Here is a 57671-nt window from a genome sequence, read left to right as displayed (position 1 = left end):
GACAAGGTCAGCGTCAGTATGACCATGAATGGCGCAGTGCTGCCCGTGTTGGCCGGCTATGTGGTGGCGGCGGAAGAGCAAGGCGTGACGCAAGACAAATTGAGCGGCACGATCCAGAACGACATCCTCAAGGAGTTCATGGTTCGCAACACCTATATCTACCCGCCCGAGCCGTCGATGAAGATCATCGGCGACATCATCGAGTACACGGCGCAGAACTGCCCCAAGTTCAACTCGATCTCGATCTCTGGCTATCACATGCAAGAAGCCGGCGCCAATCAGGCGCTGGAGTTGGCCTTCACGCTTGCCGATGGCAAGGAGTACGTGAAGACCGCCATCGCCAAGGGCTTGAATGTTGATGATTTCGCCCCGCGCCTGTCTTTCTTCTGGGCGGTGGGCATGAACTTCTATCTGGAGATTGCCAAGATGCGCGCCGCGCGGCTGCTGTGGTGCCGCATCATGAAGGGCTTCGACGCGAAGAACCCCAAGAGCCTGATGCTGCGCACCCACAGCCAGACCTCCGGTTGGTCGCTCACTGAGCAAGATCCGTACAACAACGTGGTCAGGACCACCATCGAGGCGATGGCCGCGGTGTTTGGCGGTACGCAAAGCTTGCACACCAACTCTCTGGATGAGGCGATTGCCCTGCCCACTGAGTTCAGCTCACGCATTGCCCGCAACACCCAGCTGATCATTCAAGAAGAGACCCACATCACCAGCGTGATCGATCCCTGGGCTGGCAGCTATTTGATGGAAACGCTGACCCAGGACATGGCCGACAAGGCCTGGGCCATCATCGAAGAGGTCGAGGGCATGGGCGGCATGGTCAAGGCCGTGGATAGCGGCTGGGCCAAGCTCAAGATTGAAGCCAGTGCGGCCGAAAAGCAGGCGCGCATTGACTCCGGCAAAGACGTGATTGTGGGCGTCAATAAATACAAGCTGACCAAGGAAGACCCGATCGAAATCCTGGACGTGGACAACGTCAAGGTGCGTGAAGGTCAGATCGCCCGCCTCCAGAAAATCCGCGCTACCCGAGACACGGAGGCGGTCAAGGCGGCACTGGCTGCACTGACCGAATCGGCCCGCACGGGCCAAGGCAATCTGTTGGATCTGGCCATTCAGGCGACGCGCTTGCGCGCCACGGTGGGTGAGATCAGCGACGCGTTGGAGGCCGAATTTGGCCGCCACCGGGCCGACACGCAAAAGGTCAGTGGCATCTATGCCGCGGCCTATGACTCGGCCGAAGGTTGGACCAAGCTGCAAGACGAGATCAAAGCTTTTGCTGATGTACAGGGCCGCCGCCCACGCGTGATGATCGCCAAGCTGGGCCAAGACGGCCACGACCGTGGCGCCAAAGTGGTGGCCACCGCTTACGCTGATCTGGGCTTTGATGTGGACATCGGCCCCTTGTTCCAGACCCCCGAGGAATGTGCCCGCCAAGCTATTGAGAACGATGTACATGCGGTGGGCGTTTCCACACTCGCCGCGGGCCACAAGACCCTGGTGCCGGCCATCCTCAAGGCCTTGCGGGATCAAGGCGCTGACGACATCATTGTTTTTGTCGGCGGGGTGATCCCGGCCCAGGACTATGATTTCTTGTACGAGTCGGGGGTGAAGGGCATTTATGGCCCTGGCACGCCCATCCCGGCCAGCGCGAAGGATGTGCTGGAGCAGATTCGCAAGGCTGTGGCAAGCGTGGCGGCTTGAGTCATCTGAACTTCCCCATGCAAGCATCTTTGTGGCGGCTGGAACCGGTGGCGGATGAGGACTTCGAGGCCATGCTGAGCCTGCGCATGGCGGCCTTGCGTGAAAGCCTGGAGCGCCTGGGCCGTTACGACCTTGCGCGCGGCCGGGCCCGCCTGCGCGAGGGCTTTGAGCCTGCATGGATGCGACATATCGTTTTAGGCGATGAACGCATTGGCTTCTTCACGCTGAAACCGCAGAGTGGCGCGTTGCATTTGAATCATCTATATCTGAAACCGGCCCGCCAAGGGCAGGGCTCAGGCGCCTGGGTGATGGCGCAGATCAAGGCGCAGGCCCGCGCTCAAGGGTTGGCGGTTACGCTCAGCGCGCTCAAGCTCAGCGATGCCAATCGGTTTTATTTGCGCCATGGCTTCAGGCAGGTGGCCGAGCATGAGTTCGATCTGGACTATCGCTGGCAGCCCGCGGGCGAACCCGTTCAGGCGGGCGCCTGATGATGGCCAGCAAAACCCTCAGTCCCATGGCGACTGCGCTGGCATCCCAAGATGGCGCTGTCCAGCGCCGCGGCATGGCCAAAGCCATCACCTTGCTGGAGTCCACCCGGGATGACCACCGTGCCCAGGCCGATGCGTTGTTGACCGAGATCCTGCCGCGTACCGGCCAGTCTTTGCGTTTGGGTATTTCCGGCGTGCCCGGCGTGGGCAAGAGCACCTTCATCGAGGCACTGGGCTTGTTCTTGATCCAGCACGGGCATCGGGTGGCGGTGCTGGCGGTGGACCCGTCCAGTAGCGTGTCGGGCGGCTCCATCTTGGGGGACAAAACCCGCATGGAGCAGCTCTCCATGCACAGCCAGGCCTACATCCGGCCTAGCCCGAGCAGCGGCAATTTGGGCGGCGTTGCCGAGAAAACCCGCGAGGCCATGCTGGTCTGTGAGGCAGCGGGTTATGACGTCGTCATTGTTGAAACCGTGGGTGTCGGCCAGAGCGAAACCGCCGTGGCCGGCATGACCGATATGTATGTACTGCTGCAACTGCCCAATGCCGGTGACGATCTGCAGGCCATCAAAAAGGGTGTGATGGAGTTGGCCGATCTGGTGGTTATCAACAAGGCCGACCTTGACGCCCATGCCGCCACGCGTGCGTTGGCCGACATCAGCGCCAACTTGCGCCTGCATGCGCACCATGGGGCGGGTGATCCGCATGACCAGGCGACCTACTGGCAGGCCCAGGTGATGCAACTCAGTGCCTTGAAGGGCGATGGGCTGGACCGATTCTGGGCGGCGGTGACGCGTTTTAAAACCTTGCAAACCGGCAACGGCCACTGGGCCGACAAGCGCCGCCATCAAGCCAGCGCCTGGATGTGGGAGCGCATCCAGGCCGGGCTGAAGCAACAGTTTGCCAACCATCCTGCGGTGCGGGAGGCCCTGGCGCCCACCACGGAACAAGTGTTGCAAGGCAGCTTGCCCGCCTCCACGGCGGCGCGGCGCCTGCTCTCTCTTTTTGCTCATTTTTCTGGAGACAAGAATGCATGACATCCAACAACGGCTCGAAGAAAAGCGTGCCCTGGCCCGGCTGGGTGGCGGCGAAAAACGCATTGCCGCGCAACACGCCAAGGGCAAGCTGACGGCGCGTGAGCGGCTGGAGTTGCTGTTCGACGAAGGCACCTTCGAAGAATGGGACATGTTTGTCGAGCACCGCTGCGTGGACTTCGGCATGGCCGACAGCAAGATTCCCGGCGACGGCGTGGTCACGGGCTACGGCATGATCAATGGCCGGCTGGCCTTCAGCTTCAGCCAAGATTTCACGGTGTTCGGCGGCGCGCTGAGCGAGTCGCATGCCGAGAAAATCTGCAAGGTGATGGACCAGGCGATGAAGGTGGGCGCCCCTGTTATCGGTTTGAACGATTCGGGCGGCGCGCGCATTCAAGAAGGCGTGGCTTCGCTGGGCGGCTATGCCGAGGTGTTTCAGCGCAATGTGATGGCCTCGGGCGTGATCCCGCAGATCAGCATGATCATGGGCCCGTGCGCGGGCGGGGCGGTGTATTCGCCGGCGATGACGGACTTCATCTTCATGGTGAAGGATTCGTCTTATATGTTCGTCACCGGCCCCGAGGTGGTGAAAACCGTCACCCATGAAGAAGTCACGGCCGAAGAGCTTGGCGGTGCCAGCACCCACACCAGCAAGAGCGGTGTGGCGGATCTGGCCTTCGACAACGACGTTGAAGCGATCTTGATGCTGCGACGCTTCTTCAACTACCTGCCGCTCAACAACCGCGAGAAGGCGCCTACGCGCCAGGGCTTCAACGGCGGCGACCCGGCCAGCCGTCTGGACCCTTCGCTGGACACGCTGGTGCCCGACAACCCCAACAAGCCCTACGACATGAAGGAGTTGTTGTTGAAGGTGGTGGACGACGGTGACTTCTTCGAGCTGCAGCCCGAGTACGCCAAGAACATCATCACGGGCTTTGCCCGCATGGAAGGGCAGACCGTGGGCATCGTTGCCAACCAGCCCCTGGTGTTGGCGGGTTGCCTGGACATCAAGAGCTCCATCAAGGCGGCGCGTTTTGTGCGCTTCTGCGATGCCTTTAACATCCCGGTGATCACCTTTGTGGACGTGCCCGGCTTCATGCCCGGCACGAGCCAGGAGTACGGCGGCATCATCAAACACGGCGCTAAATTGCTCTATGCCTATGCCGAGTGCACCGTGCCCAAGGTGACCGTGATCACCCGCAAGGCCTATGGCGGCGCTTATGACGTGATGAGCTCCAAGCATCTGCGGGGCGACGTGAACTTCGCTTGGCCTAACGCCGAGATTGCAGTGATGGGCGCCAAGGGGGCGGTGGAGATCATCTTCCGCGAAGACAAGGGAGACCCCGAGAAGCTTGCTGCCCGTGAGGCGGAATACAAGGCCCGCTTCGCCAACCCCTTTGTGGCGGGCGCACGTGGCTTCATTGACGACGTGATCCAGCCGCACGAAACGCGCAAGCGCATCTGCCGCAGCTTGGCCATGCTCAAAGACAAGAAGATCGAAAACCCCTGGCGCAAGCACGGCAACCTGCCGCTATGAGCCCACCCAATCAGTTCAACCTTATGTCGAAAAATCTTTGGTTTGTGGGCCTAAGCCTTTTGTGTGCAGGCCTGGCTTCGGCGCAAACATCCTTGCCCAGCCGCGCACGGCCCTGTGTGGCGGTTCATGCCTTGCCGGCAGAAGAGCGTCTGCTTTTGGTGGCGGCTGCAGGGGGGGAAGCCGAGGCGCAGCAGAGCTTGAGCAAAGTGGCCGTGGCGCAGGGCGTTGGGGCGAGTGATCTGACGGCGGTGTTGGACGAGGCGGCGCCTTTGGCCGCGCAAGGCGATTGGAGCGACAGCAAGGGTCAGGCGGTGGCCAGCAAGGGCTTTGATGCCTGCGCCCGGCGCATCTATGGCGAGGGTGTGGCGGAGCGCATTGCCGCTTGTGAATTTGACCTCTCCACACTGCCCGTGGTGCTGCTTTACCGCGTGGACGGGCAAAGCCGCGCCAGCGCCTGGAGCGATCTGCAGAAAGAGGGCGGCTTGAGTGACGGCAGTGAGCAAGCCCGCCGCGCGCCGGTGATGCTGGCCTTCGCCTACCAAGGTGCTGGCCCGGTGGTGGGCCAAAGCCGGGCCTGGATCGACCGCAAGGTGGCGGATTGGACCGAGCAATGCCTGGCGGGCCGCCTGGTGCTGCCGAAGTGACGAACAGACGAACAGACGAAGCAAATTCTGGAGACAGCGCATGTTTACGAAGATCCTGATTGCCAACCGGGGCGAGATTGCCTGCCGTGTCATCAAGACAGCGCAGAAGATGGGCATCAAGACGGTGGCGGTGTATTCCGAGGCCGACAAAGATGCCCGCCACGTGGAGTTGGCCGACGAGTCGGTGCTGCTTGGCCCCGCGCCCTCGCGCGAGTCTTACCTGGTGGCGGACAAAATCATTGCTGCGGCCAAGCAGACCGGCGCGCAGGCTATTCATCCGGGTTACGGTTTCTTGAGCGAGAACGAGGCCTTCGCCCGCCGAGTGGAGGAAGAGGGCTTGGTCTTCATCGGCCCCAAGCACCATTCGATCGCCGCCATGGGCGACAAGATCGCCTCCAAGAAACTGGCGGGTGCCGCTCAGGTCAACACCATTCCCGGCCACAACGAGCCCATCTTGTCCGCTGAAGAGGCGGTGGGCATCGCCCAGGGCATTGGCTATCCGGTGATGATCAAGGCCAGCGCAGGCGGCGGCGGCAAGGGCCTGCGGGTGGCCTTCAATGACAAAGAATGTTTTGAGGGCTTCACCAGCTGCCGCAACGAGGCGCGCAACAGCTTTGGCGACGATCGGGTCTTCATGGAGAAGTTCGTTGAGGAGCCGCGCCACATCGAGATTCAGGTGCTGGGCGACTCGCAAGGCCATGTGCTTTACCTGTGGGAGCGCGAGTGCTCCATCCAACGCCGGCATCAAAAAGTGATCGAAGAGGCGCCGTCGCCTTTCATCAGTGAGGCGACCCGCAAAGCCATGGGTGAGCAGGCGGTGGCCCTGGCCAAAGCGGTGAAGTACCAAAGCGCCGGCACCGTGGAGTTCGTGGTCGGCAAGGACCAGAGCTTTTACTTCCTGGAGATGAACACCCGGCTGCAGGTGGAGCACCCGGTGACGGAATGCATCACCGGCCTGGACCTGGTGGAGCAGATGATCCGTGTGGCCGCCGGCGAGCCGCTGGCCTTCCAGCAATCAGACTTGAAGCGCGAAGGCTGGGCGATGGAGTGCCGCATCAACGCGGAAGACCCGTTCCGCAACTTCTTGCCCTCCACGGGCCGCCTGGTGCGCTATCAACCACCCGCCGCCGCGTTGGAGCAGGGGCGAGAGACGCTGCAAGGCGAGGCTTATGCGGGCGGAAACTTCGGCGGCGTGCGGGTCGACACCGGCGTTTACGACGGCGGTGAAATTCCGATGTATTACGACTCCATGATCGCCAAGCTGATCGTGCATGGGCGTGACCGCAATGACGCCATCGCCAAGATGCGCGAGGCGCTCAACGGCTTCGTGATTCGAGGCATCTCCAGCAACATCCCCTTCCAGTCCGCCTTGCTGGCACACCCTGATTTTGTGTCCGGCAACTTCAATACCGGCTTCATTGCCCAGCACTATGCGCAAGGCTTCCGAGCTGAAGACGTGCCGCATGACGACCCCCTGTTCCTGATGGCCCTGGCCGCTTTCATCCGCCGCAAGACGCGTGAGCGCGCCGCCGGCATCAGCGGGCAAATGGTGGGCCATGAGGTGCAGCTGGACAGCGACTACGTGGCCGTGCTGCATCAAGGCAAGGGGGATGTGTTGAGCCACCCGGTGCATGTTTCCGAATCGCTGGGCCACGCGGGGCAGGCGTTGGTGCAGGTGGGTGGCAAGCGCTACGCCATTGAATGCCAGTCGCGCCTGAGCGATATCCGTCTTGTCGGCACCGTCAACGGCCAGCCCTTCTGCGCCCAAGCCGAGCGCGGCACGGCCAAGAATCCGCTGGCCTATCGCATCAGCCACAACGGCCTGTCGGTCAAAGTGACGGTGCTGTCGCCCCGCGCCGCAGAATTGATGGCCTTGATGCCTTACAAGGCGCCGCCTGATACCAGCAAATTCTTACTCTCGCCCATGCCAGGCTTGCTGGCCCATATCGCGGTGGTGCCCGGCCAAGTGGTGCAAGCGGGTGAGCGCCTGGCCGTGATCGAGGCGATGAAGATGGAGAACATCCTGCTGGCCACCCAAGACGTCAAGGTGGCCGAGGTACTGGCCAAGCCTGGCGAGAGCTTGTCGGTCGATCAGCCCATTTTGAGGTTTGAGTGAAGCCTTGCCAAACGCCGCCCGTTTGAATGCAGGTGACCGCATGGACTTGTCCAGGCATCTGCCTGCAGTCGATTGAGTCGGTTCACGCGGACATTTTCTTGCTTTGCAATCGAAATCTCATGAACTCAAGCAAACCCTACAAAATCCTCGGTATCCAGCAAATCGCTATTGGCGGCCCTGACAAGGTTGCCTTGCGCAAGCTTTGGGTGAACATGCTGGGCCTCACGGTGACCGGCAATTTCGTGTCCGAACGCGAGAACGTGGATGAAGACATCTGTGCCATTGGCCGCGGCCCGCACAAGATCGAGGTTGATCTGATGCAGCCGCTGGACCCCGATAAGAAGCCCGCTGTGCACACCACGCCGCTCAACCATGTGGGCTTGTGGGTTGACGATTTGCCCATGGCGGTTGAGTGGATGACGGCGAACGGCGTGCGCTTCGCCCCCGGCGGTATCCGTAAGGGGGCGGCGGGCTACGACATCTGCTTCATCCACCCCAAGAGCAATGCCGAGTTCCCGATTGCCGGGGAGGGCGTGTTGATCGAACTGGTGCAGGCGCCGGCAGAGGTGATTGCAGCACTGTCCTGAGACTCATCGCCGTCGTGGCCAGCGGTTTGAAGACCTGACTCTTCGTGGTTTGCGAACGATTTGTTGTTTTTTGACGCAGTAATTCGTTTGCGCGAAGGTTTAAGCTAGCAGCATGCGGCTGGACCTCACCACGTTGAATCTTGTTCTGGCGATTGAGCAGACCCGCTCGATCACCAAGGGGGCAGCGCGTGAGCATCTGGCCTTGGCGGCGGCGAGCAAGCGCGTTTCGGATCTAGAGGCCCGTTTGGGTGTTCAGTTATTTGAGCGGCGTGCGCGCGGCGTTGAGCCCACCGAGGCTTGCCGAGCGCTGGTGCGCCACATTCGCTCATTGCACGCTTCGCTGCATGCGCTTGAAAGCGAGGTGGTGGAGTTTGCTCGCGGTATCAAGGGCCATTTGCGCATTGCCGCCAACAGTGGCGCGATTGCTGAATGCCTGCCCGCCGATTTGGCTGCCTTTTTGCAGGCGCACCCGCAAATCCGCATCAGCTTGGAAGACATGACCAGCGCTGAAGCGCAGGCCGCCGTGGCCGACGGTCGGGCCGATGTGGGTATTTTCACCCCGCCCGTGCTGGACAACCGTGTGCAGCATTGGTCCTACCGCCCCGCGCGCCTGGCCGTACTGGTGCCCGAAGACCACCCCTTGGCCGACCGCAGCGCGGTGACGTTTTCTGACTTGCTGGACTACGACCTGATCGGCCTGCACGCCGGCGCCTCGGCCCAGGAGTTGATGCGCGAACAGGCTCTGGCCCGGGGCCGCACACTCAATGCGCGCCTGCAGGTGCGGGGCTTTGATGCCATCGCCCAGCTGGTGGAAGCGGGCTTGGGCGTGGCGGTGCTGCCGGAGGTGCCGGCCGAACGATTCTCCCGGGTGTTCAAGGTGCGCTTGTTGCAATTGAACGAACCCTGGGCTGCGCGCGACTACTGCCTGGGTGTTGCCCGGCAGGAGCGCCAGCCCGCAGTGTTGCAGCGCTTTGTCGAGTCGCTGTGCCCGCAATCCAAGGTGGATCAGACTGCGCCACCCCGCAGGGATCCCTCCGACAATCAAGACCTTCAGAACAGGAAGCCCGCATGACTGCCAGCCCATCCCCCCGCACCCTGTACGACAAGCTCTGGGACGAGCATGTCGTCCATACCGAAGAAGACGGCACGACCGTGCTCTACATCGACCGCCATCTTTTGCATGAAGTGACCAGCCCGCAGGCTTTTGAAGGACTGGATCTGGCCCAGCGCAAGGTCTGGCGTGTGTCCGCCAATCTGGCGGTCAGCGACCACAATGTGCCCACCACCGATCGCAGCGGCGGCATTGCCGACCCGATCTCCAAATTGCAGGTCGACACGCTCGACCAAAACTGCGACCGCTTTGGCCTCACGCAGTTCAAGATGAGCGACAAGCGCCAGGGCATCGTGCACGTGATCGGCCCGGAGCAGGGCGCCACCTTGCCGGGCATGACCGTTGTGTGCGGTGACAGCCATACCTCCACGCACGGCGCTTTTGGCGCCCTGGCCCATGGCATCGGCACCTCCGAGGTGGAGCACGTGCTGGCCACCCAGACCCTGCTGGCCAAGAAGGCAAAAAACCTGCTGGTCAAGGTTGATGGCGTGTTGCCCCAGGGCTGCGGCGCCAAGGACATTGTGCTGGCCATCATCGGCAAGATCGGCACCGCCGGCGGTACGGGTTACACCATCGAGTTTGGTGGTTCGGCCATCCGCGCGCTGAGCATGGAGGGGCGCATGACTGTCTGCAATATGGCCATCGAGGCCGGTGCGCGGGCTGGCTTGATCGCGGTGGACGACACCACCATCAACTACGTCAAGGGCCGCCCCTTCACGCCCACCGGCGTGGAGCTGGAGCAGGCCATTGCTTATTGGCAAGACTTGCATTCGGACGAAGGCGCGCATTTTGACGCTGTGGTGACGCTCAACGCGGCGGACATCCGCCCGCAGGTGACCTGGGGGACGTCGCCCGAGATGGTGCTGTCCATCAACGACAGGGTGCCTGATCCCGACAAAGAAAAAGACGCCGTCAAGCGTGGCGCCATTGAGCGCGCCCTGCAGTACATGGCGCTTCAGCCGAACAAGGCGATTGCAGATATCCACATTGACAAGGTGTTCATCGGCTCTTGCACCAACAGCCGCATTGAAGACATGCGTGAAGCGGCCGCCGTGGTGCGCCGCGTGGGCGGCAAGATCGCACCTAACGTCAAGCTCGCACTGGTTGTGCCGGGTTCCGGCTTGGTGAAGGCGCAGGCCGAGGCCGAGGGCTTGGACCAGGTCTTCAAGGCCGCAGGTTTTGAGTGGCGCGAGCCGGGCTGCTCCATGTGCCTGGCCATGAATGCCGACCGCCTGGAGCCCGGTGAACGCTGCGCCTCCACCAGCAACCGCAATTTTGAAGGACGTCAGGGCGCCGGTGGCCGTACCCATCTGGTGAGCCCGGCCATGGCGGCTGCAGCAGCTATGCGCGGCCACTTCGTCGACGTCAGCAAGCCCTGAACAGCGAGTCAAAGATCATGGAAAAATTTACCGTTCACAAAGGCCTGGTGGCCCCGATGGATCGCGACAACGTCGATACCGACGCGATCATCCCCAAGCAGTTCCTCAAATCGATCAAGCGTTCGGGCTTCGGCCCAAATCTGTTTGATGAGTGGCGTTATCTGGACGCCGGGGAGCCCGGCCAAGACCCGGCCAGCCGCAAGCCGAACCCCGACTTTGTGCTGAACCAGCCGCGTTACCAGGGCGCTTCCGTGCTGCTGGCGCGCAGCAACTTCGGTTGCGGCTCCAGCCGCGAGCATGCGCCTTGGGCGCTGGAGCAATACGGCTTTCGCGCCCTGATTGCACCGAGCTTTGCCGATATTTTCTTCAACAACTGTTTCAAGAATGGCGTGCTGCCCATCCAGCTGCCGGCCGCGCAGGTGGCGCAGTTGTTCGATGAAGTGGCGGCCTTTCCCGGCTATCAACTCACCGTTGACCTGCCGCGTCAGGTGGTGATCAAGGCCGACGGTACTGAATTGCCCTTCGAGGTGCAGGCCTTTCGCAAGTACTGCCTGCTGAATGGTTTTGACGACATTGGCTTGACCTTGCGCCACGCCGACAAGATTCATAACTACGAAGCTCAGCGCATCGCCGCCAAGCCCTGGCTGGCTCATCGGCTTGCTGGCTGAACACACCCAAGCATCAAGGAATTCACATGAAAATTGCAGTGTTGCCGGGTGACGGCATTGGTCCTGAAATCGTGGATGAAGCCGTCCGGGTCTTGAAGGTTCTGGACCTTCCCTTGGAAATGGAATTTGCCGCCGTTGGTGGCGCGGCCTATGAGGCCAGTGGCCATCCCCTGCCTGCTGCTACGCTGAAGCTGGCTCAGGACGCTGACGCGGTGCTGTTCGGCGCCGTGGGCGACTGGAAGTACGACAAGCTGGACCGCCCCCTGCGCCCCGAGCAAGCCATTTTGGGCCTGCGCAAGGAGTTGGGCCTGTTCGCCAATTTCCGCCCGGCCGTCTGCTATCCCGAACTGGTGCATGCGTCTTCGCTCAAGCCCGAACTGGTGGCGGGCCTGGATATTCTCATCATCCGCGAGTTGACGGGTGACATCTACTTTGGCCAGCCGCGCGGTCGCCGCACCGCGGTGGATGGACATTTCCCTGGTAGCGAAGAAGCCTTCGACACCATGCGCTATTCACGTCCAGAAATTGAACGCATTGCCCATGTAGCTTTTCAAGCTGCCCGCAAGCGCGGCAAGCGCGTGACCAGCGTGGACAAGGCCAATGTGCTGGAGACTTTCCAGTTCTGGAAAGACGTGATGATCGAGGTCGGCGCTCAGTACCCCGATGTGGAGCTTGACCACATGTACGTGGACAACGCCGCCATGCAACTGGTCAAGGCACCCAAGCGTTTTGATGTGGTTGTCACGGGCAATATGTTCGGTGACATCTTGTCGGATGCGGCGGCCATGCTGACCGGCTCCATCGGCATGTTGCCCTCGGCGTCGTTGGACAAGAACAACAAGGGCCTCTACGAGCCCAGCCATGGCAGCGCGCCTGACATTGCCGGTAAGGGAATTGCCAATCCTTTGGCTACAATCCTCTCCGCTGCCATGATGCTCAAATTTTCCCTCAACCAACCAGAAGCTGCCACTCGTATCGAGTCGGCTGTGGCTGCTGTATTGGCCCAAGGTCTGCGCACGCCAGACATTTGGAGCGAGGGCACCCAGAAGGTGGGCACGCGCGAGATGGGTGATGCGGTGGTTGCCGCCATTACCAAAACCATTAAGAGCTAGTTCGGCTCCGGTTCGTCTCGCCCCTGCACCCCCGGCGAAGCGAGCCGGGGGAGAAAAAGTTCAGAGCAAACTTTTTTAGGGCAATAGAGGTATCCAAATGACGACATTGGTGGGACTGGTTGGCTGGCGCGGTATGGTGGGCTCAGTGCTCATGGAGCGCATGAGCGCTGAGCGCGACTTTGATTTGATCGAGCCGCTGTTCTTCAGCACCTCGAACGCGGGCGGCGCGGCCCCTGCGCAGGCGAAGAACGAAACCAAGCTGCAAAACGCTTTCGACATCGAGCAGCTCAAGCGTTGCGAGATCATCATCACCGCCCAGGGCGGCGACTACACCAGCGAAGTCTTCCCCAAGCTGCGCGCCGCAGGCTGGACCGGGCATTGGATCGATGCCGCTTCGACCCTGCGCATGGAGGCTGATTCGGTCATCGTGCTTGATCCGGTGAACCTGCCCGTTATCAAAAATGCCCTGGCCAACGGCGGCAAGGACTGGATTGGCGGCAACTGCACCGTTTCTTGCATGTTGATGGGCGTCGGCGCGCTCTACAAGGCTGGCCTGGTCGAGTGGATGAGCACGCAGACCTACCAGGCCGCATCGGGCGGCGGCGCGCAACACATGCGTGAACTGTTGACGCAGTACGGCACGCTGAATGGCGAGGTCAAGGCGCTGCTGGACGACCCCAAGAGCGCTATTCTGGAAATCGACCGCAAGGTCATTGCCAAGCAGCGCTCCCTTTCAGCGGCCGAGACGGCCAATTTCGGCGTGCCCCTGGGCGGCTCCTTGATTCCGTGGATCGACAAAGATCTGGGCAATGGCATGTCCAAGGAAGAGTGGAAAGGCATGGCCGAAACCAACAAGATCATGGGCCAGGGCGAAGGCTTTGGCACGGCTGCGGTACCGGTCGATGGTTTTTGCATCCGTGTCGGTGCAATGCGCTGCCACAGCCAGGCCCTGACCTTCAAGCTCAAGAAAGATGTGCCCTTGGCTGACATTGAGGCCATGATCGCCGCTGACAACGAGTGGGTGAAAGTCGTTCCCAATACGCGTGAGGCCAGTGTGCAAGACCTGACCCCGGTCGCAGTGACGGGCACCATGACCATTCCAGTGGGGCGCTTGCGCAAACTGGCTTTCGGGCCGGACTATCTGGGAGCATTCACCATTGGCGACCAACTGTTGTGGGGTGCGGCTGAACCCTTGCGTCGCATGCTGCGCATCTTGCTGGACCGTTGAAACTCCCCGGGCAAGGCCGGGTTCCTCCGCTCAAGCGTTGCCTGCAAGCGACAAGCAGGCTCAGCTCTTGCAAACTGCTACATCTCCACGGTGTTTATGCGGCTTTGCATGAGCTTGCTTGCGTATATGCTTGCTGCTGTTAGAAATTCCAGCGGTGACTGCAATGCATGGGCCCTGCCTGAGCGCGGTTGAGAGTCGAGAATTGATCGGCAACAGAAGCGGGCGTCCCGAGGCGCTCGCTTGCTTGCTTTGGGGGATGTCTTGAAAAGAATTAGCAGCGCAATGCAAGACGGGGCGGAACTGGTTTCCGATATCGTGGCACATCGACCTGAATCGAGTGGTTCAACTCGCGGCCGATTCTTCGCCAAGGTGCCGGGCCTTCCCCGATCTCAGATTGCCGCAGCGGCCTTGCTGCTCCTCAGTGCGCAAGCCGGCGCTGTGGGCCTGGGCCGCCTGTCTGTGCAATCAGCGCTGGGCGAAACCCTCAAAGCCGAGATTGATATCACCAGTCTCAGCGCTGAAGAAGCCAGTACCCTGAAGGTGCGGGTGGCCCCACCTGATGCCTATCGCGCGACGGGCGTGGAGTACAACAGCCTGCTGAATGGCACCACCGTCCAAGTGACGCGCCGCGATGGGCGCACTTTTTTGCGTGTCAGCGGCGATCGCGCGGTTCAAGAACCGTTTGTGGACGTCATTCTTGAGTTGACCTGGGCCAGTGGCCGCTTGGTGCGCGAATACACCTTGCTGTTTGATCCGCCAGTGAGTAACCGACCCGCGCCGGTACAAACCACGCCGGCCATTGTGGCTGCAGCACCTGTTCCTGCCCCCACCCCGGCATTGGCTGAGCCTGTTGCCACGCCCGTGCCGGCCGCCCCTGCCAGTTTGCCGCCCGTGAATGCGAAGGCAAGCCCGCCTCCGTCGACTGCATCGGCATCGGCACCCAGCCGTCCCAAGGCGGAGGCCAAGACGGAACCCCGCCCTGAAGTCAAAGTCGAAACTAAGGCCGAGCCCAAACCGCAAGGCGAGGCAGCCCAGCGGACGCAAGCGGCGTCGGAATATCGGGTCAAACCGGGCGATATCTTGTACCGCATCGCCGTCAAGACCCAGCCGTCGGGCATTTCCCTGGATCAAATGCTGGTGGGGCTGTACCGCGGCAACCCCGATGCCTTTGTTGACGGCAATATGAATCGCCTGAAGACCGGGGCCGTACTGCAAGTACCGTCCGCTGAAACTCTGGGCGGTTTGTCTGCCAATGAGGCGCGGCAGGTCATCCGCGCTCAAAGCATGGATTTCAACGCCTATCGCCAGCGCTTGGGTTCCGCTGCGCCCGCCCTGAAACAGGAGCAGGACGAGCGCCAGGCCAAAGGGCAGGTACAAGCCGCGGTTGAAGACAAAAAGCCCGCGGCCAACGTGGCGCCGGACAAACTGACCTTGAGCAAGGCGGCCAGCGCGGCCGATGCGCAAAAGGCGGCGAATGCCAAAGTGGCGCAAGCTTCAAAAGAAACCGAAAAGAAAGATTCAGCCGCACGCGTGGCTGAGTTGACCCGCAATGTGGAGGAGCTGAAAAAGCTATCCAGCGCGGCCAAGCCGGTTTCGGCCAGCACCCCAGTGCCGCAAGACCCCAAGGTCGTTGCTGCACCTGCACCTGCATCCACTCCAGCGCCTGTGACGGCAGCGTCATCGGCGCTGCCTACCGCGGCGGTTGCCGGTCTGCCGGCCGTGCCCGCTTCGGCCTTGCCGCAGACGGTGGCCAAGGAACCTGCGGCCGCCTCAACGCCTGCGTCTGCAGTTCGCCGTGTGGCCGCTGCAAGCGCGCCGGCGGCCATTGCGCCGACCACTGAAAAGCCGGAGCCCAGTTTCCTGGACTCACTGCTCGAGAGTTCTTTGCTCTTGCCGCTGGGGGGGGGTGTGGCGGCCGCCTTGGGCGCGTTCGGCCTGTATCGCTTGCGGGGACGGCGTGGTTCTGGTAAGCCGGATACCGGCTTCCATGAAAGCCGCGCTCAGCCTGATTCTTTTTTTGGTGCCACGGGTGGCGCGCGCGTGGACACCCGGGATGCGAGCAGTGGCGGCTCCTCCATGAATTATTCCTTGAGTCAGTTGGATGCCATTGGCGACGTGGATCCGGTGGCTGAAGCCGATGTGTATCTGGCTTATGGCCGGGACCTGCAGGCGGAGGAAATTCTCAAGGAGGCTTTGCGGGCCAATCCTGAACGACTGGCGATTCGTCTCAAGTTGCTGGAGGTCTATGCCAAGCGCCGGGACACCAAGGGCTTTGAGCAATTGGCTATCCAACTGTATGCCGAGACACATGGCCAAGGGGATGACTGGGCCAAGGCGCAAGAATTGGGCCGGCAGATCGATCCCGAAAATCCGCTGTATCAGCCGGGTGGCGCTCCGTTGCCGCTGGACGACGGGCGTGATGTGCATCCGGAGCCAATGGATGCCAGCACCATGCCCCATACGGTGAGTGCAGGAACCGGAGAACATCTTGCTACCGAGCCTTTGATGGCACGTAGCGAGCCCGCGCCTGAGCCCTTGATGAGCGGTTTCGATTTGGACCTTGATCTGGACTTGGACGGCTCGGCAGGCAAAGTCACGCCTTCGGCGCTAGAGGCTACACAGGCCATGGCGGTGTCGGTGGAACATGCGCCCCTGTCAATGGACTTCGACTTGTCGGAGCCTGTGCCCGCAGCCTCCAAAGCCGGTTCAGACCTTGAATTTGATCTGGACCTACCCGATCTTGACGCGCCCGCGGATGCAAGCACCCCTGCGACTTCTGCGCATGAGGGTTCGCTCGATTTCGACCTGTCTTCGATTGATCTGTCTTTGCCGAGCGACGGCGCGGCGGTCGCTGAGCATGTGCCGCCGATTCCTGCGGCGGAGTCTTCCAGTTTTGACGGTGAACTGCCGGCCGAATTTGCAGCCATGCTGGACAAACCGGTGGCGCCTGCCGGAGAGCCGCTAGGCGATATCGATGCATTGGCCGACGACGGCGGCGATCCCTTGATGCGTCAATTGGAATTGGCGGATGAATTCCGGCAGATTGGCGACACTGAAGGTGCCCGCGAAGTGCTGCAAGAGTTGGTAGGCAAAGCCAGCGGCCCATTGCGGGATCAGGCCCAGGCCATGCTCAACGAATTGCGCTGAGCCTGATCGAACCGCTCAAGGCGCTCTGTTTGCGGAGCGCCTTTTTTTATTCAGTCTTGAACTGTTGAATGCTTGAACTTTTGATGCGGACGGAAGGGGCGCGAACATGCGCGTTGCGCTGGGAGTGAGTTACCGGGGCCAGGCCTACCATGGCTGGCAGAGTCAGGTGGACCGGCAAACGGTGCAGGACGTGCTGGAGGCCGCGCTGAGCGAGTTTGCGGCCCAACCTATTCGTACCCTCTGCGCGGGGCGCACGGACACGGGCGTGCACGGGCTCAATCAAGTGGTGCACTTCGACACTGAAGTGGCGCGTGAGGCTGCCTCATGGGTGCGCGGCACCAACCGGTATCTGCCTGCCGATGTGGCGATTCAATGGTGCGAGTTTCCAGGCGATGATTTCCATGCCCGCTTCTCCGCGCAGGGGCGGCGTTATGTGTTTTTGGTGTTGGAGTCTGCCGTTCGCCCAGCGATCGAAGCCGGCGGTGTGGGTTGGGTGTTTCGCGCACTCGATGGCGACGCCATGCGGGCGGCAGCGTCGCTGCTTTTGGGCGAACATGATTTCAGTGCCTTCCGCGCCGTGCAATGCCAGGCGAAATCGCCGGTCAAGACGATTCGTGCAATTGAAATCTCAAGGCGCGGGGCGTACTGGCGATTTGATTTCGACGCCTCGGCGTTTCTGCACCACATGGTGCGCAATATCATGGGGTGTCTGATCGCCGTTGGCAATGGCACCCAGAGCCGCGAATGGCTGGCTGAGGTGCTGGCGGGGCGAGATCGCAAACGAGCGGCACCGACCTTTCCGGCTGATGGGCTCTACTTCAAGGGCCCATACTACGAGCCGCAGTTTCAAATTCCTGAACATACGGCCGCCATGGACTGGCTGCCTTGAGCCCCGCATTGACAGCATGAGCCGTACCCGAATCAAGATTTGTGGCCTGACGCGTGAGGCTGATGTTGCAGCTGCGGTTGAGGCCGGCGCTGATGCCATTGGCTTTGTGTTTTACGCCAAGAGCCCTCGCCATGTCACGCCGGCACGTGCCGCTGAGTTGGCGCGTTTGTTGCCACCCTTTGTGACGCCGGTGGGTTTGTTCGTTAACGCACCGGAGGCCGAACTGGCGCAAGCACTTCAGGCGCTGCCCAATATGCTGCTGCAGTTTCACGGTGACGAGTCGCCCGCCGCGTGCGAGCGGGCAGGGCGGCCATACTTGCGTGCCGCTCGTATGGGGCCTGGCTTTGATTTGTTAAACTTCGCGCAACAGTATTCAAGTGCCCAGGCCATTTTGCTCGACGCGCACGTTGAGGGTTATGGCGGTGGTGGAAAGGTTTTCGATTGGTCACTCATTCCAAAAAACGTGCCCTCTCCAGTCGTTTTGTCTGGTGGGTTGCATGCCGGAAATGTGCTGACCGGGATTCTTCAGGTTCGGCCGACCGCCGTTGATGTGAGTTCCGGCGTCGAAGAGGCCAAGGGCCTCAAGAGCGCCGAGATGATCCGTCAGTTCTGTGATGCCGTGCGCCAAGCCGATGCGCGCATCACGCAATCCTGAAATGCAGAGAGAAGAATCCATGCCAAGTTATCAACAGCCTGATGCCCAAGGGCATTTTGGCCCCATCAAGGGCCAGACCTACGGCGGCAGCTTTGTCGCCGAAACCCTGGTCCACGCCTTGAACGAGCTGAAAGAGGCTTATGCCCACTACAGCAAAGACCCCGAATTCATTGCCGAATTCAACAAGGAGTTGGCACACTTTGTGGGCCGCCCCAGCCCGATCTATCACGCTGATCGCCTGAGCCGTGAATTGGGTGGTGCGCAAATTTTTCTCAAGCGCGAAGACCTGAATCACACGGGCGCGCACAAGATCAACAACACCATCGGCCAAGCCTTGCTGGCCAAGCGCATGGGCAAAAAGCGCATCATTGCCGAAACCGGCGCGGGCCAGCACGGCGTGGCCACGGCCACCATCTGCGCGCGCTATGGCATGGAGTGCGTGGTGTACATGGGCTCTGAAGACGTCAAGCGCCAGAGCCCCAACGTCTATCGCATGAACCTGCTTGGGGCCCGCGTGGTGCCGGTGGAATCAGGTTCCAAAACGCTGAAGGATGCGCTCAATGAGGCCATGCGCGATTGGGTGACAAATGTGGAGTCCACTTTCTACATCATCGGTACCGTGGCTGGCCCGCACCCGTATCCGATGATGGTGCGCGATTTCCAGCGTGTCATCGGTGATGAATGCCTGGTGCAGATGCCGGAGATGATCGGCCGCCAGCCGGACGCCGTCATCGCTTGCGTGGGCGGCGGCAGCAATGCCATCGGCATTTTCTACCCCTACATCGACCGCGCGGAGACTCGCTTGATCGGCGTCGAGGCGGCCGGCTTGGGCCTGAGCACCGACAAGCATGCGGCCACCCTGTCGCTGGGCACGCCGGGCGTGCTACATGGCAACCGCACCTATCTGCTGCAAGACGCAAACGGGCAGATCATTGAAACCCATTCCGTTTCCGCGGGGTTGGACTATCCCGGCGTTGGCCCTGAGCATGCCTACTTGAAGGACAGCGGCCGTGCCGAATACGTCAGCGTGACCGACGACGAGGCACTGGCCGCTTTTCATCGCCTGTGCCGCAGCGAGGGCATCATCCCGGCGCTGGAATCCAGTCATGCGCTGGCCTATGCCTTGAAATTGGCGCCCACGCTGCCTGCTGACCAGCACTTGCTGGTGAACTTGTCGGGCCGGGGTGACAAGGACATCGGGACGGTTGCTGACCTGTCACGCGCCGAGTTTTTCTGTCGCCCGTCCTGCAAAGGCCAATCGGTCAAAGGAGCTCAAGCATGAGTCGCATCGAAGCTACCTTTGCCCGCCTGGCGCAAGAGGGCCGCAAGGCCTTGATTCCCTTTGTCACGACCGGTGACCCTTATCCTGAAACCACGGTGGAGCTGATGCTCGCTATGGCCGAAGCCGGGGCCGATGTGATCGAATTGGGCGTGCCTTTTTCTGACCCCATGGCGGACGGACCGGTGATTCAGCGTGCCGCTGAACGTGCCGTGCGTGCGGGCATCGGCATGCCGCAGGTGCTGGCAGATGTGCGCCGGTTCCGCGAAAGCAATCAACGCACCCCCGTGGTACTGATGGGTTATGCCAATCCGATTGAGCGCTACGGCCAAGCGCGTTTCGTCGCCGACGCCAAGGCCGCCGGTGTGGATGGCGTGCTGGTGGTGGACTACCCGCCCGAGGAGTGCGAGGTTTTTGCCGGCTTGATGCAGTCGGCTGACATGGACCCCATTTTTCTGCTGGCGCCAACCTCCACCGATGAGCGCATGGCCCGTATTGCCGCGGTGGCACGAGGCTATGTCTACTACGTCTCTCTCAAAGGAGTGACGGGTGCAGGGCACCTGGATACCGCAGCGGTGGCGGCGATGATTCCCCGTATTCGACGCCATGTTTCGGTGCCGGTGGGGGTGGGTTTTGGCATTCGCGACGCCGCAACGGCGCGTGCTGTGGCTGATGTTTCAGACGCAGTGGTCATCGGTTCCCGCCTGGTTGAACTGCTGGAAGGCCAGCCGCGCGATAATGTGGCCGCAACCGGCGCGAAATTCATTCGAGAAATTCGCGCTGCGCTGGATGCTTGATGGCCTGGCCTCGCTTTGTCGCGGGGCCTGTGTCCAATTTTTTAGAGGAGTCTGCCCGTGAGTTGGCTTGAAAAACTACTGCCGCCCAAGATGCAGCAAACCGACCCCAACGAGCGCCGCATGGTGCCCGAAGGGTTGTGGATCAAATGCCCGTCTTGCGAAACCGTGCTGTACAAGACTGACTTGGAGCAGAACATCAATGTCTGCCCCAAATGCAGCCACCATCACCGCATTGGCGCCCGTGAACGCTTGAACGCATTTCTTGACGGTGAAGGCCGTTACGAAATCGGGCAAGAAGTGCTGCCTGTTGACGCGCTCAAGTTCAAAGACAGCAAAAAGTATCCCGACCGCCTGAAAGAGGCGCTGGAAAACACCGGCGAGACCGATGCGCTGGTGGTTTTTGGTGGCGCGGTCATGACGGTGCCCGTGGTGGCGGCTTGTTTTGAGTTCAACTTCATGGGCGGTTCCATGGGGTCAGTGGTGGGCGAGCGTTTTGTGCGCGGGGTCGAATCTGCCATTGAACAAAAAACGCCATTCATTTGCTTCACCGCGACAGGCGGCGCCCGTATGCAAGAAGGCTTGTTGAGCTTGATGCAAATGGCCAAGACCAACGCCGCTTTGACCCGGTTGGCCAAGGCCAAATTGCCCTATGTCTGCGTGTTGACCGATCCGACCATGGGTGGCGTCTCCGCCAGCTTTGCTTTTGTGGGCGATGTGGTGATTGCCGAGCCCAAGGCGCTGATTGGCTTCGCCGGGCCGCGCGTGATCGAGAACACCGTGCGTGAAAAGCTACCTGCCGGCTTCCAGCGCGCCGAGTTCTTGATGGAAAAAGGCGCTGTCGACATGATTGTTGATCGTCGTCAACTGCGCGAAACCATTGCGCGGGCCTTGGCCATGCTGCAGCGCCAGAGCTCTGACGCGGTCGCTTGACGACGCTTCTTCAACTTTTCAGATTGAACGACCCGGCCAGGCCCACAAGGTCTGGCCGTCTTGTTTCCGTTTCCAATGAATTCGTCCACCATGCCTGAAACGCTTGATGAATGGCTCGCGCACTGTGAGCGACTCCACCCCAAGGTCATTGATATGACGCTTGATCGGGTGATCGCTTTGCGAGATCGCTTGAACTTGAAGTTTGCGGCGCCCGTGGTGATGGTGGCCGGGACCAATGGCAAAGGGTCTACCTGCGCCATGCTGGAGTGCATCGCACTGCAGGCTGGCTATCGGGTTGGGCTGTACATCAAGCCGCATCTGGTTCACTTTGAGGAGCGTTGCCGGGTGGGCGGCGCCCCCGTTGAGGCCGCGACGCTGCTGCCGTTCTTCGCTGCGATTGAAGCGGCCCGTGGTGACTTGACGCTCTCGTATTTCGAGTTCACCACGCTGGCCATCATGATGCGCCTGGCTGCCGAGCCCTTGGACCTTGTCATTCTTGAGGTGGGCCTGGGTGGACGCTTGGACGCCGTCAACGCGATCGACGCGGATTGCGCAGTGATCACCAGCATCGATCTCGATCACACCGAGTACCTGGGCGCGGACCGTGAGTCTGTCGGCCGAGAAAAGGCCGGCATCATGCGCGCCGGGCGACCCGTGGTGGTCAGTGACCCCATGCCGCCTGCCAGCTTGGCACTGCGTGCCGCTGAAATTGGTGCCGACCTGCGGCAATTGGGGCGTGATTTCAATTACAACGGCGACCGCCAGCAGTGGCAGTGGTCGGGGCGTGAGAAGCGCTTCAGTGGTTTGGCTTACCCCGCGCTGCGGGGCGTCAATCAACTGCTGAATGCTGCGGGCGTGTTGGCGGTGTTTGAGGCTTTGTACGCGCGGCTCCCTATCAGTGCGCAAGCCGTTCGCAATGGGTTGGCGATGGTTGATCTACCCGGGCGTTTTCAAGTCGTGGCGGGCCAACCTGCCTTGGTGCTGGATGTCGCCCACAATCCTCACGCGGTGGCCGCGCTGGCACAGAATTTGGACCAAATGGGCTTCTACCCGCGCACTCACGCGGTGTTTGGCGCGATGGCAGACAAGGATTTACCGGCTATTTTCCAGAAAATGGCGCACTTGGTGGATGTCTGGCATTTTTGCGATCTTGAAATTCCTCGCGCCGCGACCGCGCAGGACTTGCAGCGCCAATTCGAATCCCTGCGCGCCTCGGGTGGCTTGAAGCCCGTGGCCGGCGTGGCCTCACACTGCCATGCCGATCCACTCGCAGCGCTGGCTGCAGCGGCGGCAGCGGCGGACCCCGCTGATAGAATTCTCGTGTTTGGCTCTTTCTACACCGTGGGGGGCGTACTCAAGAACGGCGTGCCTCGATTGCAGTCCGCTTGAATTCTTGAGAAAGAGGGTCAGATCAGGCTTGCCGGACCCCACTTCAGGTGCCTCGGCTATGTGGCTTGCTCGGCTTGGTGTTGAAGTCGATCGTTCCCCCTGGCGTTTTTACTCCCTTCATCAACCCAACCATTTGCTCCGCCACATTCATGGGTTTGCTGTCATTTTTCAAGCGATCAAGCAATAAGCCGGCCGCCAAGCCGGTGTCGGACACCGCAGACGCCGTGCAACAACTGCGGCTGCAAGCGCGGCGTCGGTTGATCGGTGCGGCGGTGCTGGTCGCACTGGGGGTGATTGGCTTCCCCATGGTGTTCGAAACCCAGCCCCGGCCCATTCCGATCGACCTGCCGATCACCATTCCAGACAAAGACGGTGTGCAGGTTTTGCATGCGCCCGCCGTGCCGGCGCCGCAGCAGCCTGCTGCCGAATTGCAGAACCCCGCTCGGTCGCCGCTGGCCCAAGAAGCCGCGCCGCAACGGATTGCCCCGCCTGAATCGAAGGTAGCTCCGGCCGCCGACCCCGTGCCAGGGCCGGCATTGCCTGTTGTAGAAGCAATCGCTGCCGCCAAAGTTGCCGAGGCGGCACGCCCGGTGCCCAAGTTGACGGAAAAGCCGGCGGAAAAGTCCGCCGAAAGACGCAGCGACAAAGTGGCCGAGAAAGCTGCAGAAAAGGCCGCAGAAAAGGCCGCCGAAAAAAAAGCAGCTGAAAAAACGTCCGAAAAAGCCGCCGCTGCGAAAGCCAATAAAGACGAAGCCGCTCGCGTGCAGGCCTTGCTGGACGGTAAACCAGCTTTGAAGGCTGATGACAAAAAAGCTGCAAGCGCTGAAGCCGCGAGCAATGCCCCTGTTCGTTTGGTTCTGCAAGTCGGTGCTTATGCCGATGTCAAATCAGCACAGGAAGCGCGCCACAAGGTCGAAAAATTGGGTTTGAAAACCTATACCCAGGAAGTGACTACGCCGGCGGGGACCCGAATTCGAGTGCGGGTTGGCCCTTTCTCAAGCCGTGACGAAGCCGACAAGGCCGCAGCCAAGGTACGCGGTACCGGCTTGAGCACTGCGGTGCTTACGCTGTAGATGAGCCCTGCCGCTCAACGTTGCGCCTGCCATGGTCTGGGTTGACTATGTTTTTCTGGCCATTGGGGGCGTGTCGGTCCTGATGGGCGTGTGGCGCGGTTTGGTGTTTGAGGTCTTGTCATTGGCTGGATGGCTGGTGGCCTATGTGGCCATGCCTTTTGTGGCACCCTATTTGGCGGGTGTTTTGCCGCAGGAGCGTTTGGGGCAGAGCGCGACGCATGTGTTGAGCCTGGGTTTGAGTTTTTTGTTGGTGTTGCTGGTGTGGGGTGTGTGCGCCAAATTGTTGCGAGGCCTCATTCACGCCACGCCTTTGAGTCTTGTGGACCGCTTGGCTGGCGCGGGGTTCGGGCTTTTGCGGGGTTTGCTGATTTGCGTGGCGGCTGTGTTGGTGGTCAGCATGACGCCCGCCGTGAAGTCTGAAATCTGGACCCAGTCGCAATTGGTACCGGGCTTGAAAGTTGTGCTTCAAGTGGCGCGTCCGGCATTGCCTGAAGAAGTTTTGAAATGGATACCGGCCTGAGCCTCTTGCGCGGGTCGTTTGTTTAGAAGTGAAGGAATAGCCATGTGTGGCATCGTCGGCGTGATCTCCCCCTCCCCAGTCAATCAACTGATCTATGACGCGTTGCTGCTGCTACAGCACCGTGGGCAGGATGCCGCGGGCATCGTCACCATGCAGGGCAACAAGTGTTTCATGCACAAGGCGCGCGGCATGGTGCGGGATGTGTTTCGTACGCGCAATATGCGGGCCTTGCCTGGCTCCATCGGCTTGGGTCAAGTGCGCTACCCGACGGCGGGCAATGCCTACAACGAAGAAGAGGCCCAGCCTTTCTACGTCAACGCCCCGTATGGTTTGGTGCTCGTGCATAACGGCAATCTGACCAATGCGCAAGCCTTGAAGGCCGAGTTGTTCAATGTGGACCGCCGCCACATCAACACTGAAAGCGATTCGGAAGTCTTGCTGAACGTGCTGGCTCACGAGCTCGAATTGGCCGCCCGCAACTTGCCCTTGACGCCCGACGAAGTGTTCAAGGCCGTGCGCGCGGTGCACAAGCGTATCAAGGGCAGTTATGCCGTGATCGTTTTGATTGCAGGCCATGGCTTGTTGGCTTTCCGCGACCCGTACGGCATTCGTCCCCTGTGCTTTGGGCAGGCTGCGGATGGTGAATTCATGGTAGCGAGCGAGAGCGTTGCACTCGAAGGCACGGGCCATCAACTCGTGCGCGATGTGGCCCCAGGCGAGGCCTTGTTCATCGACATGAAAGGCCAGATGAGCACCCAGCAATGTGCGGACAATCCGACGCTGCAACCCTGCATGTTCGAGTTTGTGTACCTGGCTCGTCCTGATTCGGTGATGGACGGCATCTCGGTTTACCAAGCCCGCTTGAACATGGGTGAAACGCTGGCGCAGCGCCTGGTGTCGACCATGCCCCCGAGCGATATCGATGTGGTGATCCCCATCCCAGAGTCCAGCCGCCCCTCGGCCATGCAACTGGCTCATCGCATCGGCAAGCCGTACCGTGAAGGTTTCGTGAAGAACCGCTACGTCGGCCGCACCTTCATCATGCCGGGGCAGGGCGCGCGCAAGAAGTCGGTTCGCCAAAAGCTCAACGCCATCGGCCTGGAGTTCAAGGGCCGCAATGTCTTGCTGGTGGACGACTCCATCGTGCGCGGCACCACGTCCAAAGAGATTGTGCAGATGGCTCGCGAGGCCGGTGCCCGCAAGGTCTATCTGGCCTCGGCCGCGCCGCCGGTGCGCTATCGCAATGTGTACGGCATCGACATGCCTACCAGCGCCGAGTTGGTGGCACACAACCGCAGCATCGAAGAAATTCGCCAGTTCATTGGCGCCGATGCCTTGATTTATCAAGATGTGGACGCGATGAAGCGCGTCGTGGCCGCCCTGCAGCCCAAGTTGCAAGGTTTTGAAGCCTCGTGCTTTGATGGGCACTACATCACCGGCGATGTCACCGCTGAAGATTTCGCCGCGATGGAATCGCAGCGTTTGAGCCAGGGCGGCGACGAGGAGGAGGGCCCGGCCCGCAGCCGCTTGGCCTTGCAAAGCCGCCAAGAGCCCTGAGCATGAGGGGTGACGACGCGATGGAAATGAATGACATGAGTGACGAGCAGCGCCGCATCGAGCGTGCTCGCCTGCCTGCCGGCCTACGCCCCGAAACGCTCGCGGTGCGCACGGCGCTGGCGCCTAGCCAGCATGGCGAGAATTCCGAGGCCCTGTTTCTGACCAGCGGTTTTGTGCAGCCCGATGCCCAGACCTCGGCCGAGCGCTTTGCCGCGTCGGAAGACTTCACCTACGCACGCACCAGCAACCCCACGGTGCGCAGCTTCGAGGCGCGTTTGGCGGCCCTGGAAGGCACCGAGGCGGCTGTTGCTACGGCCACCGGCATGAGCGCCATCCTGCTCTTGATCATGGGCCTGCTGAAGGCGGGCGACCATGTGATCTGCTCGCGCTCGGTGTTTGGCTCCACCATCAATCTATTTGCCAAGGAGTTTGGCAAGTTCGGGGTCGAGACTAGCTTTGTCTCCCAGACCGATCTGGCCGAGTGGCGCGCCGCCATCAAGCCAAGCACCAAGCTGTTCTTCGCCGAGACGCCGACCAATCCGCTGACCGAGATTTGCGACATCCACGCCCTGGCTGACATTGCCCACGGTGCTGGCGCACTGCTGGTGGTGGACAACAGCTTTTGCTCGCCTGCGCTGCAGCGCCCGGCCGAGCTAGGGGCCGATCTGGTGATGCATTCCGGTACCAAATATCTGGATGGACAGGGCCGAGTGATGGCCGGCGCGCTCTGTGGGCCCGTGAAGTTGATCAAGGATGTGTTCGGCCCGGTGATTCGCACCGCAGGCATGACCTTGGCCCCCTTCAATGCCTGGGTGGTTCTGAAGGGCCTGGAGACACTCTCCCTGCGCATGAAGGCCCATAGCGAGAATGCTCTGGCGGTGGCGCAGTGGCTGGAGCGCCGGCCCGAAGTGGCGAGGGTTTATTACCCTGCACTGGCTTCGCATCCCCAGCATGAGTTGGCGATGCGCCAGCAAGGCGGGCAGGGCGGTGCCGTGGTGGCATTTGAGTTGCATGGCGACACGCCGGAGGCCGCACGTGCCGCTGTGTTCCACGTCATTGACAGCACTCGCGTACTGAGCGTTGCCACCAATTTGGGCGATACCAAATCCATCATTACTCACCCGGCCACCACCTCGCATGGGCGTCTGAGCGAGGCCCAGCGTCAAGCCGCAGGCATCAGCCAAGGCTTGATTCGCTTGGCCGTGGGCCTCGAGCACGTGGATGACATCACCGACGATTTGCTGCGCGGCCTTGCCACGCTGAACCCCTCGAAATAAGTTGAAATGAGCCAAGCCATCACCCCCGTTCGCACCCGTATCGCGCCTTCGCCCACCGGTTTTCTGCACCTGGGAACGGCGCGCACGGCCCTGTTTTCTTGGGCCTATGCACGCCATTTCGGCGGGCAATTCGTGCTGCGCATCGAAGACACCGACGTCGCCCGCTCCTCCCAAGATTCAGTGGATCAGATCATCGCGTCCATGAACTGGCTGGGCCTGACTTACGACGAGGGCCCGATCTATCAAATGCAACGCCTGGACCGCTACAAGCAGGTGGTCGAGCAAATGCTGGAGGAGGGCAAAGCCTACCGCTGCTACTGCTCCCCGGAAGAACTGGAAGCCATGCGTGAGGGGCAACGCGCCCGCGGTGAGAAAACGGGTTACGACGGACGCTGGCGCCCCGAGCCGGGCAAAGTGCTGCCGCCCGTGCCAAGCGGCGTTGAGCCGGTGATTCGCTTCAAGAACCCGCCTGAAGGCGATGTGACTTGGGATGACTTGGTCAAAGGCCCCATCACCATCAACAACCGCGAAATTGACGACCTGATCATCGTGCGCCCTGACGGCGTCCCTACCTACAACTTCTGCGTGGTGGTGGACGATTGGGACATGAAGATCAGCCATGTCTTCCGTGGTGACGAGCACGTCAACAACACGCCATGGCAGATCAACATCTTCCAGGCCTTGGGTGCGCCGCTGCCCAAGTTCGGTCATTTCCCAATCATTCTGGGCGATGATGGCCTGAAACTGTCCAAGCGCCGCGGCGCTGTCAGCGTCACGAATTACGAAGAATTGGGCTACCTGCCCGAGGCCATGTTGAACTATCTCTCGCGCCTGGGCTGGAGCCACGGCGACGACGAGTTGTACTCGCGTGAGCAATTGGTGTCGTGGTTTGACGGCACCCACCTGACCAAGAGCCCCGCCCAATGGGACCCGGCCAAGCTGGCGTGGGTCAACAGCCACTACATGAAGCAGGCCGATGACGCCCAGTTGGCCCAATTGGTGCGAGTGCAATTGGCCAAACGTGGCATTCATGCCGAGTTGCCCACCTTGCAAGCCATGGCAGCCCTGTTCAAGGACCGTTGTGCGACGACCGTGGCACTGGCCGATTGGTTGGCGATGTATTTCGAGCCGGTCACGCCGAGTGAGCAGGATCTGGCTACGCATGTGACCGAAGTCGTCAAACCTGCGTTGATAACCTTGGCGGAGAAATTCGCAGATATCGAATGGACCAAGGCAGCCATCGCCACGGCCATCAAGGAAACCATCGCCACGCATGGCCTGAAGATGCCCCAACTGGCTATGCCCGTCCGCGCTTTGGTGTGCGGAAGGGTGCAGACGCCCAGCGTTGACGCAGTGTTGGCGTTGTTTGACAAAGAAATTGTGATGAAACGCTTGCGCAACGCATAAAAAACGTTCTACAATCGTTGTCTTGCTTGAACAGCGTTAGGCATTCAAGGTGTTAGGCAGCAATCAGGATGAGATTGATAAGCCCGGAGTGATCAGGGTAAATCAGGCAGCTTGAATTGAGGCTTGTACTTTGGGGGTATAGCTCAGCTGGGAGAGCGCTTGCATGGCATGCAAGAGGTCAGCGGTTCGATCCCGCTTACCTCCACCAAGAGTTTTATTTGTTATATAATTTTTATGTAATAATAGATTCTCTGAATGGCGCGCAGTTCAGGTATGAAACAAGAAGGTTTAGTCCCCTTCGTCTAGAGGCCTAGGACACCACCCTTTCACGGTGACTACAGGGGTTCGAATCCCCTAGGGGACGCCAAGTTTGATAAGGCTTGGCAATTATCTTTAGATAATTGCAAAACTTGTCGGTGAAATTGATGATATAATGTTGTCATTCATCTGGAGTGGTAGTTCAGTTGGTTAGAATACCGGCCTGTCACGCCGGGGGTCGCGGGTTCGAGTCCCGTCCACTCCGCCAACATATTGAATATGCAGATTAAGTATCTGCGTAGGTTTGAAGGTCCACATTAATGGATCGGAAAGCGGCCAAGAGATTGGCCGCTTGTATTTGAGATTGAGTTTTTGGCTTGAACGGCGCGGTGCCTGTAGTCTGAAAAGATTCGGGGGTATAGCTCAGCTGGGAGAGCGCTTGCATGGCATGCAAGAGGTCAGCGGTTCGATCCCGCTTACCTCCACCATGATTCCGCGTTGGCGGGGGCGTGGCTGGCGCGCAGTTCAAGTGTAGGTTTGAAAAATTAGAAGGTTTAGTCCCCTTCGTCTAGAGGCCTAGGACACCACCCTTTCACGGTGACTACAGGGGTTCGAATCCCCTAGGGGACGCCAAGTTTGATAAGGCTTGGTAATTGCGGAAGCAGTTACAAACTTATCGGTGTTGTGAATATCAATTCACGCATCTGGAGTGGTAGTTCAGTTGGTTAGAATACCGGCCTGTCACGCCGGGGGTCGCGGGTTCGAGTCCCGTCCACTCCGCCAACATTTCAAAATGCCCGAGATAATTCTCGGGCATTTTTTTTGCCTGAGTTTTCTTTCCAAATCACACAGTAAAGCGCTACGTTGAGGTATTTTCCACTGGCGCGCATTTGCCACGCACGGAGACGCTTCCCCGTTGGGTCGAATATTGCATGCAATATTCGACATGTTCCGAGCAAGAAAAAGCCCCATCAATGGGGCTTTTCCGCGTTGGCCGAGAAATTGTGTTCAGTTGAACATTTGTTTGCGAATCAAACCCACCGCCAAACCTTCTAGCGTGAAGGTCTCATCGTCGTCAGCGACCAAAATGGGCGCGAACTCCGGGTTTTCTGGATGCAGCTCAATGCCGTTGCGGCCGCGCTTGAAACGTTTGACCGTCACTTCATCACCCAAGCGCGCCACTACGATCTGGCCATTCTTGGCCTCGTTGGCTTTTTGTACCGCCAGCAAGTCGCCGTCCATGATGCCGGCGTCTTTCATGCTCATGCCGCGAACGGTCAACAAAAAATCGGGGCGTTGATTGAACATGCTGGCTTCCAGCGTATAGCTTTGCTCAATGTGCTCTTGGGCGAGGATAGGATGCCCTGCGGCCACGCGGCCGACAAGTGGCAGGGTGAGCTGGGCCAAACTGGCCAGAGGCAGTGTAAATTGCGCAGCCAACCTTTGTTTCGGGCGTGCGTTCGCATAGGATGCCGCCATGTCCTTGGCATCTCTTGCTTCATTGAGGGCTCGCAATGTGCCGGACTTGAGACGAATACCCCGAGACGTGCCTCCAACCAATTCGATCGCTCCCTTGCGGGCAAGCGCCTGCAGATGCTCTTCAGCAGCATTGGCGGAGCGAAAACCCAGTTCGGCTGCAATTTCAGCCCGGGTGGGGGGGGCGCCTGTCAGTTCAATCGCCTTGCGTACCAAATCAAGAATTTGTTGTTGGCGGGGCGTGAGTTTGGGCATGTCGTCCATGGGCGTTCTCGTGTTATGACGCCCCAGTGTTGTGGCGTCGAGCAGCGTTGCCTGAATATATATCCAGTAACTGTAAGTTTATCCAGTTTGAATAAAAAATATGCAAAATTCGGCTGAAAAAATGCGCCCTGCGGATCTCGTTGTCATTTTGGGGACGGGTGGCACCATTGCGGGCAGGGCGGCCAAGGCAACAGACAACGTGGGCTATCAGGCGGGTGAGTTGGGCGTTGCGCAATTAGTGGCCGCGGTACCGGGCTTGGAGGCGCATCGCCTTGAAATGCATCAGCTAGCCCAGTTGGACAGCAAAGACATGGATTTCGAGACCTTGCAGCGGTTGGCGCAGCAGGTGTCGTTTCACCTTGCCCGCAATGAAGTGTGTGGCGTGGTGATTACCCACGGCACGGATACCGCTGAAGAAACGGCCTACTTTTTGCAACGGGTGTTGGCGCCCTCAAAGTCGGTCGTGCTGACCGCCGCCATGCGACCCGCAACCGCGCTGCAGGCGGATGGGCCGCAAAATCTGCTGGACGCCGTGGTGCTCGCGCAATGGCCGACTGCGCGGGGAGTTGTTCTGCTCGCTGCCGGGCAGGTGCATGCAGCGGATCAGGTGCAAAAGGTGCACAGTTATCGAATCGACGCCTTCAAGTCCAGAGACGCTGCCCTGTGTGCCGTCGTTGAGGAGGGTCATGTTCGGGAGCTTGGCGTTTGGCCGCGTGGGGACGCCTTGGGTTTGACGCGGATCGCATCGCCAAGCGCCGCGTGGCCCCTGGTTCATATCGTGATGAATCATGTTGGGGCTGATGGGCGCATCGTGGATGCCTTGCTGGCCCAAGGCTGCCAAGGCTTGGTGGTTGCCGGCACCGGCAATGGCACCTTGAGCCAGGGCTTGGAGCACGCTTTGCTGCGCGCCTGTGCACAAGGCGTTCGGGTGCTGCGTGCGAGCCGTTGCGATGCTGGGCCGGTGATTGGCGGAAACGTTGACCAACTGCCCAGTGCCGGTGCGCTGTCGCCCGTTAAAGCACGTATTGAACTGCTGCTGCAATTGTTGGCTTGAGCGACGAATTTCGCGCACCGCGCCCGCAAGCCGACGTGGCTTGCGGGCATTGCCTTGCTGGGGCAGGGCAATGGCTGAGCGGTTAAATCCCGCTCAAACTACGCCTAAACGACGATCAAACCAGGGTCAACGTTACATCGATATTGCCGCGCGTGGCGTTCGAATACGGGCACACTTTGTGGGCTGATTCGATCAAAGCTTGTGCGGCTGCGCGGTCCATGCCGGGCAAGCTGATTCGCATGGCGACCTGAATGCCAAAGCCGCCAGTGATGGGGCCAATGCCAACATCCGAAGTGATGGACACGTCGGCCGGCACGCTCAGCTTTTGGCCTGCGGCCACGGCCTTCATGGCGCCGATGAAACAAGCGGAATAGCCGGCGGCGAACAACTGTTCCGGGTTGGTGCCAGGGCCGCCGGCGCCGCCCAATTCACGTGGCGTGCTGAGTTCGATTTTCAATGCACCGTCGCTGGATGTTGCTGTGCCTTGGCGGCCGCCCGATGCGGTGGCGGTTGCGGTATAGAGGACTTTGTCGAGTGCCATGGTGTTTCTCCAATCAGAGGTTGAACAGGGGGGGGGAATTGCAGGGAGGCGAGGAAGGGGCAATGTCGCTAGCGCACCCGCGCTAGGACTCAAGTGCCTTTGAAAATTCTTGCCGCAACGCGTGCAGCCGCTGCGTGAGTACAGTCAGTTCATCAAGTGAACAGGCGCTGGCGCAGGCCAGTTTCGGGGGGATGCTCAAGGCTTGTTCTTTGAGCACGGCGGCTTGTGGCGTCAGGGCAATATCCACCCGACGTTCGTCATCGGTGGCGCGTCGGCGTTCGATGAGTCCGGCGGACTGCATGCGCTTCAAGAGCGGCGTCAGGGTGCCGGAGTCCAACGCAAGACGCTGGCCCAGGGCGCTGACACTGAGTCCGTCTTGCTCCCACAGCACCAGCATGACCAGGTATTGCGGGTAGGTCAAGCCCAAGGGCGCGAGCAACGGTTTGTAGAGTTTGGTCATGGCCAGCGAGCTTGCGTAGAGTGCAAAACAGAGTTGCCGGTCCAGGCGAAGCCATTCACTTGCAGTGGTGCTTGGCGCGCCGGGCGTCGGGTTGTCTGAGTTCAATGCGGTGCGCGTTGTCATGGCTAATAATGTAGTTGGCAATTAAATAGCACACAATTTAAAAGGTGATTTGATCTGATCAAACGGCTGAGCCCAAGCGGTCAAGGTGCTGGGGCGCAGCCAGGCTTTGGCGAAAAAAATGGGCCCGCAGGCCCATTTCGATCCATTGCATTAATGCCGTGCTCAACTCGCTGCTTGCATGGCGTCCAGCTCGGCGCTGAGTTCCAGCCAGCGCAATTCGGCGGACTCCAAATCGTCGTGAAGGCCTTTCAGGCGCCGACCCAACTCGGCAATCTGGGTGGGTGCGGCAGTGCCGGCGGCGAGTTCCGCTTCGACGGCGCTTCGTTCATCGGCCAGCTTGTTGAGCCGGGCGTCGATGGATTCCATCTCTTTACGCAGCGGGCGGGTTTGTTCGGCCAGCCGTTGGCGGGCTTGGCCGCTGAGCTTGCGGTCTTCGCGAGCAGCAGGTTTGGCGGCGGCTTCCACAGGGGCGGCCACGACTGCAGCGGGCGCAGGGGCAGCCGCCGTTTTGCCGAAATTCTTGCTGGCTTGCTTGGCGGCTTCCTTGGCTTGTTTGGCAGCCTCCTTGCTTTGATCAAGCAACCAGCGCTGGTAGTCGTCCAGATCACCATCGAAGGGGGCCACCACGCCTTTGCTCACCAGCCAGAATTCATCACACACTTCGCGAAGCAAGGCACGGTCGTGACTGACCAGCATCACGGTACCTTCAAACTCGTTCAAGGCCATCGAGAGCGCCTCGCGAGTGTTCAAGTCGAGGTGGTTGGTGGGTTCGTCCAGCAGCAACAGGTTGGGGCGTTGCCAGACCAACATGGCCAGTACCAGGCGCGCTTTTTCGCCGCCGGAGAGACTGCCCACCTGCTGATTCACCATCTCGCCGACAAAGCGGAACTGGCCCAGGAAGTCGCGCAGTTCCTGCTCGCGTGCACCCGGGCTGCATTCTTTGGCCAGGCGCACCATGTGTGAGAGCGGGCCTTCATCGGGGCGTAGCACGTCCATCTCTTGTTGGGCGAAGTAACCGATGGTCAGGCCCTTGCCTTCGGTGATCTTGCCGGCCAGCGCACGGTGCATGCGGGCTACGGTTTTTACCACCGTTGACTTGCCTTGTCCGTTGGCGCCCAGAATACCAATGCGCTGGCCCGCCAACACCGAGCGGTTGATGCCGCGCACGATGATGTTCTCGACGCCGTCAACTTCGTAGCCGCAGGCGACTTCGTCGAACATCAGCATCGGGTTGGGCAGGCTGGCAGGTTCTCGGAATTCGAAATTGAAGTCCGACGCAGCCAAGACCGGCGCCAACTTTTCCATGCGTTCCAACGCCTTGACCCGGCTTTGCGCCTGCTTTGCCTTGCTGGCCTTGGCCTTGAAGCGGTCAATGAATTTCTGCAGATGGGCGATGCGGTCTTGCTGCTTGCCAAATGCCGCTTGCTGTTGCTCCATGCGTTCGGCGCGCATGGACTCAAAGGCGGTGTAGTTGCCGCCGTAGCGATGCAGCTTGGCTTCGTCAAGGTGGAGCGTGACTTTGGTGATGGCGTCCAAGAATTCCCGGTCGTGGCTGATCACGATCAGCGTGCCGTCGTAACGCTGCAACCAGGCTTCCAACCAAACCAGGGCGTCCAAGTCCAAGTGGTTGGTGGGTTCGTCCAGCAACATCAACTCGGCCGGGCACATCAAGGCGCGGGCGAGTTGCAGGCGCATGCGCCAGCCGCCCGAGAAGCTGTTCACCGGGGCATCGACCTGCTCGCCCTTGAAGCCGAGGCCCATCAGCAGCGCTTGGGCGCGGGGTTTGGCGTCAAACGCACCCGCATCCATCAGCAGTGCGTGGGCATCCGCCATGGCGTGGCCGTCTTCCGCGGCTTCGGCGTCGTCCAAGGCCTTGCGGGCGGCCATCAGGCGGATGTCGCCTTCCAGCACATAGTCGGTCGCGGAGTCCTCGGTTTCAGGCATGTTCTGCGCCACTTCACCCACGGCCCATTGGCGGGGAATGTCTACATCGCCCTTGTCGCTTTGGAGGCGGTCGGTCAGCAGCGCGAAAAGGCTGGACTTGCCGGCGCCGTTGCGTCCCACCAAGCCAACTTTTTCACCGGGCTGCAAGGTGACGCTGGCGTCATCCAACACCACTTTGCTTCCCCGGCGCAGGGTGATATTGCGCAGGGTGATCATCGGGTCAGGCCCTGCGTGGGATTTGATTTCAAAAGGGCCTCTCGGGTCACCAACAACACTTGATCCTCTCCGGCCGATGTTTCCATCCAGGCCACTTCCAATTGCGGGAATGCCGCCTCAAAAAAAACACGTTCATTGCCGATTTCCAGCACCAGCACGCCATGTGTCGTGAGATGGTCAGGAATTGAGTTCAGCAACTTACGCACAAAGTCCATCCCGTCTGCGCCGCCGGCCAGGGCCAACTCGGGCTCAGCCTGGTATTCAGCCGGCAACTTCGACATCGAGTCACTGTTGACGTAGGGCGGGTTGCACAGCACCAGGTCATAACGGCGATCACCAGCGGGCTGTAGCCCGTCGCCATGCAGCAGCGTGATGCGGTCTTGCAAGCCGTGTTTTTCAAGATTGATGCGGGCAACAGCCAGCGCGTCGGCGCTCAGATCGATGGCGTCGACTTGAATCTCAGGCCACGCCATTGCCGCCAGAATCGCCAAACTACCGTTACCGGTGCAAAGGTCCAGGGCATGGCTGGTTTGGTCGGAAAGCCAGGCGTCGATGCTCGCGTCCGCGATGAGCTCCGCAATAAAGCTGCGCGGCACGATGGCGCGCTCGTCCACGTAAAACGGCACGCCCTGCAACCAGGCTTCGTGTGTGAGGTAGGCGGCGGGCCTGCGGGTGGAGATGCGTTGCTCGATCAGGGCGGCAACCTCGTTTTGCTGCGCTTCGGTCAAGGCTTGGTCGGCGTGATCGTCCAGCGCGTCAAGCGGCAAGCCAAGTCGCCACATGACCAGCCATGCGGCTTCATCAAAGGCGTTGGTAGTGCCATGTCCAAATGAAACGCCCGCCTCAGTCAGGCGGGCGGCGTGCTTGTCAATGCAGGCAATCAGGTTCACAGCAGCAGGTTCTCCAGCGTGCGTCGGTAGATGTTCTTGAGCGGCTCCAGACTGTCGGCCGGGAGGTATTCGTCAATCTTGTGAATGCTCGCGTTGATGGGGCCGAACTCCAGGACTTGGGGGCAGATTTTTGCGATGAAACGGCCGTCCGACGTGCCGCCGGTGGTCGACAAGGCGGGCTGCACACCTGTTTCGGCAACGATGGCGGCGGTCATCGCGGCACTCAACGCGCCGATCGGGGTCAGAAATGGCTCTCCGCCCAAGGTCCAGTCCAGCGCATATTCAAGGTCGTGGCGTGCCAGCAGCGACTGCACCTTGTACTTGAGCGACTCAGGCGTGGATTCGGTCGAAAAACGGAAGTTGAAATCGATCACCATCTCGCCGGGAATGACGTTGGTCGCACCTGTCCCGGCGTTGACGTTGGAGATCTGAAAAGTGGTGGCCGGAAAGTAGTCGTTGCCATAGTCCCACAGCGTGGACACCAATTCCGCGATGGCCGGCGCGGCTTGATGCACCGGGTTGCGCGCCAACTGCGGGTAGGCCACGTGCCCTTGAACGCCTTTGATGCGCAACTTGCCGCTGAGCGTGCCGCGGCGGCCATTTTTGACCATGTCGCCCACCTGCTCGACCGAGGTGGGTTCGCCGACGATGCAGTAATCCAGGCGCTGGCCCTGGGCTTTCAATTGTTCGCAGCAAACTTTGGTGCCGTCGATGGAGGGGCCTTCTTCATCACTGGTCAACAAGAACGCCACGCTGCCGGGAGGCTGTGGGTTTGCCGCGTAAAACTCCTCCACGGCCACCACCATGGCAGCCAAAGAGCCTTTCATGTCGGCCGTACCCCGGCCGTAGATACGTCCATCACGGTAGGTGGGCACAAAGGGATCGGAGGTCCATGCATCCAGGCGGCCCGGTGGCACAACGTCGGTATGGCCGGCAAACATCAAGACCGGGCCATTGCTGGCGCCCGGCTTGATGGCCCACAAATTACTCACACGAAAGGAGTCGGGGCCGCTGTCCATTCGGTGTAGTTCGAAGCCGAGTGCGGACAAGCGGCCGCCGATCAGCTCAATACATCCGGCATCCTCGGGGGTGACGGACGGGCGCGCAATCAAGGCTTCCAGCAGGGAGAGAGTGGTGCTCATCGGGGGGTCAGTCGTTCCGGATGTCCAACGTGATTTCAGTGAAGCTGGCCTCATCACTGGCAGCTTCTTCGTTCTTACCAGCTCGGCTCGAGCCTTTTGGAGCCGTCGTGTCGTTTTGCAATCGCCACAGCAGATTGGTCGGTGAGTCGGCGAAGGCAAGGCCTTCTTCACGGGTGATGGTGCCGTCCTTGATCAGCTTCGCGAAGTGCTCTTCATAGGTCTGCGAGCCCTCGGCAATCGACTTCTCCATGGCCTCCTTGACGGATGGGAAGTCGCCTTGCTCGATGAATTCGCCAATCAATTTGGTGTTGAGCAGAATTTCGATGACGGGGATGCGCCCCCCCGCCGTGGCCTTGACCAAGCGCTGGGACACGATGGACTTCAAACCTGCGGCCAGGTCGTTCAACAAGGCGGGTCGAGATTCCGGCGTGTAGAACGACAAGATTCGATTCAGTGCGTGATAACTGTTATTGCCATGCAAGGTTGCCAGCACCAAGTGGCCTGACAGTGCATATGAAATCGCGGCGGTCATGGTTTCGCGGTCGCGGATTTCGCCAATCAAGATGCAGTCTGGCGATTGGCGCAGTGCATTCTTCAGCGCCACTTGCAAAGACGCGGTGTCGCGTCCTACTTCACGTTGGTTCACCACGGAGCGCTTGTTGGAGAACAAGTATTCCAGCGGATCTTCAATGGTCAGGATATGCCCCGCCATATTCATGTTGCGCTGCTCCAGCATGGACGCCAGCGTCGTGCTTTTGCCTGTGCCGGTTGCGCCCACCATCAAAATCAGGCCGCGCTTTTCGAGCACCAGCTTGCCCAGAACTGAGGGCAGATTGAGTTGCTCCAGCGACGGAATGACATGCGGGATGTGCCGAAATACGCCCGCGATGGTGCCGCGCTGGCGAAAACCCGAGAGCCGGAAACTGCCCACCTTGCTGATGGATACCGCCATATTGAGCTCGCCCGTCTGGTCCAACTCCGCCAGGTGGCTGGGCTCCAGCACCTCGGCCAGTAATTGCCGAGGCTGGGTCGGTGAGAGCAATTGGTCGGACAACTGCACGATCTGCCCGTTCAGGCGGATCAGTACCGGCATATTGGCCGAAAGATAGACGTCGGATGCACCCTTGTCCGCCATCAGGCGCAGGATGCGCTCCATGTTTCCTGACATCGCTACTTACCTCGGCGTCGTTGGGTCGTTGGGTCGGTGAATCGTTAACGTGGCAGGGCGGCATGACGCCGGGCCCCGAGGGCTGGCGTCACGGCGTTCAGGCGCGCAGCAGGTCGTTGATGCTGGTCTTGGCGCGGGTTTGTGCATCCACACGCTTCACGATCACTGCGCAATACAAGCTGTACTTGCCATCGGCAGACGGCAAATTGCCACTCACCACCACCGAGCCGGACGGGATGCGGCCATAGCTCACTTCGCCCGTGGCACGGTCGTAGATCTTGGTGCTTTGGCCGATGTACACGCCCATGGAGATGACCGAGTTTTCTTCCACGATCACGCCTTCCACCACTTCGGAGCGGGCGCCGATGAAGCAGTTGTCCTCGATGATGGTGGGGTTGGCTTGCAGCGGCTCCAGCACGCCGCCAATGCCGACGCCGCCGCTCAGGTGCACGTTTTTACCGATCTGTGCGCAGGAACCGACGGTTGCCCAGGTGTCGACCATGGCGCCTTCATCCACATAGGCGCCGATGTTGACGTAGGAGGGCATCAAAATCACGTTCTTGGCCAGGAAGCTGCCGCGGCGGGCCACGGCAGGTGGCACCACGCGCACGCCCATGGCGCGAATGGCTTCCTCTGACAAGCCTGCAAACTTGGTGGGCACCTTGTCGAAGAAGTTCAGGTCACCGGAGCCCATGAGTTGGTTGTCATTCAGGCGGAATGACAGCAGCACGGCCTTTTTGATCCACTGGTGCACGGTCCACTGGCCCACGGCTTGGCGCTCAGCCACACGCAGACGGCCTGCGTCCAGTTCGGCAATCACGTGCTCCACGGCATCGCGCACTTCGGGCGAGGTGCTGGCGTTGAGGGAGGCGCGGCCTTCCCAGGCTTGGTCGATGATGGCTTGCAATTGTTGGGTCATGGGAGATGGGGTGTAAAAAATAAGGGCTGTCTGCAAGGCAGCTCAGGTAAGGGTTCGCGCAAAAGCGGCGATTCGTTCCGCGGCTTCAAGGCATTCGGCCGTTTCCGCGACCAAGGCCAACCGGATGCGCCCGGCGCCCGGATTCACACCGTGCGCTTCACGCGCCAGCAAACTGCCTGGCAGCACGGCGACATTGTATTGAGCGAGCAGCGCCTGAGAGAAGGCGATGTCGTCGCCATTCAGGAAGGACTTCGGCACTTCGGCCCACAGGTAGAAGCCGGCGTCAGGCAAGGCCACGTTCAAATGCGCTGCCAAGACCGGTGTGACGTGTGCGAACTTGGCGCGGTACTGGGCTCGATTGGCAATGACATGTGCCTCGTCGCCCCAGGCGGCGATGCTCGCGGCTTGCACCATCGGGTTCATGGCACTGCCGTGATAGGTGCGGTAGAGCAAGAAGCGCTTCATGATCGCCGCATCGCCCGCGACGAAGCCAGAGCGCAGCCCTGGCACATTGCTGCGCTTGGACAGGCTGGTGAAGGCGATCAAATTGCGGAAGTCGTGGCGGCCCAACCGAGCGGCGGCTTCCAAGCCACTCAATGGCGCTTCATCGCGGAAGTAGATTTCCGAGTAGCACTCATCCGACGCAATCACGAAGCCATGGCGGTCAGACAACTCAAACAGCGTCTTCCATTCGTCCAGCGGCATGACTGCACCGGTTGGGTTGCCCGGGGAACAGACATAGAGCAACTGCGTGCGCGCCCAGGTGGCCTCGTCGATTTGAGACCAATCTGCCGCGAAATTGCGCGCCGGGTCACTGTTGGCGAATGCTGTCTGCGCCCCCGCCAGTAGCGCAGCGCCTTCATAGATTTGATAAAACGGGTTGGGGCAAACCACGGTGGCGCCAGGGCGATTGGGGTCAATCACCGTTTGGGCCAGTGCGAACAGGGCCTCGCGCGAACCGTTCACCGGCAGCACCTGGGTTGTGGCGTCCAATGTGAGTCCGTAGCGGCGCGAAATCCATGCCGAGATGGCCTCACGCAGTGCCGGCTCCCCGGCTGTGGCCGGATAGACCGACAAGCTCTTCACGCTGGCGATCAGCGCGTCTTCAATCAGCTTGGGCGCCGGGTGCTTGGGCTCACCAATCCCCAGGCTGATCGGGCGCAGCGCAGGGTTGGGCGTGACGCCCTTGTTGAGGGCCCGCAAACGTTCGAACGGATAGGGATGAAGCCGATCAAGTAATGGGTTATGCGGCACGGACACGGATGAAGGCATCGGCGTGACTCTCAGCGCAACAAACCAGACTCGAAGCCGTGCGCGGGCAGATCCACGCGGGGCTGCGGCTTCCATCCCTTTTGACGATGTTCCACCACCACATTGGTGTAGATGCCGCCCCGCACATACCACTTGGCAGTGATGCGGATGAAGCGCGGCTGGGTCACTTTGACGATATCTTCCAGAATGGTGTTGGTGACCTTTTCGTGGAAGGCGCCTTCATCGCGGTAGCTCCAGAAGTACATTTTCAGGCTTTTCAACTCGACGCAATATTTGTCCGCAATCATGTCGATGGTGAAATGCGCAAAGTCGGGTTGGCCGGTCAATGGGCAATGGCAGGTGAACTCGGGCACCTGGAACTGGATCACATAGTCCCGCTCCGGGGCAGGGTTAGGAAAAACGTGCAGCTCTTTGCTGGGGCGCGAAGGCGGGTTGGGCGGCATCTCCCGCATGGCGGGCGCTGCCACTGCGGCTTTTGTCGGGGCTTTGCGTTTGGCTGCTACTTTGGAGCCAGGGGCGGGAGCGGCGGCAGTGGCGGTCTTTGCGGCAACGCCAGCAGATTTGGGCGAGGGGGTCTTGGCCATGAGTTCAGTGCCAGCGCGCGCACCTGGGCACCCGGCTGGAGATTCAAAAAATGGGAAGCTGCGATGGTATCACCGCACCCGTCATTTACCGGCGGGGCCGGGTGCTTTGTTTCGATAAATCAAGGGCTTAGAACTTGTCCGTAACTCATTCGCAATTGGCCAAGGTCACCTGGCGGCCACTTTGAGCGAATGATTGCATGGCAAATCTTCGTGATACCTCGGGTGTCCGCGCCGGCTCGAGCCGCAATGCTATGATTTAACGAAGTTGAAGCGCCAAAAAGTGGCGCTTTTTTTCAAATAAATCAATGGCTTAGCCGTACTTTTGGGGTTGCAGCCCTGTGAATGCCAAGCACGCATGCGTCTGAACTCGATCAAGCTCTCGGGCTTCAAGTCCTTTGCCGATCCGACGGTCTTTCAGCTGCCCGGCCAATTGGTGGGGGTGGTGGGGCCCAACGGGTGTGGCAAATCCAACATCATGGACGCGGTGCGCTGGGTGTTGGGCGAAAGCAAGGCCTCGGAGCTGCGCGGCGAGTCCATGCAGGACGTGATTTTCAACGGTTCAGGCAACCGCAAGCCGGCCAGCCGCTCTAGCGTTGAGCTGGTGTTTTCCAATGAAGACGGCCGGGCCGGTGGACAGTGGAGCCAGTTTTCTGAAATCGCGGTCAAGCGGCTTCTGACCCGGGACGGCACCAGCAGCTACTTCATCAACAACCAGCCGGTACGTCGGCGGGACGTGCAAGACGTGTTTCTGGGCACGGGTTTGGGCCCACGTGCTTACGCCATCATCGGCCAGGGCACCATCAGTCGCATCATCGAGAGCAAGCCAGAAGAGATGCGCATGTTCTTGGAGGAGGCAGCGGGCGTCTCCAAGTACAAAGAGCGCCGCCGCGAAACCGAAAATCGCCTGAAGGACACCCGCGAGAATTTGACGCGCGTGGACGACATTCTTCGTGAGTTGAACAGCAACCTCGACAAGCTTGAAAAGCAGGCGGAAGTGGCGGCCACCTACCGGAGCTTGCAAGACGCCGGCACGCTCAAGCTGCATCAATTGTGGTTCTTGAAGCACCGGGATGCCACCTCTGAACAAGGGCGCGTCAAGGCCGAGTATCTGGAGGCCGTCAATGGCCTCGAATCTCGCATGGCTGAGTTGCGTCATGTCGAGGCTGAGCTTGAAACCGTGCGTCAGGCGCATTACGCCGCGGGCGATGAATTGCATGCCTCGCAAGGGCGCTACGCCGAGGCGCAACTGGAAGTCAGCCGGCTTGAAGAGCGCATTCGCTATGTGGTGGAAGGGCGCCAGCGGGTGGAGTCCCGGCTGCTTGAATTGCAGGCGCAGAACAACCAATGGCTGGAGCGTTCACAGCAAGCTCAAGATGAGTTGGAAACCATTGCCGAGCAAATCGCCACCGCCGAAGAGCAAAGCGAGATTCTTGCTGCGCAGGCTGAAGAGCAGCAGGCAAATCTGCCCAATTCAGAAGATGCCGTGCGTGCCGCACAAAGCCGTGCCAACGAACAGCGCGCGGTGGTCGTGCAAGTTCAGCAGCAGATCCAGGTGTTGGCTGCGGAGAGCCGCAATATCGAGGAGCAATCGCGGCAACTGCGGGGGCGGCGCGAGCGGCTGGCCGCTGAGCGGCAAGGTTTGGCGGTACCCGATGCCGATCGTTTGGCCGAGTTGAAACGCCAAAGTGAATCGGCTCACGAAGCCCGCGATCTCGCCGATGCTCGCCTGCATGAAGCGCAAGAACTGACGCCTTTGCTGGACGAGGCGCGCCGCGCTGCGCAGCAGGACGCGAACCAGCAACTCAGCCGGCAAAGCGATCTTTCGGCGCGCCTGGATGCTTTGCGTGCCTTGCAAGAAAAAGTGCAAACCGAAGGCAAGCTCAAGCCATGGTTGGCCCGGCACGGCCTGGACGGCCTGGCCGGTTTGTGGACCAAACTGCACATTCAAGCGGGTTGGGAGAGTGCCCTGGAGGCCGCGCTGCGTGAGCGCATGGGGGCCTTGGCCGTGGGTCGCCTGGAGACCGTGCGCGCATTTGTCGACGATGCACCGCCGGCGCGCCTGGCCTTTTATTCGATACCGGCTGCATTCATCGCCAACACCCACGAAACCCTGCCTCGCTTGACCGACTTGCTGCGGCTGGAGGACGCCGGCTTGAAGGCCTTGCTGAACGACTGGTTGGAGGGCGTGTACACGGCAGCCTCGATGGACGAGGCCTTGGCCGCGCGTGAGCGCTTGAGCCATGGGGAGCTCATCATGACCGCCGGCGGCCACGCCGTCAGCCAATTCGCGGTGAGCTTTTACGCCCCCGATACTGAGCAAGCCGGCATGCTGGCCCGGGCACAGGAAATCGAGCACTTGGTGTTGGAGCTTCGTGCGCAACAACTGATCGCTGAAGAGGCAAAAAGTGCCTTGATCCGCGCCGAGGCGGGGGCGACCGAAGCGTCTCAGCGCCTGTTGGGGCTGCGGCGTGAATCGGGCGAGGCTCAGAACCGGGCGCATCAATTGCAAGTTGAGTTGTTGCGCTTGTCCAGTCAGGCCGAGGCTGCCAGTACACGCCGCACACAGCTTGAAGAAGAGTTGTTTGAAATCGACGCGCAGGCCGAAGAGTTGCAAGAGCGCCGCGTCACCGGTGAAGCGCGCTTTGAAGAGTTGGACATGCAACTCGCGACCACGCAAGAGCGCCATGCCGAACTAGACGACGCCGTGATATTGGCTGAGCGGCGCCTGGGCGAGGCCCGCGAGCAGCTGCGTGCGCTGGAGCGGCGAGCCCAGGAAGCGCAGTTCAGCGCGCGTGCGCTGGCTTCGCGCCGCGCTGAATTGCAGCGCGCCATCGAGACGGCGGTTCAGCAGCAGCAAACCAACCAGCAGTCTGCAGAAAGCTTGGCGCGCGAGTTGGGCTCTTTGAACGACGCGGCTGCGCAAGCCGGTCTGCAAGACGCGCTGGCCATGAAAATGGAACGTGAGCAAGCCTTGGCCGCCGTGCGCAGCAACTATGACGATTTGAGCCTGCGCTTGCGCAAGGCCGATGAACAGCGCCTGACCTTTGAGCGCAGCCTGGATCCCTTGCGCGAGCGCATCACCAAATTGCAGCTTGAAGAACAGGCGGCGCAGTTGGGCGGCGCGCAGTACATGGAACAACTTGCAGCCGCCGCTGTTGACCTGGAGGCTCTGGCGCAGTCGGTGGAGGCCGGGCAGGTCAAGCTCTATGGCCTGCAAGGTGAAATTGATCGTATCAACCGAGATGTTGCGGCCTTGGGTGCGGTCAATTTGGCGGCACTTGACGAATTGACCGCGGCCCGGGAACGCAAAACTTTCCTGGATGCGCAGTGTGCCGATTTGCAGTCGGCCATGAAGACACTGGAAGACGCCATCCACAAGATCGACCTGGAAACCCGCGACCTGCTGGGTGCGACTTTCGATCAGGTCAATCTACATTTTGGGCGCATGTTCCCGACCTTGTTTGGGGGCGGGCAAGCAAAACTGGTGATGACGGGCGACGAAATTCTGGATGCCGGCATCCAGGTGATGGCGCAGCCGCCCGGCAAGAAGAACAGCACCATTCACTTGCTGTCGGGCGGTGAGAAGGCGCTGACGGCGATCGCCTTGGTGTTTGCGATCTTCCAACTCAATCCGGCGCCGTTTTGCTTGCTGGACGAAGTGGATGCGCCCTTGGATGACGCTAACACAGAACGTTATGCCAAATTGGTGGCGGAGATGAGCAGCGGCACGCAGTTTCTCTTCATCTCACACAACAAGATTGCAATGGAAATGGCTGAACAATTGATCGGGGTGACGATGCAAGAGCAGGGGGTTTCCCGCATTGTGGCGGTGGATATGGACAAGGCGCTTGCCATGGCGGAGGCCGCATGACATTGACCTCTTTGCTGGCAATTCTGGGCGGCTTGATTCTTGCCGTTGTCGTGGCCCATGGCGCGTGGAGCGCCCGCAAGGCCGGGCCGCGCCGTGCCGAACAACTTGAACCCATGATGGACGGGACACGCCATGAGCCTGGAATGGCCGCGCAGGGTTCGCCGCAAGGTACGCTTGATGACTCGATGGCTTTCAATAGTACCGCGAGTGATGACAGTTATGTGGCGGCTGATCAGACCGCTCCTGCCGTTGCTCGGCCCATGCGCAAACCATCCGCTCGCATTGACGCGCTGATCGACGCTATCGCCACTTTGACCCTGGAGCAGCCCATCAGCGGTGAAATGGCCTTGTCCCATTTGCCCGGCAGTCGACGTGCGGGAACCAAGCCGTTTCATATCGAAGGCATGAACGCTGAAACCGGTGACTGGGAGTTGCCCGCTGCGGGGCAACGTTATGGCGAATTTCAGGCCGGCGTGCAAATGGCCAATCGAAGCGGCGCCATGAACGAAATCGAGTACTCGGAGTTTTTGCAGAAGGTGCAAGGCTTCGCCGATGGCGTGGGTGCATTTGCGCAATTTCCAGATATGTTGGACGTGGTGGGGCGTGCGCGTGAGCTCGATCATTTCGCGGGGGACCATGACGCCCAGTTGGCCGTGGTACTGCGGGCGCGCAATGCCGCATGGACATTGGGTTATGTGCAGCAAATGGCGTTACGGCACGGCTTTGTGCCGGGGGCCATTCCGGGCCGGTTGGTGATGGCCTCGCAAGATGAAGGCGCACCGCCCATTCTTTCGCTGAGCTTTGATGCCCAGGCCGCGTTGGCAGAAAACCCCCAGCAATCGTCGCTGAGGGAATTGGCCTTGGCCTTGGATGTGCCGCAAACGGCCGAGGCATTGGAGCCGTTTGCCTCCTGGCAAGAAGCGGCCCGAGGACTGGCTCGCGACATGGACGCCGACGTGTGTGACGACCGCGGGCAGATTCTCAATCTGCATGCGTTTGCTTCCATTGGCCAAGAACTCAGCACGCTCTACAAGGCCTTGGCCTCGCGTGACTTGGCGGCAGGCAGCCAGGCTGCCCGAAGGCTGTTTTCCTGATCTGACGCGTGAAACTTGTGTTGCTGGCGCGGGCTGCGCGCCGGGCGCATCAGTGCAGGTTCAATACTTCACGCACGCTTGAGTCCAGGTCAGCTCGGTCGATGTAGCCCATCAGCAGGGGATTGCCAGCCACTAGGCGCTTCATTGCTGTGGGGTCTCCGGTATCGATGGGGGGTTGGCCTCGACCGGTGAAGATCATGCGCGCCCAGTAGGCTGTCATTTGTGATCCGTCACGTTTGGCAATGCTGCGGTAGAAGGCCTCGCGTGTTGCGTTGCCTTCTGCCAAGTCCAAGGTTTGTACTTTCTTGTTGATCCCGGGCAGGCTGTTGCTCTTGCCCAAAAACAGATCTGAGACGACGTCGATTGACACGCTGTTGATGCCACTGTTGGGCGAAACAATCAGAACGATATCGGCGATACCTCGCAAGGGCAGGGCGCACAAAATGACGAGCAGGCCTGCAGTCAACTTGCGATGCTGGCCGCTCTGGCGTGGGATGAAATGGGGCGCGGATTTCATGGCCTGCGCTCAGTAGAAAAAATCCAGCATCAGGCTGAGTACATTCAATGAGCTGCCTCGCGGCGTGCCGGGTGTCACGTTCTGCAAGGTGCCGTAAGAATTGCTGCTCAGCTGAATATGGTCAACCTGTATTTTCAGGTCCAGATGGCGCATGGGGTCCCAGCGCAGGCCGGCTGCATAACTGCGCTGCGCGACGGGAGGCTGGCCAGTATCGCTGCGCGGGCGCAGTTCAGACACACTGGCAAATGGCGTCAGCGTTTCAATGTGGATCCCTGTAAGCACATAGGCGGCATCTCGTGTGATCTTCAAACCCTTGGCGTCATTGTTGACTGCACGAACCCACTCCGAACTGATGAACCAACGACCGGGGTCATAGGTCGCACCGAGTGAATAGAACATGCCCAGCGGCGGGTTTTGGTTGTCGACATGGCGACCTTCTACCGCAAGATGAAGGGAAAAGTCGCCGTGTTCAATGGTGTCGAACAGGCCACCCACGTCGGTGGAGTGCACGTGCTGACCGCGTGTATTGATGACGGTGCGACGACCATACAACACCGATAGATCATGCTTGAAATCCCCGGTGCTGAAACGAATGCGTGCATCGATGCCATCGCTTTCACGCAATACGAGCAGGCGATATACCTCAATAGGCGGACGAGCGGTCACGTTGCTGTACCCGACTCGGCGAGAGTCCGATGCCATGAAGCTGGCGATGCCGATCCGGCCCAGGCGAAGACTGAGGTCCGGGGCTAGGGCATAGCTGACGTTCGCCCAAGTGACCGCTGGACGGTAGCTGCCGTCCCAGCTGTATTCCGACACAACCTGAAGCAACGCCGACAACTGCGGTGTGAGGTTGGCGGTGAGTTGCGCGCCCAGGCGGCTGTCGATGTCGGGGCTGGGATTGCGGTGGCGACCGACGCCGAACGGTTGCAGATTGTCGAAGGTGTAGTCGGCACGATCCTGGCTGGATTTCGCCATGCCGAGTGTGCCAAATGCATTCAAGGTCAAACGGGGCGCTTGCCCTGTTTCAGGAGGCTGAAACGTTCCGGCCGAGTCAACGGCGTTTGGCAAGGTTGAAGTGGGTGCTGGCGTGAAGGTCTGCGCCATGGCTGCGGTCAAACCGAAAACGAGTCCTAGGGCAATCAAGGTGCGCGCGTTGATCTTGCCCGCTGACTGTGGCCAAGCGTCCCCTCTGGCACAGCAGGGTTCGGGCGAAAGGATTGGACGTCGCATAGGCTGACACGTTGAGGCTGAGTGCTTGTGTGCAAATGATCAACGGTCAGGGGTCGAGGTAAGCGTTGATCAGGCGTTCCATATCTTGCCTTTTTCCGAAACGGTCAATGCCCTCATCCAGCATCCGCAACAGCGCTAGTGAGCCTGGCCCCTTGGCAGAAACCGCCAGATTCAAGTCCCGCGCCAGTGCGCCGGGCAGCGGCTTCATGGCTAAATTGCCGTCGACCAGCAAGGTGCGCAACTTGGGGTCGACCAGGTACATGCCCGCCACCGTTTCACGGCTGTCAATGACCAGGTCACAGCGACCCAGGTGCAGCTTGGTGATCAATTGTTCATAGCTGCGGGTGACACCGCGATCCACATCTTTTGTGGCCAGCCCAAACGCTTCGAATCGATACCCGCCCAGCCCGCAAACATGCAATTTGTGGATGTCCGCCATGGAGTCCATCGTCAAACCTTCCGGGTGAGTTTTGCGCGAATAGAGCACGACAGCATGCGTTGAAAAGTAGGGCTTGCTGAGCCACAGGCCGTTGGATTCGGCTTCCTCCCGGCCCACGTTGATGGCCACTTGAATCCGATCCTCCATGACTTCGCGCAGGCAGCGGGCCCAGGGCAGTAGTTGCACTTGCAAGTCCAGCCCTTTCGATGTGGCGATCGATTTCAGCAGATCCACGCTGATGCCAGTCAAACTGCCCGTGGCTTGCCCATTGACCCGCTTGGCAAATGTGAACGGGGGAGTCTCTGCGCGATCTGCGCAGGCCGTCAACTTCTCCGCAAGGGCAAAAGGCGTACACCCAAACAGCAAGAGGGAAAAAACGGCTTGAAGACGCATCGTTAAGCTCGAAAGGCTTTCTTGTTGTTCAGCCAGAACCCGGTGAGTTTGGAAATTATGGGCCTGTATCTCCGGTCTAGGTCCGGCATATCTTGGTGAATAGTGAATTCTTGCGACACAGAACCTGAACCGCTTAATTGTCGAGTCGGTTCTCTGGCTTGAGGACGCGGGGTCGCTACACTGGCTGCGCCGCTTGTTTCCGGAGAGTTGGATTGCCTACCAGTTTTGTCATCATTGTCTTGCTGATCGCTGGAAGTGCATTTTTCTCCGTAGCGGAGTTGTCGCTGGCCGCCTCCCGACGTTTGAAGTTGCAACAGTTGGTTGATGAAGGGGATGTGCGAGCTGCACGCGTGCTCACGGTTCAAGAGCAACCGGGCTACTACTTCACGGTGGTACAGATTGGGGTCAACACCGTCGCCATCCTGGGCGGCATCGTCGGCGAGGGGGCTTTGACGCCGCATTTTGAAGCTGCGCTGATGTTGATCACCAGTGTGGAGCGGGCGCAGTCCCTCGGTTTTGCGCTGTCATTCATGAGTATCACAGCGCTATTTATTGTGCTGGCTGACCTGGTGCCAAAGCGTTTGGGCATGAATGAGCCCGAGCGGATGGCGATGATTGTGGTGGGTCCGATGCTGACCCTGGTCACTGTGTTGAAGCCCTTGGCTTGGGCCTTTAGCAGCTTGACGGAAGCGCTCATCCGACTTATGGGCATGCCGGCCGCGCGCGATAACAGCATCACGCATTGGGATATTTTGGCGCTTGCTGAGGCCGGTAATCAGGCCGGCGTGGTGGCTGATGCCGAGCAGCAGATGATCGAAAACGTCTTCGAGCTGGATACACGGCGTGTTGAAAGCGCCATGACTACGCGCGAGCGGGTGGTGTTTTTCTCCCTGGACGATGACGACACTCTGATCCGCAATCGAATCGCTGCGGACCCGCATTCCACCTATCTGGTGTGCGAAGGGGAGATCGATGAGGTCGTCGGTTACGTTGACTCCACCGATTTGTTTCAGCGCGTGTTGCAGGGTGAAACCATCAATCTGCGTACCAATCAGTCGGCAGGTTTGCTCAAAAAGGTGTTGATCGTCCCGGATCGATTGACGCTCTCGGAAGTGTTGGCGCAATTTCGCCAGGCCCACGAAGACTTCGCCGTCATTGTGAATGAATACAGCCTGGTGGTGGGCATCATCACCTTGAATGACGTGATGAGCACGGTGATGGGCAGCTTGGTCTCTTCGCATGACGAGGAGCAGATCGTCCGCCGTGATGACGGCTCATTTCTGGCTGACGGCATTACGCCGATCCCAGACGTTCAGCGTGCGCTTGAGCTCGAAGCGTGGCCGCATGCTGGCCAATATGACACTTTGGCCGGTTTCCTGATGGTAATGCTCCGGCGCATTCCAAAACGCACTGATCAGGTGCTGTGGGAAGGATGGCGCTTTGAGGTGGTGGATGTTGACAGTCACCGGGTAGATCAGGTCATGATTACAAGGGTGCCACCCACGCCCTGATGAACGGAATCCGCCCCAGTTCGGGTTCATGACCCGGCGTTCACGAACGCGAAATTCAAGGCATTTTTTGAGAAGGGCGCGCAGCTGAAAGACAATGCCGGCATGAGTCAGAATTTCAGCCCGGCCAGTTTGCCCTTGCCCTTGTCATCTACGTCGTTATCAACGCCCTCAGCGCAAACTCCCGCCGAACAGGCGGCCGCACTGCGCGCCACACTGCAGCACCATGCCCATTTGTACTACGTGCTGGACCAGCCTGTGCTGCCGGATGCGGAGTACGACATGCTCTTCCAGGCGCTGCAGAAGCTGGAAGCTGAATACCCCGAATTGCTCACACCGGATTCACCCACCCAGCGGATCCTTGGCAAGGTCTTGGCGGGCTTCGCGCCGGTGCCGCACACCGTGCCCATGCTCAGCATCAGAACCGAGACCGATACCGAGGCGACTGGGGCGGAAAATTTCGACGCCCGGGTGCGTCGAGAGTTGGAGTTACCTCCCGAGGCGCCTCCGGTGGTGTACGCGGCCGAACTCAAGTTTGACGGCCTGGCTATCAATTTGCGCTACGAACAAGGCGTGCTGGTGCGGGCAGCCACGCGCGGAGATGGGGAAACAGGTGAGGACGTCACTCAGAACATTCGCACCATTGGGCAAATTCCTTTGCGTTTGACCGGCACCGTGGCCCCTGTGATCGAGGTGCGCGGCGAGGTGTACATGCGTCGCGATGACTTTGAGGGGCTGAATGAGCGACAGCGCCAGGTCGGTGACAAAACGTTTGTGAATCCACGCAATGCGGCTGCCGGTGCCGTTCGGCAGCTGGACTCTCGCATTGCGGCCCAGCGTCCGCTGAGTTTTTTTGCGTATGGCTTGGGCGATGTCCAAGGCTGGGAGACGCCCGCAAGCCACGAGAGCGTCATGGATGCGTTGGCTGCTTTCGGCATGCCGGTTTGTGAGCATCGTTCACGGGTTGCTGGCGCGGCAGGCTTGGTAGCTTTCCACCAGAAAATGGGCGCCCAGCGCGACAGTCTTCCCTTCGACATTGACGGGGTGGTCTACAAAGTCAACGACCGGGCTTTACAGCAGCGGCTGGGCTTTGTCAGCCGCGAACCGCGTTGGGCTGTGGCGCACAAATACCCCGCCCAGGAACAAATGACAACTTTGCTGGGCATCGATATCCAGGTAGGGCGCACCGGAAAATTAACGCCTGTCGCCAAGTTGGCGCCCGTTTTCGTAGGTGGCACCACGGTCAGCAATGCCACCTTACACAATGAGGATGAAGCCCGGCGCAAAGACGTGCGGGTGGGTGACACGGTGATCGTCCGCCGCGCTGGTGATGTCATTCCAGAAGTCGTTGGCGTGGTGCTCGAGCGGCGGCCGGCGGATGTCGGCGAGCCCTTCGACATGGTTCAGCGCCTGGGTGGGAAGTGCCCGATCTGCCAGAGCGATATCGCCAAAGAAGCGAGTGAAGCGCGTACCTCGGTCGACTGGCGCTGTACCGGTGGGCTTTTTTGTCCGGCGCAGCGAAAGCAGGCAATCCTGCACTTCGCCGGACGGCGTGCGATGGACATTGAGGGCTTGGGCGATAAATTGGTGGACCAACTGGTTGATGCAGGTATCGTGACCCAGTTGCCCGGGCTTTACAAACTGGGTATCGCCAAATTGGCCGCGCTGGATCGCATGGCCGAAAAAAGCGCCCAAAACATTGTTGATGCGTTAGAAAAAAGCAAGCAAACCACTCTGGCGCGGTTTTTGTTTGGCCTTGGGCTGCGGCAAGTGGGGGAGGCTACGGCCAAAGACCTTGCCCGGCATTTTGGCAGCCTGGACAAAGTGAGGGACGCGTCCACAGAGCAATTGCTGGAGGTGCGCGATGTTGGACCTATCGTGGCCCAAAGCATTCATGACTTCTTTTCTCAGGCGCACAACCGGGAGGTTGTCGAACAACTCCGTGCCGCTGGCGTGACTTGGGCTGAAGGCTCGGGCGAGGCTGCCAATCGAGGTCCGCAACCATTGCTAGGAAAAACCCTTGTGCTGACCGGCACATTGCCCACCTTGGGCCGTGATCAGGCCAAAGACCTGATTGAAGCGGCTGGTGGCAAGGTCAGCGGGTCAGTCTCCAAGAAAACCAGCTACCTGGTGGCGGGCGAAGAGGCGGGTAGCAAGCTGGAAAAGGCACGGGAGTTGGGGCTGACGATTCTTGACGAGGCCGGCTTGCAGCGTTTGCTCGAGGGTTGATCGCAGGGGCTGACATCGGCGCGGTGTCGTGTTGGGTACCCCGCATGCGGTTAGTGCACAACGTCATTTGACAAAGACTTTCGGTAGCGTGCAATACGCACGTTCATTGCCTTGCTTTGTCACGCGGGAAAGCACGACTTGCGCTCTACTTTGCACCACTTGACGAGCAGGGCTTTTTCACAAGGCGCAGGTAGGCACGAAAGTGCGAATTTCTACCTGAGCGCCCCCTTCAAACGGGGGGCTTTCATTCAGCAACAGTGCAGGCATTATGGCTGCGCGAATCAGGGTAAATCTCAGCGCAAGATTTTGCTCAGGATTCGGGTTCGAATGTCAGTCTTTGCGGTGGAAAGTGTCAAACCGATGCCAAGGTTATGACGCTTTTAAGGGCCTTGCATCGAATCAGTTGAAGTGCAGTTCACAGGGGAAAAAAATGGTTCGAATTTTCAATCACTACTTGCACAGGCAAACATTGCTCCACGTCCTCTTTGACTTGGGCTTGATCTTGTTTGCTGTTGTTGCTGTTGTCCTGAGTCAAGGGGATGCCGTAGTGACGACCATTCCCTTTGTTGCCTCTCATGGGCTGTCACTGGCAGGATGCATGTTTGTCATCAATTCGGCGAGTGGTTTGTATCAGCCGGTGCACAACCGCTCCGTCACCGAGTCTTGTGCTCGCGCTTTGCTGGGCTTGATGTTCGGCTTGCCATTGGCCTACGCCATCTTCAGCTTGCTGCCCACCAATGCCGGACACCGTGAACTGATCACCATTGGCGCCATGGTTGCCGTAGCGGCTGTGATGGCCCACCGGGTTTATGCAGCGCACTCGAGCACACAATCCCGTCTGCGCAGCCGTATATTAATTTTTGGGTGCGGCGAGGCAGCCAAGTCGGTCGGTGCTACCTTGAAGGTCTCCGACCCGCACGCTGAAATCGTTGGGTACCTGCCCGGCCCCAATGAAGAGAAATTTTGCGTGGCTGCTGAGCAAACGCTCACGATGCAAGGTACCTTGACTGACACCGCTCGCCGTCTCAATGTGGACGAGATCGTGGTTGCATTGTCAGAGCGCCGTGGCGGCAGTATGCCCATGCGCCAGCTGCTGGATTGCAAGCTCTACGGCATCCGTGTGGTTGATATCGCGACGCACTTTGAAAAGACATTGGCGCAGATCAAGATCAACCACGTCAACGCCGGTTGGTTGATTTTTGGCGATGGCTTCAATCAAGGTGTGGTTCGCACCGCCGTCAAGCGGGTGTTTGACGTGGTGTCGGCGTCTCTGATTTTTCTGGCAGCCTTTCCGGTGATGCTGGTGACGGCTGTTGCCATCAAACTGGAATCAGCAGGCCCGATTTTCTATCGGCAAGAGCGGGTTGGCCTCAATGGCAAGCCGTTCAAAGTCATCAAATTCCGCAGCATGCGCACCGACGCCGAGAAAGACGGCAAACCCCGTTGGGCGACGCTCAACGACGATCGGGTGACCAAGGTAGGCCGTTTTATCCGCAAGGTACGCATTGATGAGTTGCCTCAGCTGCTCAATGTGCTGCAAGGCGACATGAGCATGGTGGGGCCACGCCCTGAGCGCCAGTACTTTGTGGATGAACTGATCAGCAAAATTCCTTATTTTGCAGTGCGCCAAAGCGTTAAGCCTGGCGTGACGGGATGGGCGCAGGTGCGCTACGAATACGGCTCTACGGTCGAAGATTCCGTTGAGAAACTTCAATACGACCTCTACTACGTCAAGAATCACACCATGTTCCTCGACATGTTGATCATGTTAGAAACCGTCGCTGTCGTGCTGACCGGCAAGGGCGCACGCTAAGTGTTGTGGCCCCGTGGGTTGCGCCGGTGATCTGCAACACTGATATTGGTAATTACAGCAGGCGTTATATTGCACGTTCTGCGGTCTTGATTGCGTGATCCAATCAAGCATGCTCAATGGCTTGATTGATCTGAGATTGATTTGCGACTGCTTGGCGATGCTGGCTTATGCCGCATTCGCCCTGGTTTTTAGTGCGCGCCTGTGGTGGGCACGAACCGTTCCCGCAAACTCTGTTTCTTACGCATTTTTTCTGGCACTCAGCTGCAGTGCCCTGTGGGCCGGGCTGAGCGCGGCCGGGCAACTGCTGCACAACCCGCCACTGATCCAGGCGTGCTTGCTGCCACTGGCGGATTTGCTTCGCTACGCCTGCTGGTTTGTTTTCTTGATGCTCTTGCTGCGGCCAGGCGCCGAAGCCAAAGACATTTCGCCCCCATTTCAATTTCTGCCCTTTGTTCTGCTGTGTCTGGGTGGCGCGTTGGGCTTGATCGCGTTGCGCGCCTACGACGTAAGCTGGGCGCCGATATTGGCGCGGCCCTTCGCATTTTCTTCGCTCACCCAAGCAGTGATGGGTTTGCTCTTGGTTGAGCAGTTGCTGCGCAATGCCTCAGAAGATTCTCGCTGGAACGCCAAACCCGTGTGCCTGGGTTTGGGGGCCATATTTGTCTTCGACCTGTTCATCTACTCCCAAGTTGCGCTGTTTCGCGAATTCGACAGCGACGCGCTGAGTGTGCGTGCCGCCGTGCACGCAAGTGCGGTGCCCTTGCTTTATATGGCATCCCGGCGCCATGTGGATTGGCTGAATAAATTGCACGTTTCTCGCGCTGCTGTTTTTCACTCGGCCAGTTTGCTGCTGGTTGGCGGCTATCTGCTGTTGGTGTCAGCACTCGGGTATTACGTCCGCTTTACCGGCGGTGAATGGGGGCGTGCCCTGCAACTTGCCCTGGTGGCCTGCGCGCTAGTTGGCTTGGCTGTTCTGGTGCTTTCCGGCGCTATCCGGTCCCGGCTCAAGGTCTACATCAGCAAGAATTTTTTCAACTATCGCTACGACTATCGAGAGGAATGGCTGCGGTTTACGGCAACACTTTCTTCGGGCGATGCCTCTCAAAGCATGGGCGAAACCGTGATTCGGGCTTTGGCCAATTTGGTGGAGAGTCCTTCCGGCGCCTTGTGGCTGCAACGTAGCCCGCAGTCAGGTATGGTTCAGACGGCTCGCTGGAATTTACCCCCGGTGGCAGAGCCCGAGTCCAGCCAGTCACCTTTCTGCAGTTTCTTGCGCCGTCAGGCGTGGATTATTGATTTGGACCAAGTTCGATCGACCCCTGGCGCCCACCAGAGCTTGACGGTCCCGCCGTGGATATTGGAGGACGCTCGTTACTGGCTTGTCATCCCCTTGTTGGTGGGTGACGATCTGTTGGGGTTCGTGGTGCTCGGCCGCGCCAGGGCCGTTGTCGAGATCAATTGGGAAGTTCGCGATCTGTTGAAAACGGCCAGTCGTCAAGCGTCCAGCTATTTGGCCCAGATGCAGGCCACGGAGGCGCTGCTCGAGTCCAAGAAATTTGACTCCTTCAATCGCATGTCGGCCTTTGTTGTGCATGATTTGAAAAACATCGTCACCCAGCTTTCCTTGATGCTAAAGAACGCCAAGCGTTTGCGTGATAACCCCGAATTTCAGCAAGACATGCTAGACACTGTCGAAAATTCGCTCGAAAAAATGCGCCAGTTGATGTTGCAACTGCGCGAGGGCGAAAAACCCCACGGCGTCGCCAGCGGTGTCGATTTGGCACAAATTCTCAAACAATTGGCGGCATCAGCTGCCGCCAAAGGCCGCAGCCTTGAATTGAAATTGCAGGCTGGCGTCAGCACTCGGGGTCACGAGCAACGCATAGAGCGGGTGATAGGGCATGTTGTACAAAACGCCTTGGACGCGACAGGCCAAGCGGGCGAAGTTTCAGCGGTTCTCGACCAAGCGGGCAGTCAAGCTCGGGTGAAAATTTTCGACAACGGTTGTGGCATGACTGAAGAATTTATTCAAAATCGCCTCTTCAAGCCCTTCCAGACCACCAAAGAAACCGGGATGGGTATTGGTGCCTACGAAAGCTTCCAATATTTACAGGAATTGGGAGGGAAAATAACGGTGGAAAGCAAAATCAACCAAGGTACGGTTGTTACCATCCTGATGCCACTGTTTCATGCATCGCCCCAAGGCGAGTCGGTTGATCATCGCGTCCACTCATGAGTTCTGAACACCCTATGCCTTCTCCGCTGCTGATTGTGGAAGACGACTTGGCCTTGCAAAAGCAACTCAAGTGGTCGTTGGATCGGTTTGACTCGGTCGTGGCGGATGACGTGGCCTCCGCTGTCCTGCAATTCCGGCGATTCAATCCAGCAGTAGTCACCATGGATTTGGGCCTTCCTCCTGATCGTGACTCTGTTTCAGAGGGCTTTCGGTGCTTGGAGAAATTGTTGGAACTCGATCCCGCCGTCAAAGTCATTGTTTTAACGGGTCAAAACGATCAGTCCAATGCCTTGCGTGCTATAGGGATGGGCGCCTATGATTTTTTGGCGAAACCGGTTGAACCTGAGGTTTTGAGCTTGACCGTCGAGCGTGCCTACCGCTTGTACGAGTTGCAGCAAGAAAATCGTCGACTGCAAGCGCTTCAGCAATCTGAAGCACTTGGCGGTTTGGTCACCCGCGATGCGGGCATGCAGCGCATCTGCCGCACCATTGAAAAGGTCGCCAGCAGCGACGCCACGGTTTTGCTGCTGGGTGAAAGTGGCACGGGTAAGGAGTTGCTGGCGCAGGGCATCCACGATGCATCCAAACGCAAAGGGCGATTCGTCGCCATCAACTGCGCGGCAATTCCGGAAAATTTGCTTGAAAGCGAATTGTTTGGCTACGAAAAGGGCGCGTTCACTGGCGCTTCAAAAACCACCGTTGGCAAGATCGAAACCGCTCATGGCGGCACGCTCATGCTCGACGAAATTGGCGATCTGCCCATGTCCTTGCAGGCGAAATTGCTTCGATTCTTGCAAGAAAGAACCATTGAGCGAGTTGGCGGACGGCAAGAGATTCCAATCGACGTTCGCGTGGTCGGTGCGACGCATCAAAATCTGAAAGGTCAAATTGCTGAAGGGCAATTTCGCGAAGACTTGTACTATCGTCTGGCTGAAATTGTGCTGGAGATTCCGCCCCTGCGGGACCGCTGTGGCGATGCGGTCCTGTTGGCCAATGTATTTTTGAAAAAATATGCTGGAGATAAGCGCAAGACAGGCATGAGTTTTTCAGAAGAGGTCTTGCGTGCGATCGAAAGCTATCACTGGCCTGGCAATGTTCGAGAACTTCAAAATATCATTCGACGTGCCTCTATTATGGCTGACGGTGATCGAATTGCTATGCAAGATATTGACCTGCCGGCGCCAGTCGCTGAAGCGGATGAAGATGTTGGCGCATTGAGCTTAAAAACTGCCCGCGAACGAGCAGAGCGCGATGCCATCGTGACCGCGCTCGCGCGGGCCAACGGAAATATAGGAAAAGCAGCTCAGTTGTTGGGTATAAGTCGCCCGACTTTGTATGACTTGATGGCCAAGCTTCAAATAACTTGATATGGAAATTGGGAACAAGTGCATGAAAATCAATAAACAGATTTTGTCGCCAGTGATTCTGAGTTTGCCGCTGCTGTTTGCTGCCTGCTCCGGAGGTTCGGCCGAGAGCATGATGAGTTCGGCCAAGCA

Annotated in this window: 46 protein-coding genes and 6 tRNA genes (2 of these 52 cut by a window edge); 39 read left to right on the top strand and 13 right to left on the bottom strand. The window is 59.6% G+C overall.

The features are described 5' to 3' along the window. The 30 genes from scpA to PRZ01_RS13490 all read left to right on the top strand — a co-directional run. Window positions 1-1707 carry the 3' portion of a methylmalonyl-CoA mutase gene (gene scpA / locus PRZ01_RS13635; protein ID WP_273597342.1) on the top strand. It extends 510 nt beyond the left edge of the window, so only the last 1707 of its 2217 coding nucleotides appear in the window; the start codon falls outside the window, past its left edge; the stop codon is at window positions 1705-1707. A gap of 17 nt (window positions 1708-1724) precedes the next feature. Then, a complete protein-coding gene (locus PRZ01_RS13630; RefSeq protein WP_273597341.1) occupies window positions 1725-2195 on the top strand; it encodes a GNAT family N-acetyltransferase in 471 nt (156 codons plus the stop codon). Window positions 2196-2197: 2 nt separating this feature from the next. Then, entirely contained in the window at window positions 2198-3232 is a 1035-nt protein-coding gene (gene meaB, locus PRZ01_RS13625; RefSeq protein WP_273597351.1) for a methylmalonyl Co-A mutase-associated GTPase MeaB, read from the top strand. Then, the gene (locus PRZ01_RS13620; RefSeq protein WP_273597340.1) at window positions 3225-4766 is read left to right on the top strand and encodes an acyl-CoA carboxylase subunit beta; all 1542 of its coding nucleotides are present in this window, start codon (window positions 3225-3227) and stop codon (window positions 4764-4766) included. Before meaB ends, PRZ01_RS13620 begins: the two co-directional genes overlap by 8 nt. 23 nt (window positions 4767-4789) lie before the next feature. Then, window positions 4790-5410 carry a hypothetical protein gene (locus PRZ01_RS13615; protein ID WP_273597339.1) on the top strand — a complete coding sequence of 207 codons (621 nt, stop codon included), beginning with the start codon at window positions 4790-4792 and terminating at the stop codon, window positions 5408-5410. Window positions 5411-5450: 40 nt separating this feature from the next. Then, window positions 5451-7526 (top strand): acetyl-CoA carboxylase biotin carboxylase subunit, encoded by a 2076-nt coding sequence (locus PRZ01_RS13610; RefSeq protein WP_273597338.1) that lies wholly within the window; start codon window positions 5451-5453, stop codon window positions 7524-7526. A 119-nt stretch (window positions 7527-7645) separates the two neighbouring features. Beyond that, window positions 7646-8113, top strand: a complete 468-nt coding sequence (locus PRZ01_RS13605) for a VOC family protein (protein ID WP_273597337.1) — start codon at window positions 7646-7648, stop codon at window positions 8111-8113. Window positions 8114-8225: 112 nt separating this feature from the next. Next, entirely contained in the window at window positions 8226-9185 is a 960-nt protein-coding gene (locus tag PRZ01_RS13600) for a LysR family transcriptional regulator (RefSeq protein ID WP_273597336.1), read from the top strand. Then, window positions 9182-10603, top strand: a complete 1422-nt coding sequence (gene leuC / locus PRZ01_RS13595) for a 3-isopropylmalate dehydratase large subunit (RefSeq protein WP_273597335.1) — start codon at window positions 9182-9184, stop codon at window positions 10601-10603. The genes PRZ01_RS13600 and leuC overlap by 4 nt, the downstream gene beginning before the upstream one ends. Before the next feature lie 17 nt (window positions 10604-10620). Then, entirely contained in the window at window positions 10621-11271 is a 651-nt protein-coding gene (leuD, locus tag PRZ01_RS13590; RefSeq protein WP_273597334.1) for a 3-isopropylmalate dehydratase small subunit, read from the top strand. 26 nt (window positions 11272-11297) lie between these two features. Continuing rightward, entirely contained in the window at window positions 11298-12383 is a 1086-nt protein-coding gene (gene leuB / locus PRZ01_RS13585; RefSeq protein ID WP_273597333.1) for a 3-isopropylmalate dehydrogenase, read from the top strand. Window positions 12384-12480: 97 nt separating this feature from the next. Continuing rightward, complete coding sequence (asd, locus tag PRZ01_RS13580) at window positions 12481-13611, top strand: aspartate-semialdehyde dehydrogenase (RefSeq protein ID WP_273597332.1); 1131 nt, start codon at window positions 12481-12483, stop codon at window positions 13609-13611. 408 nt (window positions 13612-14019) lie between these two features. Further along, window positions 14020-16758, top strand: coding sequence for a FimV/HubP family polar landmark protein (locus tag PRZ01_RS13575; protein ID WP_273597331.1), 2739 nt, complete (start codon window positions 14020-14022; stop codon window positions 16756-16758). 106 nt (window positions 16759-16864) lie between these two features. Next, window positions 16865-17647, top strand: a complete 783-nt coding sequence (gene truA / locus PRZ01_RS13570; protein ID WP_273597330.1) for a tRNA pseudouridine(38-40) synthase TruA — start codon at window positions 16865-16867, stop codon at window positions 17645-17647. 16 nt (window positions 17648-17663) lie between these two features. Further along, entirely contained in the window at window positions 17664-18302 is a 639-nt protein-coding gene (locus PRZ01_RS13565) for a phosphoribosylanthranilate isomerase (RefSeq protein WP_273597329.1), read from the top strand. Between the two features lie 19 nt (window positions 18303-18321). Continuing rightward, the gene (gene trpB / locus PRZ01_RS13560) at window positions 18322-19584 is read left to right on the top strand and encodes a tryptophan synthase subunit beta (protein WP_273597328.1); all 1263 of its coding nucleotides are present in this window, start codon (window positions 18322-18324) and stop codon (window positions 19582-19584) included. After that, window positions 19581-20378: a tryptophan synthase subunit alpha gene (gene trpA, locus PRZ01_RS13555; RefSeq protein ID WP_273597327.1), complete on the top strand. Its 798-nt coding sequence runs from the start codon at window positions 19581-19583 to the stop codon at window positions 20376-20378. The genes trpB and trpA overlap by 4 nt, the downstream gene beginning before the upstream one ends. Window positions 20379-20435: 57 nt before the next feature. Then, complete coding sequence (gene accD, locus PRZ01_RS13550; protein ID WP_273597326.1) at window positions 20436-21308, top strand: acetyl-CoA carboxylase, carboxyltransferase subunit beta; 873 nt, start codon at window positions 20436-20438, stop codon at window positions 21306-21308. Window positions 21309-21398: 90 nt separating this feature from the next. Continuing rightward, a complete protein-coding gene (folC, locus tag PRZ01_RS13545; protein WP_273597324.1) occupies window positions 21399-22697 on the top strand; it encodes a bifunctional tetrahydrofolate synthase/dihydrofolate synthase in 1299 nt (432 codons plus the stop codon). Window positions 22698-22846: 149 nt separating this feature from the next. Continuing rightward, entirely contained in the window at window positions 22847-23770 is a 924-nt protein-coding gene (locus tag PRZ01_RS13540) for an SPOR domain-containing protein (RefSeq protein WP_273597323.1), read from the top strand. Window positions 23771-23801: 31 nt separating this feature from the next. Continuing rightward, entirely contained in the window at window positions 23802-24290 is a 489-nt protein-coding gene (locus PRZ01_RS13535; protein WP_273597322.1) for a CvpA family protein, read from the top strand. Between the two features lie 42 nt (window positions 24291-24332). Then, window positions 24333-25847 carry an amidophosphoribosyltransferase gene (gene purF / locus PRZ01_RS13530; protein WP_273597321.1) on the top strand — a complete coding sequence of 505 codons (1515 nt, stop codon included), beginning with the start codon at window positions 24333-24335 and terminating at the stop codon, window positions 25845-25847. Window positions 25848-25882: 35 nt separating this feature from the next. Further along, window positions 25883-27124: an O-succinylhomoserine sulfhydrylase gene (locus PRZ01_RS13525; protein ID WP_273597350.1), complete on the top strand. Its 1242-nt coding sequence runs from the start codon at window positions 25883-25885 to the stop codon at window positions 27122-27124. 6 nt (window positions 27125-27130) lie between these two features. Then, on the top strand, window positions 27131-28531 hold the full coding sequence (gltX, locus tag PRZ01_RS13520) for a glutamate--tRNA ligase (protein ID WP_273597320.1): 1401 nt from the start codon (window positions 27131-27133) through the stop codon (window positions 28529-28531). Between the two features lie 132 nt (window positions 28532-28663). After that, a tRNA-Ala gene (locus PRZ01_RS13515) sits at window positions 28664-28739 on the top strand. Window positions 28740-28822: 83 nt separating this feature from the next. Then, window positions 28823-28898, top strand: a tRNA-Glu gene (locus tag PRZ01_RS13510). Window positions 28899-28980: 82 nt separating this feature from the next. Then, window positions 28981-29057: transfer RNA gene (locus tag PRZ01_RS13505), tRNA-Asp, on the top strand. Between the two features lie 144 nt (window positions 29058-29201). Further along, window positions 29202-29277 (top strand) — tRNA-Ala (locus PRZ01_RS13500). A 69-nt stretch (window positions 29278-29346) separates the two neighbouring features. Beyond that, window positions 29347-29422 (top strand) — tRNA-Glu (locus PRZ01_RS13495). Window positions 29423-29495: 73 nt separating this feature from the next. Further along, window positions 29496-29572: transfer RNA gene (locus tag PRZ01_RS13490), tRNA-Asp, on the top strand. A 225-nt stretch (window positions 29573-29797) separates the two neighbouring features. On the opposite strand, the gene lexA is transcribed toward PRZ01_RS13490, so the two are convergent. After that, on the bottom strand, window positions 29798-30529 hold the full coding sequence (gene lexA / locus PRZ01_RS13485) for a transcriptional repressor LexA (RefSeq protein WP_273597319.1): 732 nt from the start codon (window positions 30527-30529) through the stop codon (window positions 29798-29800). A gap of 100 nt (window positions 30530-30629) precedes the next feature. On the opposite strand from lexA, the gene PRZ01_RS13480 reads away from it, so the two are divergent. Next, the gene (locus PRZ01_RS13480) at window positions 30630-31583 is read left to right on the top strand and encodes an asparaginase (protein ID WP_273597318.1); all 954 of its coding nucleotides are present in this window, start codon (window positions 30630-30632) and stop codon (window positions 31581-31583) included. 115 nt (window positions 31584-31698) lie between these two features. Here the strand turns inward: PRZ01_RS13480 and PRZ01_RS13475 are convergent, their stop codons facing one another. From PRZ01_RS13475 to queF, 9 genes are all read right to left on the bottom strand, one after another. Beyond that, window positions 31699-32124 (bottom strand): organic hydroperoxide resistance protein, encoded by a 426-nt coding sequence (locus tag PRZ01_RS13475; protein ID WP_273597317.1) that lies wholly within the window; start codon window positions 32122-32124, stop codon window positions 31699-31701. Window positions 32125-32206: 82 nt separating this feature from the next. Next, the gene (locus PRZ01_RS13470; RefSeq protein ID WP_273597316.1) at window positions 32207-32707 is read right to left on the bottom strand and encodes a MarR family winged helix-turn-helix transcriptional regulator; all 501 of its coding nucleotides are present in this window, start codon (window positions 32705-32707) and stop codon (window positions 32207-32209) included. A 162-nt stretch (window positions 32708-32869) separates the two neighbouring features. Beyond that, window positions 32870-34867, bottom strand: coding sequence for an ABC-F family ATP-binding cassette domain-containing protein (locus PRZ01_RS13465; RefSeq protein WP_273597315.1), 1998 nt, complete (start codon window positions 34865-34867; stop codon window positions 32870-32872). Beyond that, window positions 34864-35757: a 50S ribosomal protein L3 N(5)-glutamine methyltransferase gene (prmB, locus tag PRZ01_RS13460; protein ID WP_273597314.1), complete on the bottom strand. Its 894-nt coding sequence runs from the start codon at window positions 35755-35757 to the stop codon at window positions 34864-34866. The genes PRZ01_RS13465 and prmB overlap by 4 nt, the downstream gene beginning before the upstream one ends. Next, window positions 35754-36899, bottom strand: coding sequence for a succinyl-diaminopimelate desuccinylase (gene dapE / locus PRZ01_RS13455; RefSeq protein WP_273597313.1), 1146 nt, complete (start codon window positions 36897-36899; stop codon window positions 35754-35756). Before dapE ends, prmB begins: the two co-directional genes overlap by 4 nt. Before the next feature lie 7 nt (window positions 36900-36906). Beyond that, the gene (locus tag PRZ01_RS13450; protein WP_273597312.1) at window positions 36907-38067 is read right to left on the bottom strand and encodes a PilT/PilU family type 4a pilus ATPase; all 1161 of its coding nucleotides are present in this window, start codon (window positions 38065-38067) and stop codon (window positions 36907-36909) included. Window positions 38068-38164: 97 nt separating this feature from the next. Further along, window positions 38165-38986: a 2,3,4,5-tetrahydropyridine-2,6-dicarboxylate N-succinyltransferase gene (dapD, locus tag PRZ01_RS13445; RefSeq protein ID WP_273597311.1), complete on the bottom strand. Its 822-nt coding sequence runs from the start codon at window positions 38984-38986 to the stop codon at window positions 38165-38167. Between the two features lie 42 nt (window positions 38987-39028). Further along, window positions 39029-40258, bottom strand: a complete 1230-nt coding sequence (dapC, locus tag PRZ01_RS13440) for a succinyldiaminopimelate transaminase (RefSeq protein ID WP_273597310.1) — start codon at window positions 40256-40258, stop codon at window positions 39029-39031. 11 nt (window positions 40259-40269) lie between these two features. Beyond that, window positions 40270-40701, bottom strand: a complete 432-nt coding sequence (queF, locus tag PRZ01_RS13435; protein WP_273597349.1) for a preQ(1) synthase — start codon at window positions 40699-40701, stop codon at window positions 40270-40272. A gap of 496 nt (window positions 40702-41197) precedes the next feature. Between queF and smc the strand changes: the two genes are divergently transcribed. Both smc and PRZ01_RS13425 read left to right on the top strand, forming a co-directional pair. Further along, window positions 41198-44713, top strand: a complete 3516-nt coding sequence (smc, locus tag PRZ01_RS13430) for a chromosome segregation protein SMC (protein ID WP_273597309.1) — start codon at window positions 41198-41200, stop codon at window positions 44711-44713. Further along, window positions 44710-45807 carry a cell division protein ZipA C-terminal FtsZ-binding domain-containing protein gene (locus PRZ01_RS13425; protein ID WP_273597308.1) on the top strand — a complete coding sequence of 366 codons (1098 nt, stop codon included), beginning with the start codon at window positions 44710-44712 and terminating at the stop codon, window positions 45805-45807. The genes smc and PRZ01_RS13425 overlap by 4 nt, the downstream gene beginning before the upstream one ends. Window positions 45808-45856: 49 nt before the next feature. Here the strand turns inward: PRZ01_RS13425 and PRZ01_RS13420 are convergent, their stop codons facing one another. From PRZ01_RS13420 to PRZ01_RS13410, 3 genes are all read right to left on the bottom strand, one after another. Continuing rightward, the gene (locus PRZ01_RS13420; protein ID WP_273597307.1) at window positions 45857-46324 is read right to left on the bottom strand and encodes a type 2 periplasmic-binding domain-containing protein; all 468 of its coding nucleotides are present in this window, start codon (window positions 46322-46324) and stop codon (window positions 45857-45859) included. A 9-nt stretch (window positions 46325-46333) separates the two neighbouring features. Further along, on the bottom strand, window positions 46334-47302 hold the full coding sequence (locus PRZ01_RS13415; RefSeq protein ID WP_273597306.1) for a hypothetical protein: 969 nt from the start codon (window positions 47300-47302) through the stop codon (window positions 46334-46336). Between the two features lie 301 nt (window positions 47303-47603). After that, a complete protein-coding gene (locus tag PRZ01_RS13410; RefSeq protein WP_273597305.1) occupies window positions 47604-48389 on the bottom strand; it encodes a substrate-binding periplasmic protein in 786 nt (261 codons plus the stop codon). Between the two features lie 212 nt (window positions 48390-48601). Between PRZ01_RS13410 and PRZ01_RS13405 the strand changes: the two genes are divergently transcribed. The 6 genes from PRZ01_RS13405 to prsT form a co-directional block, all read left to right on the top strand. Beyond that, window positions 48602-49900, top strand: coding sequence for a polyamine export protein PaeA (locus PRZ01_RS13405; protein ID WP_273597304.1), 1299 nt, complete (start codon window positions 48602-48604; stop codon window positions 49898-49900). A 102-nt stretch (window positions 49901-50002) separates the two neighbouring features. Further along, on the top strand, window positions 50003-52126 hold the full coding sequence (gene ligA / locus PRZ01_RS13400; protein WP_273597303.1) for an NAD-dependent DNA ligase LigA: 2124 nt from the start codon (window positions 50003-50005) through the stop codon (window positions 52124-52126). A 430-nt stretch (window positions 52127-52556) separates the two neighbouring features. Continuing rightward, window positions 52557-53939, top strand: coding sequence for a TIGR03013 family XrtA/PEP-CTERM system glycosyltransferase (locus PRZ01_RS13395; RefSeq protein ID WP_273597302.1), 1383 nt, complete (start codon window positions 52557-52559; stop codon window positions 53937-53939). A 109-nt stretch (window positions 53940-54048) separates the two neighbouring features. Then, entirely contained in the window at window positions 54049-56175 is a 2127-nt protein-coding gene (gene prsK, locus PRZ01_RS13390; RefSeq protein ID WP_338111473.1) for an XrtA/PEP-CTERM system histidine kinase PrsK, read from the top strand. Next, a complete protein-coding gene (gene prsR / locus PRZ01_RS13385) occupies window positions 56172-57542 on the top strand; it encodes a PEP-CTERM-box response regulator transcription factor (protein ID WP_273597301.1) in 1371 nt (456 codons plus the stop codon). Before prsK ends, prsR begins: the two co-directional genes overlap by 4 nt. A gap of 22 nt (window positions 57543-57564) precedes the next feature. Continuing rightward, window positions 57565-57671: the 5' end (the start) of an XrtA/PEP-CTERM system TPR-repeat protein PrsT gene (gene prsT / locus PRZ01_RS13380; RefSeq protein WP_273597300.1), read on the top strand. It continues 2668 nt past the right edge of the window; the window shows 107 of its 2775 coding nt (coding positions 1-107); its start codon is at window positions 57565-57567; its stop codon lies off the right edge, out of view.

Source organism: Roseateles koreensis (assembly GCF_028595305.1).
In the GTDB taxonomy this organism is placed as follows: Bacteria; Pseudomonadota; Gammaproteobacteria; order Burkholderiales; family Burkholderiaceae_C; genus Paucibacter_A; species Paucibacter_A koreensis.
This window is presented reverse-complemented; position numbering and strand designations above follow the sequence as displayed.

Excerpts from the sequence above, each read along its gene's own strand:
- asd (WP_273597332.1), top strand. The coding sequence starts at position 12,481 with ATGACGACATTGGTGGGACTGGTTGGCTGGCGCGGTATGGTGGGCTCA.
- leuD (WP_273597334.1), top strand. The coding sequence starts at position 10,621 with ATGGAAAAATTTACCGTTCACAAAGGCCTGGTGGCCCCGATGGATCGC.
- PRZ01_RS13600 (WP_273597336.1), top strand. The coding sequence starts at position 8,226 with ATGCGGCTGGACCTCACCACGTTGAATCTTGTTCTGGCGATTGAGCAG.
- ligA (WP_273597303.1), top strand. The coding sequence starts at position 50,003 with ATGAGTCAGAATTTCAGCCCGGCCAGTTTGCCCTTGCCCTTGTCATCT.
- PRZ01_RS13605 (WP_273597337.1), top strand. The coding sequence starts at position 7,646 with ATGAACTCAAGCAAACCCTACAAAATCCTCGGTATCCAGCAAATCGCT.
- trpA (WP_273597327.1), top strand. The coding sequence starts at position 19,581 with ATGAGTCGCATCGAAGCTACCTTTGCCCGCCTGGCGCAAGAGGGCCGC.
- PRZ01_RS13535 (WP_273597322.1), top strand. The coding sequence starts at position 23,802 with ATGGTCTGGGTTGACTATGTTTTTCTGGCCATTGGGGGCGTGTCGGTC.
- PRZ01_RS13610 (WP_273597338.1), top strand. The coding sequence starts at position 5,451 with ATGTTTACGAAGATCCTGATTGCCAACCGGGGCGAGATTGCCTGCCGT.
- queF (WP_273597349.1), bottom strand. The coding sequence starts at position 40,701 with ATGCCGCCCAACCCGCCTTCGCGCCCCAGCAAAGAGCTGCACGTTTTT.
- PRZ01_RS13480 (WP_273597318.1), top strand. The coding sequence starts at position 30,630 with ATGCAAAATTCGGCTGAAAAAATGCGCCCTGCGGATCTCGTTGTCATT.
- leuB (WP_273597333.1), top strand. The coding sequence starts at position 11,298 with ATGAAAATTGCAGTGTTGCCGGGTGACGGCATTGGTCCTGAAATCGTG.
- PRZ01_RS13565 (WP_273597329.1), top strand. The coding sequence starts at position 17,664 with ATGAGCCGTACCCGAATCAAGATTTGTGGCCTGACGCGTGAGGCTGAT.
- meaB (WP_273597351.1), top strand. The coding sequence starts at position 2,198 with ATGGCCAGCAAAACCCTCAGTCCCATGGCGACTGCGCTGGCATCCCAA.
- PRZ01_RS13465 (WP_273597315.1), bottom strand. The coding sequence starts at position 34,867 with ATGATCACCCTGCGCAATATCACCCTGCGCCGGGGAAGCAAAGTGGTG.
- smc (WP_273597309.1), top strand. The coding sequence starts at position 41,198 with ATGCGTCTGAACTCGATCAAGCTCTCGGGCTTCAAGTCCTTTGCCGAT.
- dapC (WP_273597310.1), bottom strand. The coding sequence starts at position 40,258 with ATGCCTTCATCCGTGTCCGTGCCGCATAACCCATTACTTGATCGGCTT.
- prsR (WP_273597301.1), top strand. The coding sequence starts at position 56,172 with ATGAGTTCTGAACACCCTATGCCTTCTCCGCTGCTGATTGTGGAAGAC.
- PRZ01_RS13620 (WP_273597340.1), top strand. The coding sequence starts at position 3,225 with ATGCATGACATCCAACAACGGCTCGAAGAAAAGCGTGCCCTGGCCCGG.
- PRZ01_RS13420 (WP_273597307.1), bottom strand. The coding sequence starts at position 46,324 with ATGAAATCCGCGCCCCATTTCATCCCACGCCAGAGCGGCCAGCATCGC.
- gltX (WP_273597320.1), top strand. The coding sequence starts at position 27,131 with ATGAGCCAAGCCATCACCCCCGTTCGCACCCGTATCGCGCCTTCGCCC.
- dapD (WP_273597311.1), bottom strand. The coding sequence starts at position 38,986 with ATGACCCAACAATTGCAAGCCATCATCGACCAAGCCTGGGAAGGCCGC.
- folC (WP_273597324.1), top strand. The coding sequence starts at position 21,399 with ATGCCTGAAACGCTTGATGAATGGCTCGCGCACTGTGAGCGACTCCAC.
- purF (WP_273597321.1), top strand. The coding sequence starts at position 24,333 with ATGTGTGGCATCGTCGGCGTGATCTCCCCCTCCCCAGTCAATCAACTG.
- PRZ01_RS13470 (WP_273597316.1), bottom strand. The coding sequence starts at position 32,707 with ATGACAACGCGCACCGCATTGAACTCAGACAACCCGACGCCCGGCGCG.
- prsK (WP_338111473.1), top strand. The coding sequence starts at position 54,049 with ATGCTCAATGGCTTGATTGATCTGAGATTGATTTGCGACTGCTTGGCG.
- PRZ01_RS13450 (WP_273597312.1), bottom strand. The coding sequence starts at position 38,067 with ATGTCAGGAAACATGGAGCGCATCCTGCGCCTGATGGCGGACAAGGGT.
- PRZ01_RS13525 (WP_273597350.1), top strand. The coding sequence starts at position 25,883 with ATGAGTGACGAGCAGCGCCGCATCGAGCGTGCTCGCCTGCCTGCCGGC.
- PRZ01_RS13425 (WP_273597308.1), top strand. The coding sequence starts at position 44,710 with ATGACATTGACCTCTTTGCTGGCAATTCTGGGCGGCTTGATTCTTGCC.
- PRZ01_RS13540 (WP_273597323.1), top strand. The coding sequence starts at position 22,847 with ATGGGTTTGCTGTCATTTTTCAAGCGATCAAGCAATAAGCCGGCCGCC.
- PRZ01_RS13415 (WP_273597306.1), bottom strand. The coding sequence starts at position 47,302 with ATGGCGAAATCCAGCCAGGATCGTGCCGACTACACCTTCGACAATCTG.
- PRZ01_RS13410 (WP_273597305.1), bottom strand. The coding sequence starts at position 48,389 with ATGCGTCTTCAAGCCGTTTTTTCCCTCTTGCTGTTTGGGTGTACGCCT.
- PRZ01_RS13395 (WP_273597302.1), top strand. The coding sequence starts at position 52,557 with ATGGTTCGAATTTTCAATCACTACTTGCACAGGCAAACATTGCTCCAC.
- dapE (WP_273597313.1), bottom strand. The coding sequence starts at position 36,899 with ATGAGCACCACTCTCTCCCTGCTGGAAGCCTTGATTGCGCGCCCGTCC.
- truA (WP_273597330.1), top strand. The coding sequence starts at position 16,865 with ATGCGCGTTGCGCTGGGAGTGAGTTACCGGGGCCAGGCCTACCATGGC.
- PRZ01_RS13630 (WP_273597341.1), top strand. The coding sequence starts at position 1,725 with ATGCAAGCATCTTTGTGGCGGCTGGAACCGGTGGCGGATGAGGACTTC.
- trpB (WP_273597328.1), top strand. The coding sequence starts at position 18,322 with ATGCCAAGTTATCAACAGCCTGATGCCCAAGGGCATTTTGGCCCCATC.
- leuC (WP_273597335.1), top strand. The coding sequence starts at position 9,182 with ATGACTGCCAGCCCATCCCCCCGCACCCTGTACGACAAGCTCTGGGAC.
- PRZ01_RS13475 (WP_273597317.1), bottom strand. The coding sequence starts at position 32,124 with ATGGCACTCGACAAAGTCCTCTATACCGCAACCGCCACCGCATCGGGC.
- lexA (WP_273597319.1), bottom strand. The coding sequence starts at position 30,529 with ATGGACGACATGCCCAAACTCACGCCCCGCCAACAACAAATTCTTGAT.
- PRZ01_RS13615 (WP_273597339.1), top strand. The coding sequence starts at position 4,790 with ATGTCGAAAAATCTTTGGTTTGTGGGCCTAAGCCTTTTGTGTGCAGGC.